This window comes from Hyphomicrobium sp. (genome assembly GCF_036262015.1).
In the GTDB taxonomy this organism is placed as follows: Bacteria; Pseudomonadota; Alphaproteobacteria; order Rhizobiales; family Hyphomicrobiaceae; genus Hyphomicrobium_C.
Map to the genome: position 1 here is coordinate 679,834 of NZ_DATAJR010000009.1, position 41,051 is coordinate 720,884.

General features: G+C 62.3%; 38 protein-coding genes, 1 pseudogene and 1 riboswitch (1 of these 40 running past the window's edge). Of the genes and pseudogenes, 16 read left to right on the plus strand and 23 right to left on the minus strand.

From position 1 onward, the window contains the following. The 3 genes in view from gcvP to gcvT are tightly spaced (at most 22 nt apart) and all read right to left on the minus strand, a layout consistent with a single transcriptional unit that may run on beyond the window. On the minus strand, positions 1-2,030 hold the 5' portion of the coding sequence (gene gcvP, locus VHO05_RS18795) for an aminomethyl-transferring glycine dehydrogenase (protein ID WP_329648144.1). 823 nt of this gene lie to the left of the window's left edge; the window shows 2,030 of its 2,853 coding nt (coding positions 1-2,030); its start codon is at positions 2,028-2,030; its stop codon lies beyond the left edge, outside the window. An 11-nt stretch (positions 2,031-2,041) separates the two neighbouring features. Further along, entirely contained in the window at positions 2,042-2,404 is a 363-nt protein-coding gene (gcvH, locus tag VHO05_RS18800; RefSeq protein ID WP_329648145.1) for a glycine cleavage system protein GcvH, read from the minus strand. Positions 2,405-2,426: 22 nt separating this feature from the next. Then, complete coding sequence (gene gcvT / locus VHO05_RS18805) at positions 2,427-3,584, minus strand: glycine cleavage system aminomethyltransferase GcvT (protein WP_329648146.1); 1,158 nt, start codon at positions 3,582-3,584, stop codon at positions 2,427-2,429. 155 nt (positions 3,585-3,739) lie between these two features. Then, positions 3,740-3,828: riboswitch (glycine riboswitch) on the minus strand. Positions 3,829-4,172: 344 nt separating this feature from the next. On the opposite strand from gcvT, the gene VHO05_RS18810 reads away from it, so the two are divergent. After that, positions 4,173-4,526 (plus strand): hypothetical protein, encoded by a 354-nt coding sequence (locus tag VHO05_RS18810; RefSeq protein ID WP_329648147.1) that lies wholly within the window; start codon positions 4,173-4,175, stop codon positions 4,524-4,526. Between the two features lie 139 nt (positions 4,527-4,665). After that, positions 4,666-5,088: a SufE family protein gene (locus VHO05_RS18815; protein ID WP_329648148.1), complete on the plus strand. Its 423-nt coding sequence runs from the start codon at positions 4,666-4,668 to the stop codon at positions 5,086-5,088. Here VHO05_RS18815 and VHO05_RS18820 read toward each other — a convergent pair. Both VHO05_RS18820 and VHO05_RS18825 read right to left on the minus strand, forming a co-directional pair. Next, positions 5,085-5,561: a DUF6456 domain-containing protein gene (locus VHO05_RS18820; protein WP_329648204.1), complete on the minus strand. Its 477-nt coding sequence runs from the start codon at positions 5,559-5,561 to the stop codon at positions 5,085-5,087. The genes VHO05_RS18815 and VHO05_RS18820 overlap by 4 nt on opposite strands. A 144-nt stretch (positions 5,562-5,705) precedes the next feature. Further along, positions 5,706-6,188, minus strand: coding sequence for a helix-turn-helix domain-containing protein (locus VHO05_RS18825; protein WP_329648149.1), 483 nt, complete (start codon positions 6,186-6,188; stop codon positions 5,706-5,708). 191 nt (positions 6,189-6,379) lie between these two features. Here VHO05_RS18825 and VHO05_RS18830 point away from each other — a divergent pair, with 191 nt between their 5' ends. Next, the gene (locus tag VHO05_RS18830; protein ID WP_329648150.1) at positions 6,380-6,688 is read left to right on the plus strand and encodes a hypothetical protein; all 309 of its coding nucleotides are present in this window, start codon (positions 6,380-6,382) and stop codon (positions 6,686-6,688) included. 34 nt (positions 6,689-6,722) lie between these two features. Here VHO05_RS18830 and VHO05_RS18835 read toward each other — a convergent pair whose 3' ends face one another. Continuing rightward, positions 6,723-7,130 (minus strand): MucR family transcriptional regulator, encoded by a 408-nt coding sequence (locus tag VHO05_RS18835; protein WP_329648151.1) that lies wholly within the window; start codon positions 7,128-7,130, stop codon positions 6,723-6,725. 573 nt (positions 7,131-7,703) lie between these two features. Here VHO05_RS18835 and VHO05_RS18840 point away from each other — a divergent pair. Then, on the plus strand, positions 7,704-9,809 hold the full coding sequence (locus tag VHO05_RS18840) for a S9 family peptidase (protein ID WP_329648152.1): 2,106 nt from the start codon (positions 7,704-7,706) through the stop codon (positions 9,807-9,809). A 3-nt stretch (positions 9,810-9,812) separates the two neighbouring features. Here VHO05_RS18840 and VHO05_RS18845 read toward each other — a convergent pair whose 3' ends face one another. Together VHO05_RS18845 and VHO05_RS18850 are read right to left on the minus strand one after the other, a co-directional pair. Then, positions 9,813-10,514 (minus strand): NAD-dependent deacylase, encoded by a 702-nt coding sequence (locus tag VHO05_RS18845; RefSeq protein ID WP_329648153.1) that lies wholly within the window; start codon positions 10,512-10,514, stop codon positions 9,813-9,815. A gap of 101 nt (positions 10,515-10,615) precedes the next feature. Continuing rightward, the gene (locus tag VHO05_RS18850) at positions 10,616-11,137 is read right to left on the minus strand and encodes a hypothetical protein (protein WP_329648154.1); all 522 of its coding nucleotides are present in this window, start codon (positions 11,135-11,137) and stop codon (positions 10,616-10,618) included. A gap of 345 nt (positions 11,138-11,482) precedes the next feature. On the opposite strand from VHO05_RS18850, the gene VHO05_RS18855 reads away from it, so the two are divergent. Next, positions 11,483-13,219 (plus strand): adenylate/guanylate cyclase domain-containing protein, encoded by a 1,737-nt coding sequence (locus VHO05_RS18855; protein WP_329648155.1) that lies wholly within the window; start codon positions 11,483-11,485, stop codon positions 13,217-13,219. Between the two features lie 141 nt (positions 13,220-13,360). Here VHO05_RS18855 and VHO05_RS18860 read toward each other — a convergent pair whose 3' ends face one another. Both VHO05_RS18860 and VHO05_RS18865 read right to left on the minus strand, forming a co-directional pair. Further along, a complete protein-coding gene (locus VHO05_RS18860; protein ID WP_329648156.1) occupies positions 13,361-14,341 on the minus strand; it encodes a catalase family peroxidase in 981 nt (326 codons plus the stop codon). 185 nt (positions 14,342-14,526) lie between these two features. After that, positions 14,527-15,738, minus strand: a complete 1,212-nt coding sequence (locus VHO05_RS18865) for a primase-like DNA-binding domain-containing protein (RefSeq protein WP_329648157.1) — start codon at positions 15,736-15,738, stop codon at positions 14,527-14,529. Between the two features lie 751 nt (positions 15,739-16,489). On the opposite strand from VHO05_RS18865, the gene VHO05_RS18870 reads away from it, so the two are divergent. After that, positions 16,490-17,596 (plus strand): hypothetical protein, encoded by a 1,107-nt coding sequence (locus tag VHO05_RS18870; protein ID WP_329648158.1) that lies wholly within the window; start codon positions 16,490-16,492, stop codon positions 17,594-17,596. A gap of 13 nt (positions 17,597-17,609) precedes the next feature. Here the strand turns inward: VHO05_RS18870 and cutA are convergent, their stop codons facing one another. Next, positions 17,610-17,951: a divalent-cation tolerance protein CutA gene (cutA, locus tag VHO05_RS18875; protein ID WP_329648159.1), complete on the minus strand. Its 342-nt coding sequence runs from the start codon at positions 17,949-17,951 to the stop codon at positions 17,610-17,612. A 95-nt stretch (positions 17,952-18,046) separates the two neighbouring features. On the opposite strand from cutA, the gene VHO05_RS18880 reads away from it, so the two are divergent. Further along, positions 18,047-18,829, plus strand: coding sequence for an NAD kinase (locus VHO05_RS18880; protein ID WP_329648160.1), 783 nt, complete (start codon positions 18,047-18,049; stop codon positions 18,827-18,829). Between the two features lie 255 nt (positions 18,830-19,084). Further along, the gene (locus tag VHO05_RS18885) at positions 19,085-21,253 is read left to right on the plus strand and encodes a TonB-dependent receptor (RefSeq protein WP_329648161.1); all 2,169 of its coding nucleotides are present in this window, start codon (positions 19,085-19,087) and stop codon (positions 21,251-21,253) included. 52 nt (positions 21,254-21,305) lie between these two features. Here VHO05_RS18885 and VHO05_RS18890 read toward each other — a convergent pair whose 3' ends face one another. From VHO05_RS18890 to VHO05_RS18900, 3 genes are all read right to left on the minus strand, one after another. Continuing rightward, on the minus strand, positions 21,306-21,497 hold the full coding sequence (locus VHO05_RS18890; protein WP_329648162.1) for a hypothetical protein: 192 nt from the start codon (positions 21,495-21,497) through the stop codon (positions 21,306-21,308). 93 nt (positions 21,498-21,590) lie between these two features. Beyond that, complete coding sequence (locus tag VHO05_RS18895; protein WP_329648163.1) at positions 21,591-22,004, minus strand: cupin domain-containing protein; 414 nt, start codon at positions 22,002-22,004, stop codon at positions 21,591-21,593. Between the two features lie 31 nt (positions 22,005-22,035). Next, on the minus strand, positions 22,036-22,779 hold the full coding sequence (locus VHO05_RS18900) for an SDR family oxidoreductase (RefSeq protein ID WP_329648164.1): 744 nt from the start codon (positions 22,777-22,779) through the stop codon (positions 22,036-22,038). Positions 22,780-23,263: 484 nt separating this feature from the next. Here VHO05_RS18900 and VHO05_RS18905 point away from each other — a divergent pair, with 484 nt between their 5' ends. Continuing rightward, positions 23,264-23,548 (plus strand): DUF1971 domain-containing protein, encoded by a 285-nt coding sequence (locus VHO05_RS18905; protein ID WP_329648165.1) that lies wholly within the window; start codon positions 23,264-23,266, stop codon positions 23,546-23,548. A gap of 35 nt (positions 23,549-23,583) precedes the next feature. Then, on the plus strand, positions 23,584-24,795 hold the full coding sequence (gene hmpA / locus VHO05_RS18910) for an NO-inducible flavohemoprotein (RefSeq protein WP_329648166.1): 1,212 nt from the start codon (positions 23,584-23,586) through the stop codon (positions 24,793-24,795). A gap of 130 nt (positions 24,796-24,925) precedes the next feature. On the opposite strand, the gene VHO05_RS20275 is transcribed toward hmpA, so the two are convergent. The 3 genes from VHO05_RS20275 to VHO05_RS18920 form a co-directional block, all read right to left on the minus strand. After that, positions 24,926-25,420 carry an autotransporter domain-containing protein gene (locus tag VHO05_RS20275; RefSeq protein ID WP_414653814.1) on the minus strand — a complete coding sequence of 165 codons (495 nt, stop codon included), beginning with the start codon at positions 25,418-25,420 and terminating at the stop codon, positions 24,926-24,928. 3 nt (positions 25,421-25,423) lie between these two features. Then, positions 25,424-25,957, minus strand: coding sequence for an AAA family ATPase (locus tag VHO05_RS18915; RefSeq protein WP_329648167.1), 534 nt, complete (start codon positions 25,955-25,957; stop codon positions 25,424-25,426). Between the two features lie 122 nt (positions 25,958-26,079). Then, positions 26,080-26,652, minus strand: coding sequence for a nitroreductase (locus VHO05_RS18920; protein ID WP_329648168.1), 573 nt, complete (start codon positions 26,650-26,652; stop codon positions 26,080-26,082). A 114-nt stretch (positions 26,653-26,766) separates the two neighbouring features. On the opposite strand from VHO05_RS18920, the gene VHO05_RS18925 reads away from it, so the two are divergent. Next, positions 26,767-28,728, plus strand: coding sequence for a VWA domain-containing protein (locus tag VHO05_RS18925; protein WP_329648169.1), 1,962 nt, complete (start codon positions 26,767-26,769; stop codon positions 28,726-28,728). 74 nt (positions 28,729-28,802) lie between these two features. After that, complete coding sequence (locus VHO05_RS18930) at positions 28,803-29,792, plus strand: hypothetical protein (protein ID WP_329648170.1); 990 nt, start codon at positions 28,803-28,805, stop codon at positions 29,790-29,792. Positions 29,793-29,843: 51 nt separating this feature from the next. Here VHO05_RS18930 and VHO05_RS18935 read toward each other — a convergent pair whose 3' ends face one another. Together VHO05_RS18935 and VHO05_RS18940 are read right to left on the minus strand one after the other, a co-directional pair. Continuing rightward, a complete protein-coding gene (locus VHO05_RS18935; protein ID WP_329648171.1) occupies positions 29,844-30,452 on the minus strand; it encodes a hypothetical protein in 609 nt (202 codons plus the stop codon). 16 nt (positions 30,453-30,468) lie between these two features. After that, a complete protein-coding gene (locus VHO05_RS18940) occupies positions 30,469-31,533 on the minus strand; it encodes an amino acid ABC transporter substrate-binding protein (protein ID WP_329648172.1) in 1,065 nt (354 codons plus the stop codon). A gap of 252 nt (positions 31,534-31,785) precedes the next feature. On the opposite strand from VHO05_RS18940, the gene metC reads away from it, so the two are divergent. Beyond that, positions 31,786-32,973, plus strand: a complete 1,188-nt coding sequence (gene metC / locus VHO05_RS18945; protein WP_329648173.1) for a cystathionine beta-lyase — start codon at positions 31,786-31,788, stop codon at positions 32,971-32,973. Between the two features lie 5 nt (positions 32,974-32,978). Here metC and VHO05_RS18950 read toward each other — a convergent pair whose 3' ends face one another. Then, positions 32,979-34,508, minus strand: coding sequence for a peptide MFS transporter (locus VHO05_RS18950; RefSeq protein WP_329648174.1), 1,530 nt, complete (start codon positions 34,506-34,508; stop codon positions 32,979-32,981). A gap of 323 nt (positions 34,509-34,831) precedes the next feature. On the opposite strand from VHO05_RS18950, the gene adh reads away from it, so the two are divergent. The 3 genes from adh to VHO05_RS18965 all read left to right on the plus strand — a co-directional run bounded on the left by adh (position 34,832) and on the right by VHO05_RS18965 (position 37,575). Next, entirely contained in the window at positions 34,832-36,352 is a 1,521-nt protein-coding gene (gene adh / locus VHO05_RS18955; RefSeq protein WP_329648175.1) for an aldehyde dehydrogenase, read from the plus strand. Between the two features lie 194 nt (positions 36,353-36,546). Further along, entirely contained in the window at positions 36,547-37,149 is a 603-nt protein-coding gene (locus VHO05_RS18960) for a cysteine hydrolase family protein (RefSeq protein WP_329648176.1), read from the plus strand. Positions 37,150-37,170: 21 nt separating this feature from the next. Then, positions 37,171-37,575, plus strand: coding sequence for a DUF779 domain-containing protein (locus tag VHO05_RS18965; RefSeq protein WP_329648177.1), 405 nt, complete (start codon positions 37,171-37,173; stop codon positions 37,573-37,575). Positions 37,576-37,912: 337 nt separating this feature from the next. On the opposite strand, the pseudogene VHO05_RS18970 reads toward VHO05_RS18965, so the two are convergent. The 3 genes and pseudogenes from VHO05_RS18970 to fdhF all read right to left on the minus strand — a co-directional run. Further along, positions 37,913-38,122: pseudogene (locus tag VHO05_RS18970) on the minus strand (formate dehydrogenase subunit delta); the annotation flags it as partial. After that, a complete protein-coding gene (gene fdhD, locus VHO05_RS18975) occupies positions 38,109-38,963 on the minus strand; it encodes a formate dehydrogenase accessory sulfurtransferase FdhD (RefSeq protein WP_329648178.1) in 855 nt (284 codons plus the stop codon). The pseudogene VHO05_RS18970 and the gene fdhD, both read right to left, overlap by 14 nt. 5 nt (positions 38,964-38,968) lie before the next feature. Then, positions 38,969-41,051, minus strand: a 2,083-nt coding sequence (gene fdhF, locus VHO05_RS18980; RefSeq protein ID WP_329648179.1) for a formate dehydrogenase subunit alpha, incomplete at its 5' end; no start/stop codon positions are given.

Consider the following 41,051-nt stretch of genomic DNA (forward strand, 5'->3'; position numbering starts at 1 on the left):
AGGTTGGCGCCGTCGAGATAGACCTGTCCGCCATGCGCGTGGGTGATGGCGCAGATCTCCTTGACCGTCTCCTCGAACACGCCGTGGGTCGAGGGGTAGGTGATCATGGCCGCCGCGAGTGTCTCGGCGTTGGCCTCGGCCTTGGCGCGGAAATCGGCAAGGTCGATGTTGCCTTTCGGGTCCGTCGCAACGACGATGACTTTCAAGCCGCACATCGAAGCCGACGCAGGATTTGTTCCATGCGCCGAGGCGGGGATCAGACAGATATTGCGATGCTCCTCGCCGCGACTCTTGTGATAGGCGCGGATGGTTAGAAGGCCCGCGTACTCGCCTTGGGCGCCCGAGTTGGGCTGCATCGAAAACGCATCGTAGCCGGTGATCTGGCACAGCTTGTCCGAGAGATCCTCGATCAGCTCGGCGTATCCCAGCGCCTGATCTGCCGGCGCGAAGGGATGTATTTCTGCAAACTCCGGCCACGTGATGGGCAGCATCTCAGCGGTGGCGTTGAGCTTCATGGTGCATGAACCCAGAGGGATCATGGCGCGGTCCAGTGCCAGGTCCCGGTCAGCAAGGCGGCGCATGTAGCGCGTCATCTCGCTTTCGGCACGATTCATGTGGAAGACGGGATGCGTGAGATAGGCGGATTGGCGGAACAGCGCCTTCGGCAAGCGGTACTCCGGATATTCGTCGCGATAGACGAGTTCGTAGCCTCCGAACGCGCGCCAGACGGCCTCGAGCGTTGCAGGGCGCGTGCGCTCGTCGACCGTGATGCCGATGCGATCACGACCGACCTTGCGCAGGTTGATGCCGTAATCGACGGCGTTCTTCATGATGAGGCCCTGGTACGGACCGACCTCAACAGTGATGGTGTCGAAGAACTCCTTGGGTTGCACCTCGAATCCAATGGACGCCAGCCCGTCGGCCAAACGCGCCGCCTTGCGATGGACGCGCTCCGCAATCGCCTTTAGGCCCTTGGGTCCATGGAAGACTGCGTACATGGATGCGATCACGGCGGGCAGAACCTGAGCCGTGCAGATATTGGAGGTCGCGGTCTCGCGGCGAATATGCTGCTCACGTGTCTGCAGCGCCAAGCGATAGGCGCGATTGCCGCGCGCATCGACCGATACACCAACGAGGCGCCCCGGCAATGCGCGCTTGTGAGTATCCTTGACGGCGATGTAGCCAGCATGCGGGCCGCCGTAGCCCATGGGCATGCCAAAGCGTTGCATCGAACCGATGGCAATATCGGCCCCCATCTCGCCCGGCGGTTTCAGAAGCGTGAGCGCCAGCGGGTCAGCGGCGACCACGGCGAGCGCCTTGGCGGCGTGCAGCTTTGCGATGACATCCGAGAAGTCGTGAAACGCGCCGCACACACCAGGATATTGAAACAGCGCGCCGAAGACTTTCTCCGGCTCGATATCCTTGAAGGGATCACCGACGATGACCTGCCAGCCGAGCGGCTCGGCGCGCGTTTTGACGACGGCGATCGTTTGCGGCAGACATTCCTTGTCGACGAAAAACGCCGCTGCCTTCGACTTCGTCACGCGATGAGCAAGCGCCATCGCCTCCGCCGCTGCAGTCGCCTCGTCGAGCAGTGAGGCATTGGCCACATCGAGGCCCGTCAAATCCGAGACAAGGGTTTGGAAATTGAGCAGCGCCTCGAGCCGGCCTTGGCTGATTTCCGGCTGGTAGGGCGTATAGGCCGTGTACCAGGCCGGGCTCTCGAGGATGTTGCGCTGTATTGCGGGCGGCATGGTTGTGCCGTGATAGCCCTGCCCGATGAGCGAGGTCAGAACGCGGTTCTTGTTGGCCGTCTCGCGCATACGGTCGAGGCCACCGCGCTCCGAGAGAGGCCGGCCGAACTCAAGCGCTTTCCCTTGGCGGATATCCTTGGGCACGATCTCATCGATCAACTGATCGAGGCTTGCGACGCCCACGACCTTGAGCATCTCCGCCATCTCCTCGGGCGATGGTCCGATGTGGCGGCGATTAGCGAAATCATAGGGCTCGTAGCCCTTCGGAACAGTCATGAGCCATCCTCTCAGCCGACGAGCTTCTTGTAGTCTGCCTCGTCCATGAGGCCATCGAACGCCTTCACGTCGGAGATTTTCAATTTGAAGAACCAACCGGCATTCTGCGGATCGGAGTTCACGATCGAGGGATCTTTGACGATGACCTCGTTGACCTCGACGATCTCGCCGTCGAGAGGCGCAAAGACGTCGGACGCGGCCTTGACGGATTCGACCACGGCCGCTCCATCACCTTTGGCAAGCTTGGCGCCGACGTTCGGCAACTGGACGAAAACGAGATCGCCGAGCTGCGTTGTTGCGTGCTCAGTGACTCCCACGGTCGCAACGTCGCCTTCGAGCTTCAGCCATTCGTGCTCTTCGGTGAATTTCAGCAAAGCATCCTCCTGGTGTGACTGATCAACTGCGTTTGTAGCGAAGCTCCACGAATGGGAGCGTTGCGACACTCACGGGCAATCGCTTTCCTCTGACTTCGGCGAACACGCTCGTTCCTGGCATCGCGAGCTCGCTCGGGAGGTAACCCATGGCAATGGGCGCATCGATGCTTGGTCCGAAACCGCCCGATGTGACGGCCCCGATCGGAGCGCCGCCTTCATCGGTTGCAAACAGCGAAGCACCCGCGCGGACCGGAGCACGCCCCTCAGGACGCAAGCCGACCCGCCGCCGCTTCGTCCCCTTCTCGATTTGCTCGATGATGATTGCAGAGCCGGGAAATCCGCCTGCCCGTACTCCGCCCGCACGCCGCTGCTTCTGGATCGCCCATGCGAGGCCAGCCTCGACAGGCGTGGTCATCGTATCGATATCGGAACCGTAAAGCGGAAGACCAGCCTCGAGCCGCAACGAATCCCGCGCGCCGAGACCAATGGGCAGGACGTCCGGATTTTCGAGCAGGCCCTCTGCAATCTCGCGGGCAATATCGGCCGGTATCGAGATCTCGAATCCGTCCTCTCCGGTGTAGCCCGAGCGCGCGACGACGCAGGAAGCGCCCATGATCGGCATCTCGCGCACATCCATGAAGCGCATGGCGGCACAATTGGGTGCGAGACGCGCGAGGGCTCTTTCAGCTTTCGGCCCCTGCAGCGCGATGAGCGCGTGATCGATCCGTTCGATCTCGCAAACGTCGGACATTTCCGCACGCAATTGCGCCTCGTCGTCAGCCTTGCGCGCGGCATTGACGACGAGCAGGAGATGGTCGCCGCGGTTCGCAACCATGATGTCGTCGATGATGCCGCCACTCGCGTCGGTGAAAAACGCGTAGCGCTGGCGACCCTCCGGCAGGCTAAGAATGTCGACAGGAACGAGACGTTCGAGTGCGCGCGCAGCGTCGGCAATCATCCCCGATCTCGGACGGAGAACTATTTGCCCCATGTGCGAGATGTCGAAGAGACCTGCAGCGGCTCTCGTGTGAAGGTGCTCCTTCAGCACGCCGAACTGGTACTGCACCGGCATGTCGTAGCCCGCGAAGGGAACCATGCGTGCGCCGAGGTCCACATGGAGAGAATGGAGCGGCGTCGGCCTTAACGGGGCGGGGGATATGTCAGGTGTATCGACACTCATGCAGAGGCTCCACAGGCTCTTCAAGCGCACGCCGTGCGCAATGCGAGCCCCCTCTGTCGCGAGACCTGAAAGATTGGGTGCCTCCCAGTGAAGCTGGCGCGGCGCCTTTTCCTCGTCGGTGGGCCGGTAGGAACCCGGCCACTTTCCAGAGTGTCAGTAGTCTTGCGGTCCTTGATGCCTGAGAGTTTCCGGGGCGGTTGCTCCTTCGGCGCCGGGCGAGCCCGGTCTCTTCCGCAAGACGGCGGAGACGAGTCGGAGGATGGGGATTTCGATGCGTATGGTCAACCCCACCAAAGTCCTTCCGAATACGACGCGGTCTTGACGACCTCCGCAGGCGCGACGCGGGAGTATGTGCGAAAGCCCGATGTATCGGGAGGCCATTTTAAGATGCTGTTAACCGGCCGAAGCCTGCATCAGGAGCGGCGGGCACAATCGATAAAATTTGTCTCAGTTTTTCAGACAACTCGCTTAAATAACGTCTTAAATTGTCATGCCCGCGGCCGGGCTTCCTCAAAATTTCTCCGGTAGCGTCCGATCTATCAGGGGCCTCTCCAGGCCTCCATAGTTCGCGACCGGAGTTGCTACAGCATGTCCTTGTTCAGGATTGCCGTCGTTCTTTCGTTGGGCGTTGCGCTGATGCCGTCCGATCGGGAACAGCAGGAAGCGCTGTATGAGCGCGCCGCCACCGCCGCGCATTGGACCATGACGTATTGCGACCGCAACGGTCAGCAGTGCGAGATGGCGGGCACCCTTTGGGATGCGTTCCTGCGCAAAGCCCAGTTCGCCGGCAAACTCGCCTATGACGTGGCGTTGCGAACGGCCGGAAACGAAGCTCAAGAGGCCCTTATCGCCCCTGTCTCCGCCAAGGCGCGCGGGACGCTCAGTCCGGATGACCTAAGTCTGGATTGGCGGGGCGAGCGGACGCAGCAAGGCGGAATCTAAGGCTTAGGCTGCGGCGACGGGCCACCGGCTCCGGCGGTCAGATCAGGCTATTTCTTTCCTCGAAGTCGGTTTTTGAGGCTCCGGAAGCATTATATTTCCTGTGTGAGCCCGCCATAGCCGTTCCGAGGACATTCTGCTGATGACGATTGCCAACCTCCAGTCCGATTTCGAACTCCTGGACGATTGGGAGGATCGCTACCGCTACATCATCGAGCTGGGGCGGACACTTGCCCCGTTCCCCGATGCCTTGCGGACCGAAGCGACGAAGGTGCGCGGCTGTGCCAGCCAGGTTTGGCTCGTGAGCGAGGTGCGCCCGGCGGACAACGGCAGCGGCCCCATGTTGCATTTCGTGGGTGACAGCGATGCGCACATCGTGCGTGGCCTCATCGCCATTCTCTTTTCGCTCTACAACGACAAGCCGGCACGTGAGATCCTGGCCATCGAGCCGCAAACGGCGTTCGCGGCCCTCGGGCTCAAGGAGCATTTGACTCCGCAGCGCTCGAACGGCTTGGCGTCGATGGTCGAGCGCATTCGCGCCGACGCCACGGCCGCACTCGCCTAGCCCTCCGCGTCGCCATCAAGGGTTGGACGGAAATCGTCTGATCCCCAGTGGCGGACCGGCGCAACGCGCACCCCGCTGTCGCGCTGAGCCAAGCCGTAATGGCGCGCCAGCGTCGCCAGGGCGATGCCGAGTACGATCTTGGCCGAGCGCTTGGGCCAGCCTGCACTGCGCTCAACATGCTCCAGCCCTTTCAAGTGACAGCAAACGTCGATCAAGATGCCGGCGTGCTCCGGGCCGACGGCGGCGAGAGCACGGCGCACCCTTTCGCCAGCCGCTGCGATATTGTCGGCCATCTCAACGCCTGCGCCTGGCGCACCACGGCGTCCGCTCCCCCCCGTGGCCGTGACACTCCAGCTCTGAGTGACCCTGGGTGACATCTGCGCAAACCAGAAATCTGCTCGAAGCCTTTCGCCTGCATTGAACTGCGCTTCGCTGATCAAGGGCTGCCCGTCGCCGTCGCGCCGGCTGAACAGTCACGCGATCGGGCTTTCGGCAGGATTGTAACCCGGGCGCTGCCGGCCTTCAGCCTTCGCTGGCTTCCTTCCGGCACGCGCAGGGCGTGCGACTGCAATCGGCGAAACGGGTCGCGCGCGGTTGGTCATCAATGGCTCCGAGGTTCAGGTGTCGTGGTGGGCGTGCAGAAGTCGCCGCCCCACAAGGGTCGGGACGATCCACTCCATCAGTTCGAGCGCACGGTCGAATACGGGGTCGTCACGGCGATCCTCGATGACGGCGCAAGCGTGCGCCACTGTGGTGCGATCACGCGAGAAGATCAGGCCAACGTCGGTGAGGTTCAATCCACACGAGACGTGCGCCAGGTACATCGCGGCCTGACGCGCAAGGGCGACCGGCGCCTTCCCGCGCGACTGCCGCGAAAGCTCGACGTGGGCGACGCCGAACACTTCGCCAATGGCCGCCTCGATGATGTGGCGCAGCCGAAGCGCTTCACGTTCGGAAAGACGTCCTTGTGTCGATTCTCCGGCCGTCCGCGCCCCGTGAAGCTCGGCGTGTCCGATGGGGCGTTCGACGAACCACGCCGCGAAATTGGCCGGATCTCCACCCGGAACGGAAGCGCAATCCTCACCAGATCGAACGTTCATGGTCATCGCCTTCTGTCTCGGGCGCACTTTTCGAAACGGATCTTATGCTCGGATCGGAGCCGGCCTAGGTCGAAACTACGAGATCAGTGAACGGCGAGGATAAGTCGTTTGGGCCTGCTGCCGGGGTCGCGATGCAACAATCCCCGCTGCGCGTGCCCGTGGGACAGTCAGCTCCTCTTCCGGAGCTTTGCATGTCTCCCACCCCCCATTCCGGGCTCCGGCTCGGATCGTCCGTTTCTGAGCCCCAGCGCCTCGCGGAGCTTCAACGTCTCCTTCCGCTCTGGCCCGCGGAGCTGGCCGATACGTCACGGAACGGACGACTGCGTCTCGTCGCGAAGCTCGAATACGCTCTCAAGGCTGAGCGGCGGCGCGGACGCGCGGGGCATTGGACCTATGATCTCGCGCGGCATGCCGCGCTGCTTCGCGCCTGGCGCCGCGAACGCGCAGCTCCAAGATATGCAACGCGTCCAGAAAATAGAAATGGCGCCGGCCGAGGCTGACCAGCGCCATCTAATTTGTCGACTGCTTGCGCGTTTACTTCTCGCGGCGGGTGCCGAGACCCATCTTCTTCGCAAGATCCGAGCGGGCCCGGGCGTAATTCGGGGCGACCATCGGATAGTCGTGCGCCAGGCCCCACTTCTCGCGGTATTCCTCGGGCGAGAGGTTGTAGTGCGTACGGAGGTGTCGCTTCAGCGATTTGAACTTCTTTCCGTCCTCGAGACAGACGATGTGGTCCGGCATGACCGACTTCTTCACCGGGACTTTCGGCCTCAGCTCCTCGCGCTCGGGCTGAACAACGGTCCCCGTAGCGCGGCTCAATGCGGCATGGGTTTCGTTGATAAGCTGCGGCAGGTTCTCGGCACCGATCGTGTTGTTGCTCACGAAGGCCGACACGATCCTTGCTGTCAGCTCGACCAGCTCCGGCTGTGTCCCGTCTTCCATCGCTTCATCCTTCCAGACGCCGAAATCTTTACTCGTTAAGTCTAGCCCAAGGCTAATACAGTTTTTGCTTAGCAGTCTCAAGCTGAACTCAACATGAGCGCGGGATGCATCGGGCATGAGCGCCGCGCCGTGTACAATCTATGCCGTCGAGGTCTTTGGACATCATTACCCGTTTGATGTCAATTTCGCTGCCCCAAATCTTGCCCAAATCCCTAACCGCCGCAAGTCTCTCGTTGTCGCGCGCAAACTGCATTGTTGCTAAAGCCTGCATTTGTAAATTGACATCCCTGCAAGTTCTACTTGTGTTTTCGAGGCATTCGCCCAAATAGAACGGCGGACAGGCCGGACTTGCTTGCACGTCCAATCCTTCATTAACATTGAGACATGCAGGTCACAGTTTAAGCATTGTCTATCGGCCGTTGGACGCCATTTGGCGATTTGCCGGGCGGATAGCCCGTCGCGGCGTCCAATTTGACAACGCCGTGGCTCTTTGCCGAAACATGCAGTCCGCCTCCTCCCTCCCTACGTAGGGGAAGGACCGCCAAGGATCAGACAACACAGAAGGTTGCCGCCATGCATGGCCCCGCTTCGCGCGTGCTCCCCCCTCCCCCCGTCGCTCCGCGCAAGCCCGTCGTGTCGACGTATCACGGCGTGACGCTGAAGGACGACTACGCGTGGCTCAGGGCTGACAATTGGCAGGACGTGATGCGCGAGCCCACGCTGCTCGACGCCGACATCCGGGCCTATCTCGAAGCCGAGAACGCCTATACGGAGGCTGCGCTCGGCGCGACGAGCGCGCTTCAGGCCGAGCTTTTTGCGGAGATGAAGGCGCGGATCAAACCGGACGACAGCGGTGTGCCCACGCCGGACGGGCCATTCGAATATTATGCGAACTTCGTCGCAGGCGGTCAGTACCCCCGCCTCTGCCGTCAGCCGCGGGGCGGCGGAGCCGAAGACGTCCTGCTCGACGGCAATGCGGAAGCTGCCGGCAAGTCCTACTGGGATCTCGGCGGAAAGGCCCACAGCCCCGATCACCGACTGCTGGCCTACGCCGTCGACGACAAGGGCTCCGAGCTGTTCACGGTGCGCATCCGCGATCTCGCCACGGGGCAGGATCTTGCCGACGAAATCCCCGATACGCGCGGCGAGATGGTGTGGGCGAACGATAGCCAAACGCTGTTTTATATCCGGCTGGATGCCAATCACCGGCCGCTGATGGTTTACCGGCACCGCATCGGGACGCCGGTCTCCGAGGACGTGCTCGTCTATGAGGAGAAGGACGCGGGATTTTACGTCGGGTTGGACAAGACGCTGTCGTCGAAGTTCGTCCTCGTCGATGCGCACGACCACCAATCCAACGAGGTCTATCTCGTTGACGCCGACCAGCCCGAAAGCCCCTTGCAGCTTGTCGAAGCTCGCGTGCACGGCCACGAATACCAGGTCGACCATCGCGTGGACCGGCTGATCATCACGACCAACTCGGGCGGCGCAGAAGATTTCCGCATCTGCGATGCGCCGATCACCTCCCCCGGACTGGCCAACTGGCGCGAGATCATCGCGCATAAGCCCGGCCGGCTGATCATCGACACCGTGGTCTTCAAGACCCATCTCGTGCGCCTCGAGCGCGAGGACAGTCTGCCGCGCATCATCGTGCGCGAGTTCGAGAGCGGAACCGAGCACGCCATCGCGTTCGACGAAGAGGCCTATGCGCTCGGCATGTCGGAGGGCTATGAGTTCGACACCACGACGCTGCGCTTCACCTACTCGTCGATGACGACGCCCGCCGAGACATACGATTACGACGTGGCAGCGCGGACGCGCGTCCTGCGCAAGCGCCAGGAGATTCCCTCCGGTCACAACCCGTCCGACTACGTCACGCGGCGCCTGTTCGCACCCACCGCTGACGGCGAAACCGTCCCGGTCTCGATCCTCTACAAGAAGGGAACACGGCTCGACGGGTCGGCGCCCTTGCTGCTGTACGGCTACGGCTCGTACGGCATTTCCATCCCGGCCTCGTTCTCAAGCACACGCTTTTCGCTCGTCGACCGCGGGTTCATCTATGCCATCGCGCACATCCGCGGCGGCAAGGACAAGGGCTATCACTGGTACACGGACGGCAAGCTCGACAAGAAGCTCAACACCTTCACCGACTTCATCGCAGCTGGTGAGCACCTCGCGGCGCAGGGCCTGACTCAGCGCGGACGTATCGTCGCCAACGGCGGATCGGCCGGGGGCATGTTGATGGGCGTCGTCGCCAACATGGCGCCGGATCTGTTCCTCGGCATCATTGCCGACGTGCCGTTCGTGGATGTGCTCAACACCATGCTCGACAAAGATCTGCCCCTTACGCCGCCTGAGTGGCCGGAGTGGGGAAACCCGATCGAGAGCACGCGCGATTTCGAGATCATCCGGTCGTACAGCCCCTACGAAAACGTGGCCGCGAAGTCCTACCCGCACATCTTTGCCTACGGCGGTCTGACCGATCCGCGTGTGACCTACTGGGAGCCCGCCAAGTGGATCGCGAAGCTGCGCACACTCAACACCAGCGACAATCTCGTGCTTCTTAAGACCAACATGGAAGCCGGTCACGGCGGCGCCTCCGGCCGCTACGAGCAACTGAAGGAAATTGCTGTCGACTACGCCTTCGCGCTCAAGATCGCTGGGCTTGCGGACGCGTGAGTCCTAGCCACCCAACAGGCGGTCGACGAAGGCGGGCACGACCACCGTCGCTCGGCCGTACACCGCCTCGGCGAAGAAGCTTTGTCCTTCGGACGGCTCAAGGTTGAGCTCAACCGTGTGGGCGCCGGCTCCCCGCGCTTCGGCCACGAAACCCGCGGCGGGATAAACGTTTCCGCTCGTGCCGATCGAGATGAAGAGATCCGCCGCCCCGAGCAGCTCGCCGATGCGCTCCATGTGATAGGGCATCTCGCCAAACCACACGACGTCCGGCCGCATGCCGCCGGCGTCGCGGCAGGAGGGGCACGCTGTTTCAAGCGAGAGATCCTCGCTCCAAGAACGCCGCGCACCGCAGCCAGCGCAAAGCGCCTTGAAGATCTCTCCATGCATGTGAATGAGGTTCCGGCTTCCAGCCTGTTCGTGCAGCGCATCGACGTTTTGCGTCACGATCCAGACGTCGCCCGCGTACTCTCGCTCAAGTCTCGCCAATGCGTCGTGGGCCGCGTTGGGACGGATGCCGGCATGAGCGCGGCGGCGCATGTTGTAGAACTCATGCACGTGCGCGGGATTGCGCGCGAAGCCCTCGGGCGTCGCAACCTCGCGATAATCGTATTTGGCCCAGATGCCGTCCCGATCCCGGAATGTCGGCACACCGGACTCGGCGGAGAGCCCCGCTCCCGTGAGAACCACGATAGACTTGTAGATCATGCGTCTGTTCTCGGCCGCGATCTTCGTTCTCCAAAAGATAAAAGCGGCCGCCCTTCAAGGCGACCGCTTTCCTACGATGCGGGTGTGCCGCACCTTATCGCTTACTTTTTCACAGCCACCGTGAACTCGATGGTCGCCTTCTTGGCCTCACCGCCCGAGCGCGTGATGGTGGCGCCGCACTTGTAGGTTTCGGAGAAGCCTTCAATGCGGCAGGACTTCGTGTCGATTGCGAAGTCGAGGTCGCGCTTCTTGTCGACCTTGTTGATGTCGATCGGATCGTCAACGCTGACGTCCTTGTCGATCAGCTCCAGCTTCACCTTGTGAACGCCCGGCGGGACGGACTTGGTGAGCTTCCAACCCGGCTTTTCAGCCCCCTTCGCGCTCAGCGTCGGCGACACGACCGCCTGGCCGTCGATCGTCAAGCGTGCGAAGAAGTCGCCATCCGACAGATCATCGGCCCGATCGAGGGGCGTGAACTTCGAGACGGTAACGGTGATCTCGTGTGGCGGCTGCGCCGCGGCCTCGCTGGAGGTCAGCGAAGCCAAGCCAAATCCAATCGTTGCCAGCCCTGCGCCGACCGCAAGCGCGCGGCGAGCTTCCGCCCTGCAAATCGCTCCAAACATGTGTCACTCCCCTAAAATGTCCGCAAGGGAGCCAGCGGTCCTCGGCGTGAGAGAGACGCGGTGGAACGTCGGGCCCCGTACCTCGGGATGCTAGCAGTAAACGGAGAGCGGTGTCGTGAGGGCCGAGCTGATCTGGACTGCTCCGTTGCCAATCAGTGACATGGCACACTAACTGCTACCGGATTCACGTTTTTTCTCTGATAATTCATTGTCTTATTTGATTACTTCCGACCTCCGCGATGCTGGGCGGCGCCGAAGTTGTTCAAGCCTGTCCACTGCAATGAGAATTCGGTTTGATCCGTAATCCGGCTATTCTTCGTCGTTGGGATTCTTGGGACCGCATGCATGCATGTCCTCAAACGCGGTGATGCACTTCAGCTGCTGCGACTCGCGTCGGGCCTGATCCTGTTTCTTTTCGCCGCCACCCATTTTCTCAACCATGCGTTGGGCCTCATCAGCGTCGACCTCATGCAGGAGGTTCAGCAGTGGCGGTGGGCGGTGACGCGCTCGCTGCCCGGGACGATCGTTCTCGCCTCGGCACTGGTCATCCACGTGAGTCTCGCGCTCTTCAAACTTGCTCAGCGTACGACACTGCGTATGCCTCCGTGGGAGTTCATTCAACTCGCGCTTGGGCTCTCAATCCCGTTTCTGCTGCTTCCGCACATCGTCAATACGCGCATTGCCCACGACTACTTCGGTGTGAACGACATCTATGCGTACGAGTTGATCCGGCTTTGGCCGGACAGCGCCGTGACGCAGAGCGTGCTGTTGCTGCTTGTATGGATCCACGGTTGCATCGGTCTGCACTTCTGGTTGCGGCTGGCCCCGCAGTATCGACGCTTCTCCGTTGGACTCCTGGCCCTCGCGATTTTTGTCCCATTGGCGGCGCTAGGCGGCTTCTACAGCGCCGGCCGCGGCATGGCGCAGGTCATCCAGGATCCCGCGATCTTTTCGAACATCAAAACGATGACGCACTGGCCAAGCGAGAAGGACTTCGAGGCGCTGGCGCGGTACCGCAGCCTCGTTCGCACGGAGTACATCATTCTGCTCGGCGTGGTGGCGGGTTACTTTCTTCTTACGTATTTCAGCCGCCTGACGGGTCCGAAAGTGCGCGTCAGCTATGTCGGCGGTCCCACGGTGACGGCTCCTGAGGGGCCCACCCTTCTCGAGATCAGCAGAAACGCAAAAGTTCCGCACGCCTCGGTCTGCGGCGGACGCGCGCGCTGCTCGACCTGCCGGGTGCGGATCGAGAAGACGTCTACACCGCTTCCTCTGCCCCGATTTCCCGAGGTCGTCACGCTTGCCAGCATCGGCGCACCGGAAAACGTCCGGCTCGCCTGCCAGATCCGCCCCCAGGGGCATCTCACCGTGTCGCGAATTCTTCGCCCTGGTAGCACGGGCCCGGAGGCGGTTGCGCTGAGTGAGGAACACAGCACCGGAGCAGAGAAATCGCTGGCCGTGATGTTTGTCGACCTGCGTGACTTCACGCGTCTGGCGGAGAAGCGCCTCCCGTTCGATATCGTGTTCATCCTGAACGAGTTCTTTGGCGTGGTCGGCACGGCAATCGTCGGCGAAGGCGGGCGCATCGACAAGTTTCTCGGTGACGGCCTGCTGGCCGTATTCGGCGAGCAAGTTGGTCTTGCGGCCGGCTGCAGGCAGGCGCTGCGTGCCGCGCGCGCTATCGATCTCGCCCTCGATCACGTCAATGCCAAGCTCGAAGAGGAAGTCGGGCGATCCCTTCGCGTCGGTATCGGTGTCGATGCCGGCACCCTGGTTGTGGGTCGCATCGGCTTCGGCGAAATGGTCGATTTCACTGTGATCGGTACGCCCGTCAACGTGGCGAGCCGGCTCGAATCCCTCACCAAGGAGACGTCGTGTCAGATCATGCTGTCGCGCGCGGTCGCCGAGCATGCCGGATGGGCTCCCACGACCGAGTTCACCACGACCATCCAAGTGCGCGGCGTTGCCGATCCGGTCGATGTCATTGGGATCGTGCGCGGACGCGATCTCCCGGCCAGCATCCTGTCAGCGACATCGGACACCGACGTTGCCGCGCGGACCGCAGCAACGTCTCAGGTGTGAGCGCGCTAGGGTTATTCCGGTATTAATTGAATCGCGGACCGACCCTCATTCTTTGTTTTGTCGTGCTTCTTATCGGACATGACGTCTTGCATGGCGCCGCCATGACCTGGTTCCCACTTTTCCGGAAGCACTCTAATCGGCCTACTGGGTCCGGCGACCGAAAGAGACGGCGTAGGCGGGCGAGCGGATCTGGAAGATTCCATCGTTCTCGGGACCGGCGATGCCGTCCACGACGTTGGTCGGATCGAACATGTTGGTGTCGCAGGTGGCGTCTGCCTCGAAGGCCGAAATCGTGAGCGTGCCCATGCTGACGGACTTACGGTCGTCGGGCCAGAACGCCGTGGGGTCGTCGATGGCGTCTCCCGTCTGGCCGAGGATGGCCGTGACGTCGAACTCGACGGGTCCCTTGGACAGTCGCTCGGTCATCTCGGGCTTGTAGAAGTCCGGATCCTTGGCTTTCGCTTCGTCGTCGGTCAGGCTCGCTTCGCCCGCCTTTGGCACCAGCTTCCATTTGATGATCTGCTTCTCGCCGGCCGCATTCGTCAGCGTGAAGGTGTGGATGCCGAAATAGGGGGTCGTCGCATAGCTCGCGGGAACGGAGCGCGCTGTGAGCCAGGCCTTCTGACGCGTCGATTCCGGGTTGGCGGCGAAGAAGGCGCCGATCTTGTCTTTGTCCTTGGTCGCGACCGTCGTCAGCAGCTCCAGGAACTTCGCCGGCGTCTTGGCGACGAAGACCGGCGCCGAGATCATCACCATGTCCGTCTGATTGCCGTTGCCGAGATCGAAGTGGAGCGCGAGGCCGCGGGTGTTGTCCTTCTGGGCGTTAGGCGCCAGCGGGTTGCCGCCGCCCATCGAGAAGCGGCCGACCACCGGCCATGGACCCTTGCCCGACAGATGCGGGGCCTTGGACAGCTTACCCGCGTCATCGGTCGGCGAGAACGAGCCCTTGACGCAGAAACCGTGGGTGTGGGCCGCGCGCTTGCCGGGATTGGCGCCAAACACGGCATTCAAGGCGTTGACGAGGGCCTCGGGATCGGTGTCGTCGGCGCGGACACCCGACAAAGGCGCCATGGTGAGCAGGGCGGAAAGCGTGGCGATAGCGATCGTACATCCGGACTTCATGACAATCTCCTCCGAAAGCTGCGTACTCTTAGTACGGCAAGTTCCTGTAGCGAAAAAGACATTCCAGCTCCCAGTCTCCGCTCCCCGTGCACGTGAGCCATACAAAAAAGGGCCGTCCGGTTTCGGACGACCCCCAAAATGAAGAAGGGCTCCCTTGCGGGAGCCCTTCGAATTCGATTTGCCTACTAGGCAGCTTCAGCGCGTAAGGCCGGCAGCTTCTTATCCTCCTCGAGTTCGAGATCGGACTTGAGTGCGATTCCTACGTACCTCACACCATCCTTCTTTTTGACTTTCTGGATTCCGAACTCGGCAATCTCCCGACCAAATGTCGGCAGGGCTAGAGGCTCCTTCTGTCGTTCTTCACACCATACGCAGTAGGCTTCGTAGAGTGATGTTGCCGAAACGGTGTGACCGTCCTGGCTGTCGACGCTCTCCTTGTAGAAGCGTTGCACGTCCGTCTCCGGGACGAGCAGTTTAGCGGCAGGCAACGAACGATTGTCGTTGGCTCCCAAACGCGGCTTTCTGATTGCCACGGCCGCCTGTTGCGGGGCCGCCACCGCTGCCGCAGCGGTGCTCTGAACCGTCGCCATTGCAGGCGCGGCAGGGGCTTCACGATCGTAGAGGCGCCACTGGCTGAAGGCAATGTACATGCCGAAGCCAGAGCCGATCTCAAGCAGAAGCGCGATGAAAATCGTCATCGCCATCTGCACCTGATCGATGCTGAAGCCGGACAGCTTCGCAAGCACCGTGGCCTGCGGGTCCGCTTCGCCCATGACCGTCATTGCATCGGTCTTGCCCAACTTGCCCTGGATCTCTGCGATCCGGGTCTCGAGCGTCTGCGCCTGCTGGCCCGAAGCCATTTCGGCGGTCAGACCATGGTACTTCTGACAGAAGTCACGTCCGGATTTTCCGGTGACGTCCGTGCAGGCCTTCGTGAAGGTCCAGGCGCGCTGGTTCTTGAGGCCTTCGATCTCCCCTTGCACAGTCGCTGCGGGACGATGCTGCGGAATCCAGGACAATTGATCCTGGGCCCGCTTCAGGTCTCCGCGAAGATCCTTGTACGACTGAGCCTCGACTGCGCGATGGCCGGTCGTATCGAACCGGTTCAGCGCGGCATGGCCGAGGGCGGAAGTCAGCGAATAGGCCGTGACGACCAAGCCCACGACAGCCGAAGCTGCCGCCTGGGACCACATCCTGTTCTTGATTGCGGCGAAGAAGAAAAATGGGATCAGCGCTTTGAGGCAGTCTGCTGCGACGCTTGCGGCGCCGTAGATCATGCCGTCCATTTCGGTCCGTCCCAAACTGTACCCGAAACGCCAATTCATAGCTGCAGAGACGGCGAGTAGCACGCCGGCAGCTAGAACCCCGAACACGCCTAGAGCATGTCGTATTTTCATTGCCCTCTCCTTTGAGGGCCCGCGCGCGCTACCCCATATGGCAGCCGAAACGAACGGGCCTCGTGCCTTTTGGGTCTGGAAGGAGATCAGACCGGCCAGCTCCGACGAACGACCAGTGCCGCTTGGAAATGCGCTTCGTTACCCGTTGAGCTAGGCACGCCCCCCAAGGCGAACCATCAGGCAATTTGGCGCCGCCCCCCGGCGGACACACTAAGCTGGACCTGCTCACCCTGAGTTCAGTTTTGTACACAGGCGGCACCGCCGCTCGATCCCGCTGTGCAAAAACTGAGACGCTGGTGAGCAAATTTACGCAGGACACATCCCTCAGCGGTGGAGGCTATGCGATTCTCTTCGAGGGTCGCTAGTTTTTGTTAAAGGGAATCAGTTTGGTAGACTGTCTTCGATCGGCAGTGCTGCCAAAGTGCAGCACCTGTGTCCCCTCTGCACGCGATTCCTCATCCACATTTTGCACCCGAGTTATGCACCGCTTGTCCGCACATTTGCCTTGAGAATCCACAGGCTTCGTCCGGCAATCGAGACGCCTGCGAGAGCGGAAACGGGGACGATCAAACCCATCCTCGCGCCTTGACCTCCCAACGAACGCGCGGGCCCGGAACATTGTGAGTGGTGCAACGTTCGCAATGGTCGTTGGCGCTTCGATTTGCTATTGTTTTTCTGTCAGGATGTGGCTTGGGCGTGCGGCCGCTTTTATTTTTGGCGCCGCGGATCCGGACCGGGATCGACCCAGGCAATGCGCACGCGCACACGTGTCTGGGAGTATCGTTTCATGCGGTGGTTCGTCAGCTATCCCATCCTTGCCGCTGGTCTCGCATTTGGCTTCGACACGTTGTTTCCTGGCGAGCCCGACCAATCCCCTCGCTCGCCGGAAATCGCGACACTGACGCTGCCAAAGGTAGAAGAATCTCCGGGGGTCGCCGCTTCGGGCCTTGACGCCGCACCTCCGTCCCGGATCGCCGCGTTTTCTCCTGGCCCTGATCGTCTGAACGCGCAGGAGCGTCCTTCGACTTCCGTGCTCGGTTATCTCGCGCAAACCTTCTCGGTCTCCGACGCACCGGTGCCCGCCCCCACAGTGCTGCAACCCGTCACCGTATCGGCGTGGAAGAGCACGGTGACCCGCGACACGCCCAAGGCGCAACCGGCACAACCTCAACGGCAGGCGTATACCTCGCGCGCTGCACTCGCGCGCGATATCCAACGCGAGCTTCAGCGCGTTGGCTGCTATCACGGCGAAATCGATGGCGTTTGGGGCGGTGGTTCGAAACGCGCGATTCTCGTCTTCATGGATCGGGTAAATGCGGCCCTTCCGACCCGCGAGCCGGATGTCTTTTTGCTCTCCCTTCTGCGTGGACAGACACGGGCCGTCTGCGGCGAAACCTGTCCTCAGGGACAGAGCCTCGCCCACAACGGCCGGTGCGTGCCGTCAACGCTCTTGGTTCAGGCCGGCAAGCCGTCTTCTGGCTCCCTTGAGCCCCGCGAGCCCACGACCGTTGTCGCCGAGGGTCCTCGGGAACCCGTATTGTCCGGCCGCATGAGCATCGGCGGTCCCAAGCCCGAAGATGTTGCATCGCTGACGACTGGCTTGTCGCCAGCGACCACGACCGACCCCGCCACGGTCGAACGAACGGCAGCGCTTGAGCCAACGGCAACGGCGAACGATATGGACGTCGTGCCGGACGCGACGCAAGACAGCCTGACCCAGATACCGCCCGAGACCGACGCCGCACCCCCTGTCCGCCGGTTCAAGAGCGCCCGATCAAAAGCCGTACGGGCTCCTGCCCGGACGAATAGCTATCGGCAAGTTCAGCATCTCTTCCAGCACCCGCTCGGGCGGATGTAGTCCGGCCCAGTGACTATTCGAGTGGTTGGCGCCCGGTTTGAGCTCGTATCCAGTCGAGGTACGGGGCAGATCCTCCGTCGACGGGTAAAATCACAATCGCCGGGTTCTCGTAGGAATGGCGGGATTTGATCTCCTCGATGACGCGTTCGGCCAGCTCCCGTCGCGTCTTAACGATCATGACCGTCTCCGCGTCGCGATTGCGCTCTCCCTTCCAGACGTAAATGGAAATCATTCCCGGCAGGATGTTCACGCACGCCGCAAGGCCGGCGTCCACCAGCCTGCCCCCTTCGGCCTCGGCGGCCTCGAGCGAGGGAAATGTCGTATAGACGAGAACGGCCTTGTCGTTTTCCTGCAAGTGAGCGAGCCTCCGATTTCCGGGCGATCACGAATCTAGCGCCGGCCCGGTTATTCCCCAACCGTTTTGCATGGCGCCGGACCCGTTGCATCATCATGGCCAAACCAAAAAGCAAGTTCGAAAACATCGCCTTTGTCGCCAGCGAGGTGCCTGACGCCCAGGATGCACTCGCGCGCCTTGTGGCCCGATATGGGTCGGCCGAGCCGCGCGGTGCCGATGCGATCGTCGCTCTTGGCGGTGACGGCCTGATGTTGCAGACGCTGCATCGGTACATGAACGATCGCATCCCGATCTACGGCATGAACCGCGGGTCGGTGGGCTTCCTGATGAACGAGTACCGCGAGGATGGTCTACTGGAACGGCTCGCGGAAGCCGAAATCAGCCGTGTGCATCCGCTATCGATGGTGGCCTACGATACGCAGGGCAAAGCCAGCAAGGCGCTTGCGATCAACGAGGTGTCGCTCTTTCGCGAGACGTTCCAAGCCGCCAAGCTTAAGATCTCCATCGACAATACCGTGCGCATGGAAGAACTCATCTGTGACGGCGTTCTCGTAGCCACGCCCGCCGGATCCACCGCCTACAATCTTTCGGCACACGGCACTATTCTGCCGATCAATGCGCCTCTCCTCACCCTCACGCCCATCAGCCCGTTCCGTCCGCGCCGCTGGCGCGGGGCGCTGCTCCCCAACAAGGCGCACATCAGTGTCACCGCCCTCGAGCACGACAAGAGGCCGGTGAGCGCAGTGGCCGACGCGAAGGAAATGCGCAATGTCGTGCGGGTTGAGATCGAGCAGGCACGCACAATCGATCTCTATATGATGTTCGATCCGGGCCACAGCCTCGACGAGCGCATCCTCGCCGAACAGTTCCGGTATTGATACGGACCGAACTCCGGCACCGCAAATTTCCCTTCAAAGTCATACTGGTTTCGGCCAGCAAACGTTGCGCGTTTGCTTGGCGGAACCTCGCATTCCGACGCATACCCCGCACCAATGCTTTCGCCATCAATCCGTTGCGAAGCATTAACGGTATCAATGCTCTCCATGAAATGATTGGGACTTTTTATCCCTGCTGCTCGCCCTAACCTCTCAGCCAAGCGCCAGGAAAGGCGTCTCGAGCGTTAGGGGGGAGATATGCGTAGAACTCTTGGTCTCGTCTTTTGGACGACTGCCTGGGTAGGCACCGCTGCGGCACAAACCCAAACAGAGTTGCCGGCCGTCGTCGTTACGACACCGACTGCCGCGAAACAGGCAAAAGCCTCGCAACCCGCGCCGGTCAAGGCCGGCGCCGTGCAGCAGTCATCTGATGAGGATAGCTCGAGCTTCGCCGCCGTCGAATCCATCGATCCGCGCGCTGGCAGCATCGGTATCGCGCAGTCCGCTAGCCAAGGCTACGTCAGCGCCGAAGAGATCGCCGCCGTACCGGCTTATCGCACGGGTGATATTTTGGAGGCCGTGCCCGGCCTCGTCGTTACGCAGCACAGCGGCGAAGGAAAAGCGAACCAGTATTTCGTTCGAGGCTTCAACATCGATCATGGCACCGACCTGGCCATCACCGTCGACGGCATGCCCGTCAACATGCGCACGCACGGGCATGGCCAAGGCTACGCCGACACGAACTTCATGATCCCCGAGATCATGCGCGGCCTCACCTTCCGCAAGGGGCCATACTTCGCATCTGAAGGCGATTTCTCGTCTGCCGGTGCCGTCCATCTCGATATCGTGGACAAGCTCGACAAGAACTTCGGGCGCATCGAAGCCGGGAGCTTCGGCCACCGCCGTGCCGTGGCGGGCATGTCATCGCCAGTTGGCGTCGACGGAACCGTGCTTGTGGCAGGCGAGGCTCACTTCTTCGACGGACCCTGGGAGAGACCGGACGACCTCAGGAAGTTCAATGGCGTCATGCGCTATTCGAACGGAAGCTTCAATAACGGGTTTGCCGTCACCGCAATGGCCTATTCCGGGCATTGGAACGCGACGGACCAGATACCGCTCCGAGGCGTGGAGTCCGGGGCGATCGACCGCTTCGGCACGCTCGATCCGACGGACGGTGGTTCATCGCACCGCTACAGCCTTTCAGGACGCTGGAACCAAACGGATGCGAACTCGGCGACCAGGGTCAACGCCTACGTCCTGAAAAGCGATATGTCGCTGTTCAGCAATTTCACCTATTTCCTCAACGATCCCGTCAATGGCGATCAATTCCAGCAAGCCGATGATCGCTGGGTCGCAGGCGCCAGCGCGAGCAAGACGTTCTTTGGCATGCTTCTGCCGGGCGTCAAATCTGAGACGACGATCGGGATCCAGGGGCGCTACGACAATATTGAAGTCGGCCTTTTCAATACCAAGCAGCGCGAACACCTGTCGACCGTTCGCGAGGATCGCGTTGAGGAAGCGAGCGTCGGCGTTTTCGCCGAAAGCACGCTGCATTGGACGAATTGGCTGCGCACCACGACGGGCCTGCGCGCCGACCTCTACACCGCCGACGTCATGAGCAATATGCCCGTCAACTCGGGCAGCGATACCGATGGCATCGTCAGTCCGAAGTTCGGGCTTGTGCTCGGTCCTTGGGCCGCAACGGAGCTATATCTCAACGCCGGAACCGGCTTTCACAGCAACGACGCGCGTGGAACCGTTACGACGGTCGATCCAGCCAGCGGCGATCCAGTTTCGCCTGCCCCCTTCCTGGTGCGCTCCAAGGGTGCCGAGGTCGGATTGCGCACACAGCCGAACTCCGGTCTCACCAGCACGGCGTCGGTGTTCATCCTTGATTTCGATTCTGAAATCGTTTTCGTCGGCGACGCAGGAACGACGGAAGCGAGCCGCCCCAGCCGCCGCATCGGCGCGGAATACACGCTGCATGCTCAGTTGCTGCCTTGGCTGACGCTGGATCTCGATGCGGCCTACACCCACGCCCGTTTTCAGGAGGATGATCCGGCCGCGCCGGGGCGCCACATTCCTGGTGCCATTGAAGGAGTCGTTGCCGCCGGGCTGTCGTTCGACAATCTGGATGGGTGGTTCGGAAACGTGAACATTCGCTACTTTGGCGCGCGCCCGCTCATCGAGGACGACAGCGTCCGGTCAGAGTCGAGCACGCCGGTTTCAGCGAGCCTCGGCTACAGGTTCGATGATGGGTTCATCGTTCGGCTCGACGGCTTTAACCTTTTCGATCAGACATCGAGCCAGATCGACTACTACTACGCCTCTCGTCTTCCCGGCGAGCCAGCGGGCGGTGTCGAGGACATCCACTTTCATCCGCTCGAACCACGGTCGTTCCGCCTGTCTCTGACGAAGGAGTGGTGATTGCGGGAACGCCGGCAGAGGGGCCAAGCTTGACGCGCGCCGTGGGTACGCTTCACTTTGTAAGCTGGGCCTTCTCCTGCTCCAGGCCGGCGAGAAGGTTCTCCTGCTCGGCTATGCGATCCGCTATACGCGCGTCATCCGCCGCACCTGAATAAGCGGCGGCCTGCTCAACGAGGGTGCGCAAATTTTCGCGCACCAACGCAATGCGGCGGTCGAGCTCGGCTACGGCTTCGTTATCAGGCATCTGAGAGCACCTCCTGCTATTGGGCCAAGCGCGATAGCCTTGCCCCTAACGCGATCTTACGAACGACCACAAACGACACGAAGCGGATCCTATCTACTTGTCCGGGACGACGATCTTACGGTCGCTTGTGTCGACCACGAAAATGGCCAGCAGCTTGGCCGGTTCCGTGTCGCTGGCGTTGTGGCTCACCTGGTGATGATCACCCGGCCTCTCCGTCCAGCTCTCGCCAGCCTTATACGTATGCTCAGGACCGTCGTTCACTTTGCTGCGGATCGCTCCTTCCAACACCCGCGCATAGATGAAAGCCGAGGACGGGTGGCGGTGGGAGGGCGATCCCCCACCGGGTTCGTATTCGACAAGCACGGCGCGCATGCTCTTGCCGGGGACATTCGGCAGCTCTTGATCAAAAACGACGGTTACATTGGCTCCTGGCGCGATCGTCTCAGCGATAGCGCTCGTCGCGAGCATAGCGGCAGCGGCCGTAAGGAGCAGTGCTGCGGTCTTCATGGTGCTTCTCCTTCTCCGAGATTGCGATGCTTCACGAGGCTCGTACCCAATCGGAAACTCGTGTCGGGCCGGGAATGAACTGCCCGGCCGGAGCCAACCCGTTCTGATCGAGAACGGCACCGAAATACGTGGCACCGGGATCTGGGATCACTTTGCGCAGGTCACCTTTGGACGAGAGGTACGACTGGATGAACTCCGCGAGACCTGATGCCTCGGGACCGGCTAGCTCAACCGCGCCATTCTTCGGTGCTGCCATTGCAATACCAGCGAGGGTAGCGGCAACGTCGTCTGCCGCAACGGGCTGGAACTTGGCGGGCGAGAGATAGATGGCTTCTCCCTTTGTGCCATCTCCTGCGATCGCATCGAGAAACTCGAAGAACTGAGTTGCGCGCAAGATCGAGTAGGGGACGCCTCCGGCCTCGATGAGTTCCTCCTGCACCCGCTTGGCGCGGAGATAAGCGCTGTCGCGGATACGGTCAGCGCCGACGACCGAAAGCGCGATGTAATGCGCCGTCCCGGCCGCTTTGACCGCGCTCAGCAAATTCCCCGTCGAGCGACGAAAGAACTCAAGGGCAGCCTGCTCCTCGAAAGAGGGCGAGTTGGTAACGTCGATCACGACATCGGCGCCGCTTATCGCCTCCGCAACGCCTCTCCCCGAAACGCTATCGACGCCTGTCGATGGCGCTGCGCTGACAATTGCATGGCCTTTGGATTTTAGGATCGCGCCTAGCTTGCGGCCGATGAGACCAGTCCCTCCTACAATGACGACTTTCATTGGCATTCTCCGAGCAAGATGTGGACACTTGAGGCCATGGAAGGCCGTGCCCGTTGCTTGAAAGGACAATGACCGGCCGAGCGAAGCGATGAGGCCGGCCTTTGACAAATGCGAATAGCGTGTTCGTAAGCTGGGGACCTGAGCGGTACGATCTCGTCGTCGACCGCCATTCATCCGGAGCGCAGGCACGCCGACGACCTTGAGGTCCTCACGCAGTCTATATGGCTTATCATACCCGGTACCAGCAGAAGACAAATCCGACACGCACTGCAACCGTTAACGCGTGGCCGTCCAGAGCAGCGAACGAGCGGTGACTGTCCGTTATTGATGGCCGAGCGAGCAGACCGGTTACGCCTACTGTTTTGTCGCATTGCTAAAGATATATGTAGAATGCATGTTTCTACGAACGCGCGTTTCGCTCACGTTATTGAGCCGCAAACGCTGCGCAATCTGTGTTGGTCGATAGCTCTGCAGAGGAATTTCTATGGCAGACGCGATCCGCCCTTATCGGAGTACAGCTGTCTTCGACGAGGTGACGCTGCCGAACGCCCTCTGCAAACGCCACTCCACCAAGGCTGGGGTCTGGGGCGTCATCCGCGTCCTTGAGGGTCGGCTCCGCCTGACATACTTGGAGCCGGCAAGTGAGAAGATCATCGATCCCGACAATGCGGGCCTGCTTCTGCCGGAGCAGCCGCATTTCGTGACACCGATTGGTCCGATGACAATGCAAATCGATTTCTATGACCGGCCGCCGGAAATGGCGCGCTGATCATCCAAGCCCTTCCCAAAAAAAGGACCACATTGATGTCTGAGGCGCTCAGCAGCCGCACGATTGCGCTCGTCAAGTCTACTGTCCCTGCGCTGGAGGCGCATGGTCTCGCGATCGTCCACGAAATGTATGCCCGCATGTTTCAGAATGCGGACATTCGCGATCTCTTCAACCAGTCGCATCACGGTGCATCCGATTCCCAACCGCGTGCCCTGACCGGCGCTATCCTGGCCTACGCCAGCAACATTGATAATCTTGCCGCGCTTGCTCCCGCCGTCGAACGAATTGCTCAAAAGCATGTGGGGCTACAGATTCTGCCGGAGCACTATCCCTATGTCGCCGATGCTCTGCTTGGCGCGATCGCGGCGGTTCTTGGCGACGCGGCGACCGATGAGATTCTCGCGGCGTGGGGTGAAGCCTATTGGTTCCTCGCAAACATTCTCATCTCGCGCGAAGGCCGCATTTACGGAGAGCAGAAAGGCGCCGTAGGCGGCTGGAACGGCTGGCGCGATTTCCGCGTCGAAGAGGTTGTCCAAGAAAGCAAAGTTATTCGTTCATTCGTGCTGCGGCCCGTCGACGATCGCGGTGTGATCCGTCACAAAGCTGGCCAGCACCTGACGTTCTGGTTGGAAATCCCTGGTCACCCGCCGGTCAAGCGCAACTATTCGATCTCGGATGCCGCAAACGGCAGCACCTACCGCATCTCCGTAAAGCGCGAACCCAATGGCCTTGCATCGGGTTGGCTGCATGATCATGCAAAGCCCGGAACCGTTCTCAAAGTCGCTCCCCCGGCGGGAGAGTTCTTTCTTCCCGAGCACGTGGAGCGTCCGATCGTTCTCCTGTCTGGCGGTGTAGGGCTGACACCGATGGTCTCCATGTTGGAGACTTTGGTGGAGAAAAACGTCGGCGTTCCCGTTCACTATATTCATGGCACGCATGACAAACATACGCATGCGATGCGCGATCATGTTCGCGCGCTTGCAAAGAAAGGCAAGGCCGTCACCATCAGCGACTTCCATCAGACGCCGCTTGCCGACGAAACCGCGGAACGGGACTATGACCACGCCGGGCTCATCACGGACGACTGGCTGATCGCCAACACGCCTGTAGAGACAGCGGACTATTACATCTGCGGCCCGCGCCCGTTTCTGCGCGCGGCAGTTTCCGCGCTGTCCCTTGCGGGCGTGCCCGCCTACCGCGTTCACTACGAATTCTTCGGTCCCGCCGACGACTTGATTGCCGGCTGAGCGCTCCGGGGCTGCGCCTTCCCGCATACCCCACAGCAAGTTTGCGACGTCGATCAAATCGCGACTGGGTCTTCCCTGCCGCCTAGGGATCGCGCTTTCCAACGATTGCACGGGATGAGACGATATCTGTTTATCCGTTCACGATACTAACGGTTCGATTCGGTCTGCCGGTTCGCGACGGCAGACCGGGCCGAGATAGGTGGTGTCGCCTTGGTCCTCGGGAACCGAGGCGGTGACGGACGCGGTCACGGCGCCCTTGTCCCAAGCCGGCAGACGCACGACCGCCGACCTCGAGCCAAGCGTCCGTGGCGGCGACGCCGGGCACGGTCATCGGGAACCAATTCCCCAGCGTGGCCGTGACGTCGGCGCCCTGGCCGCCGTCGAGACGATGGCCCCACGCGAGGGTGCCCCAGGCCCACGTATCGGGCCTGAACGTATAACGAGCGTCGGCACCGAAGCGCGTCGTCTCAGCCGTGCTCGTCATTCTCTCGAACGAAGCCGTGAAAACGCCGTCCTGCTCAGTGTAGGCGTCGTCTCGCGCCGGCCTCTCGCAGGATTTCTGAGCATCTCGCGTCGAACGCGTCAGGCAATATCCGCTTCTGGCCCGAAGCGGACGTTGGCGAATGAGTTATGTCAGCAGGTAAGCGCCATCCTGGACGGCGCGAGCGACGGCCTCGCGGGTGTCGTCGCGGCTCTGTCCGTCTGTCAGCAGAACGTGGTCTGCCAGTTCCCCCAGGTCCCCAAACTGTTCATGCAGTGCTGTGATGGGGTCAGGATCGGAGAGGGTGTTCCCACCACGCTCCCGGCAGCGCTGAAGCGCATCAGCGAGGTCTGGGCGAAGAACGATGTAGTGCAGGGGTGAGAGAAGAGTCCTAAACGGGGCCAAGAACCAGGGGCCGATGATGCCATCGACAATGACGAAGTATCCGCCCGTCGCGTAGCTCTCGGCTGCCCTGGCTAGGACGCCCATAACCACGGCGTTCTGACCATGCGCTTCAGGAAGATAGGGCGGGATCGCGCCCGTTTTGATGAAATGCCAGAAGTCGTCGGAGTGCAGGTGAACCTTGGGTGTACCTGGCAGCGCGGCGATAGCCTGTGCGGTGGTCGTCTTCCCGGACCCGGGTGTGCCCGTCAGAATGAGGATTTCGCCTGCCTTGAACATTCCTTCATCCCTAGAGCGTCGAAGAGGTACGGTCGAGATAGGCGCTGTCTTCCGATCACCTTACATGACCGCTTATGGCCCATAGCGGACATTCCGGGCTGCTTCGACGCTTGCGCGCTGGCTTAGGGCTGCCAGCGCGTGACGATGTCGGCGAGGTTCGGGCGCTCACGCTCCTCGGGCTTCTCCTTCGGCGTGCCTATGTAGATGAAGCCGACCATGCGCTCGTTCTCAGCAAGTCCGAGCTTGGCGCGCACCGTGGCGCTGTACGCCACCCACTCTGTAAGCCAAGACGTGCCGTAGCCCATGGCGTTCGCAGCGAGGCAGAGATTGAACGCGGCGGCGCCGGCGGACAGGATCTGCTCCCATTCGGGGGCGCCCGGACGCTTCGACACGCGCGAGACGACCGCAACCACGAGAGGGGCGCGCATGAAGCGCGTGCGCTCCGTCTCAAGACGGACGTGAGAGGGTTCATTCTCCTCCGCCTTGCAGGCCTCGACAAAAATCTCGCCGGCCGCGGCGCGGGCGTCGCCCTCGAAGACCATGAAGCGCCAGGGGACGAGCTTCTTGTGGTCGGGAACACGGGCCGCAATCGTCAGGATCCGGTCCAGTTCCTCGCCTGAGGGCGCGGGTGCCTCCAGGCGGTCCGGCTTCACGGACCGGCGGGTTGCGAGTGTCTTGAGCAGTGCGTCGTTCATGCGTCAGGTTCCCGAAATTCTATTCGCGTAGTCTGGTTTTGCGGCCTCGCTATCGCAAGTGAGGCTCTGATACAATGTCTGCGTCGTAATCGAGGACAACGGATCCGAAGCCCGATGCTGCTCCTACGCCGCCTAGCCCCGATTTTCCTATTGGTGCTCGCGTTAACGGTCCTGACGCGTCCCAGCGCCGCGGCCGACGAAATCTCCGATGGCCCTGCCGTTATCGTGCTCGACGGCTCGGGCTCCATGTGGGGCAATATCGGCACCGAGCGTCCCGCCAAATTCGATCTTGCGAGGGGGGCCCTGCGCCAATCGCTCTCCAGCCTGTCGCCGCAGGTTCGCCTCGGCCTGATGTCCTTCGGGCAGCGCCGACGGGCGGATTGCAGCGACGTGGAAGTGCTGGCATCGCCAGAAGCCGGCCCACCCGAACGTATCCTCTCCATCGCCGACAAGCTCAGTCCCAAAGGCAAGGGACCACTCGCGCTTGCCATCAAGGAAGCCGCCAAGCAGATCCCCGCGGGCGAAGCCGGCAGCGTGATCGTCATTCACGACGGGCCGGACAACTGCTGGCAGGACCCGTGCGCGTCGGCCGCGGAGATCGCCAAGACCAATCCGAACACGCGCGTGTTCCTGATCGGTTTCGGCCTCGAAAAGGCGGACAGCCAGCACCTGATGTGTGTCGCGCGGGCGACAAAGGGCCGGGTGTTCGACGCCCAGGACTCGACGAGCCTCCAGTCCGCGCTCAACGAAGCGCTGACACTCGCAAATCTCGAGCGGGTCGATCCCGCAACCGGCATGGCCGTTCCTACGCCAAAAGCGGCGACCCCACTGGCCCCCGCGGGCGCTCCGGGCCTCCGCCTCACCTCATCGCTGTCCTCCGAGCGCCCGCCGCTCAACACGGCAATTCAATGGAGCATTGCGAACGCAAACCAACGGGACGTGCCTCTCACGACGGCGCGGACGCGTGAGTTCGCCGTAGACCTTTCTCCTGGCTCCTACGTCGTGACGGCCCGCTATGGGCAGGCTACGGCCCAGCAGACTCTCGAGGTCAAGGCCGAAGGACCGACGGTGGCGAAAATCTCCCTCGGGGCAGGGATTCTCAAGCTCGACGCGCTTGCCGACAAGGGCGGAACGGCACTCGCCGATCCCGTAGTGACTGTCTACGCCAAGGATGCCGGCGGCACCGGGGGACGGCCCGTGTGGGTTGGCCGCGAAGCCTCTGCGCAATTGGTCGTTCCGGCTGGGCCCTATGTCGTGCGCGTGCAGGACGGCCTCGCCGACCAAACTACGGAAACGACTGTCGCTGAGGGCGCGACTGCACACGTCACCCCTGTGCTCGGCACCGGCCGCATTGAACTCAGCGCCGTCGAAGCGGCGAACGGCCAACCGATCAAGGATGTCTCGTACACGATTGATGAGGACGACCCGGACTCGCCGCAAGGGCGGCGGGAGGTGGCCCGTTCGGCGGATCCCCACGCGGTCTTCACATTGCCTGCCGGCACCTATTACGTCACGGCCCAGTCGGGCGTGGCGGAGCAGCGCGATCGCATCGCCGTCGGTAGCGGCGCGACGATCAAGCATGTCGCAAACTTCAACCTGGTCTCGATTACCGTCAACACCTCGACGCCCACCCAGGACGGCGCGCAACCCGCACAGCTTCCAATCGTCATTCGCGTTCTGAGCGAAGACGCCGAGCAGAGAGAAATTGCGCGCGCAAACGGGTCACGCGGGACCTTTTTGCTCCCGCCCGCGCGGTATCGCGTCGAAGCCTCCGCGAGTGGCCTGAACATCAAGGCCCTTGGCGTTGTCGACCTCTCGAACGGCCGTGGCGGCAGCGTGCAGCTCAAGCTCGAGTCGGGAGAGATATCGGTCAGCGCCGCCGGTGCATCCAACCGCTGGCGGGTCCAGGACAGCACCGGGCGAACGGTCATGCATTCGGGGCCTGGGGGGACGGCCAGCATGCGGTTGGCGCCCGGAAAATATGTGCTGCTATCGGACAGCGACACCCAACGAATCGAGCAGGCCTTCGACCTCAAAGCCGGAGAGCGGCGCCAACTCAATCCCGGCACACCGTGAGCCCTTGAATTTTCTCGTATTTCAGCGCATTTCCGGCGCCATACTTCAACCATGGTCTCGCGGCGTCATCCGGCATGCTTTGGACACCAATGAACCCGCACGTGATGGACAAGCCTGACGATCGACAGCAGTCCCGCCGTCCGCAGGCTGCGGCGACGCTGTTCGCGCTGTTCCTCGGCTGTGCTTGTCTATCCGACGGAGCGCAGGCGCAATCTCCAGCCGATTGGCTGACCGGCCTGCAAGGCCAATCAACTCCGCAACCCGATGCGGCGCATCCTGCACAGAACGCGGAGCAGAGTGGCGAGGTGGTCCCGGTCCGAATGGTTGCGCGCCTGACTGCGGACGGGGAAGAAATCGAAGAAGGGCTGGTCTGGCGCGTTTTCCAACATGCGCCAGGAGCCGACGGCCGGAGTATTCAGCTCGCGACCAAGCAGGATGCGCATCCGACATTCAAGCTCAAGACCGGCGATTACATCGTCAACGCATCGTTGGGGCGGGCCCACATCACGCGGCGGATCACGGTGAAGCCCGGCGCGGAACAACCGGCCGAAGAATTCGTGCTCAATGCCGGCGGATTGCGCCTGAAGGCCCTCGTGGCGGGCGCCGAGGCCGCGAGCAATACCGTAAACTACGCGATCTATTCCGACCGAGACCAGACCGACAATCGCAAACTCGTGCTTTCGGCCGCGCGGCCGAACCTCATCATCCGTCTCAACGCGGGCATCTACCACATCGTCTCGACCTACGGCGATTGCAACGCCATCGTCAGCAGCGACGTGACTGTCGAGGCCGGAAAACTCACGGAGGCGTCCGTCACGCATTCCGCCGCGAAGGCAACATTCAAGCTCGTTCCCCGCGCGGGTGGCGAAGCGCTTCCCGATACCCAATGGACGATCCAAACTCCGCAGGGTGAAGAGGTCAAAGAAAGCGTCGGCGCGCTGCCCACTCACATTCTGGCGCCAGGCACCTACACAGTGGTCGCTAAATCGGCGGGCCGCACCTTCCAACGCGAGATCACGCTTGCCAACGGCGAGACAACGCAGGTCGAGTTGGTGATGAACTGATCCGGCGCCAGCGGGCAACAGGCACGCAAACGATCGCTGCCCCCGCTGCTCTCAAAAGTCGTTCAAGACCCAATCGGTCGGGCATCCATGGCGCTGCATAAGGCGCTCGGTCTCATCCAGGTCCGATTTCTTGGCGAGTTCGCGAAACAAGCTGCGCGCAATCTGCCAGTGTTCGCAGGCCGTCGTGAGATCGCCTGCCGCACGGGCGAGCTCCGCAAGCTCAAGACGCGCTTCGGCGATGATCGCCGGGTTCCGCGGCTTTGCGGCGTGGCGCACGCTGGTGCGCAAGTGGTCTGCAGCCGTGCTGGTGCGGCCGTGGGCGATCTCGTCCTTCGCAAGCGACAGGTAAAGACCGGCCAGAGCCCCTTTGTCACCTGCCGCTTCCGCTGCCTGAATGCGCGCGTTCCAATCGATCGCCGCGGGATGTTCGGGCCGCGGTTCCGATGATGCGGCGACAGCTTGTTCAGAAATCGCGACTTCCGACTGCACCGATCCGTCGCCGATCGCGCGCAGCGCGGCAGACTCTGTCCGGGATTTGTTCTGCGGCGTTTGCGGCCGACGCTGACGAAGGATCACTGCCAGAAGCACCAGCAACGGCAGAAGCAGCAGGAGCTTGCCCGCAAGCCCTGAGATTTCAATCGCGGTGACGAATGTGACCACACGGCCCTCCCCCCGACTACCGCAATGGCCCGGCGGACAAGAGCCCGCCTCGGGTCCAAAGATTATTGACGCCGCGCTCGAGTCCCAGCGGCGAACGCAAGCCTATGTTGCGTTCGAAAAGCTCCCCGTAATTCCCTACCTGATGCACCACCTGGTAGCTCCAGTCGCGCGACAGTCCCATGGCCTGGCCCAGATCGGCTTCGAGACCGACGAAGCGGCGAATGTCCACATTCGGTGATGTTCGCAGGCTGTCGATGTTCTGGCTCGCGATGCCGAGCTCCTCCGCGGATATCAGTGCCGCCAGCGTCCAGCGCACGATGGAGAACCACTGCTCGTCTCCTTGACGCACGATCGGACCGAGCATCTCCTTGCTGATCAGCTCCGGCATGATGACGTGCTCAGCCGGATTGATGAAGCGGCTGCGCTCCGCGGCCAGAACGGTGATGTCGCCGGTCAGGACGGTGCAGGCCCCATCGGCATAGGCCTTCACCGCATCGACCCATTTCTCGGCGGTGATGACCTGATAGCGCATCTTGCGCGACTGGAAGAACGTCTCGAGGCCCTGCTCCGCACTCGTCCCGGTCAAGACGCAAACCGTTGTGCCGGACAACTCGAGGACGCTTGCAACTGCGTAGCCCCGCTTGACCAGAAAACCCTGTCCGTCGTGGAAGAGCGTGTCGACGAAACGCACGCCGTTCTCCGTGTCCCGGGATAGCGTGCGTGAGTTTGCCCGCGGCAACAGATCGACTTCACCCGCGGTCAGGGCTTGGTAGCGGTTCGCGGCGGAGACCACTCGAAACTTCACGGCATCGCGTCGCCCAAGCGCCGCGGTGGCGACGGCGCTGCAGAACCCCACATCGAGCCCCGCCCAAGTGCCTTCGCCCGTGACCGACGCGAAGCCGGGCGTACCTTCCGAGATGCCACAGATGACGTGGCCCCTTGCACGGACTTCGTCGAGCGTGGCGGCTTCGGCTTGGCCGCCAGAGGCAAATGCGGCCACGACTGCCAGCGCGAAAGCGAACGCGAACGCCGTGCCGCGGCACAGTCCCACGCCTCCAGGCTTCTGGCGGTCAGCCGTCACGAATACGAGCCTCCGGGTCAACAGAAACATCAGCGGGCGGGGAAAACCTGTCGGAAGCCAGCTCTGGCGGGCCGGCGATCATTTCGTGTACCGTCGCGGCGTCGCGACCGGGGCCGAACAGCCCTCCTCCCCCCGTCACACATCCCGCGTTGCGGTCCGATGGTCAAGCCCTTGACCTACGAGGGAAGTTGCGTCAAAGGGCGCTCGGCGCCGCCCTCCCCCCATCCGTTGCGAAAGGCAAGGATTACCGCGATGACCAAACCGCAAAAGGGTTCCGGAAAATCCCGCCATCCGGCGACGACACTCCTGCACAGCGGCCGAAATGCTCCTGCACAGCACGGCTTCGTTAATCCCCCGGTTTATCGCGGTTCCACTGTTCTTTTTCCGACCCTCGATGCTCTCGAAGCCTACGACCAGCCATTCAAATATGGCCGCCATGGCACGCCCACGACGGCGGCGCTCGAGGAGGCCATCTGCCAACTCGAAGGGGGCGCACGCACGCTCCTCACGGCGTCCGGCTATCAGGCCGTTACAACGGCGATCCTGGCCTTCGTGAAGGCGGGCGATCACATCCTGATGGTTGACAGCGTTTACCAGCCGACGCGCCGCTTCTGCGATACGATCCTCGCGCGGCTCGGCGTGGCAACAACTTATTACGACCCGCTCGTTGGCGCCGACATCGCCGATCTCATTCAGCCCAACACGCGCGTCGTTTTCACGGAAAGCCCCGGATCTCTGACCTTCGAAATGCAGGACATCGGCGCCATTGCGAAGGCTGCGCGTGCGCGTGACGTCGCTGTGATCATGGACAACACCTGGGCGACGCCCCTCTACTTCCGGCCGCTCGCGCACGGTGTCGACGTCTCGATCAATGCCTGCACCAAGTACATCGTCGGTCATGCGGACGCGATGCTCGGCGCGATCACCGCCAACGAGCGGACGGCAAAGCTGCTTGAGGATGCGCGCGCAACGCTCGGCGGATGTCCCGGCTCGGAGGAAACCTATCTGGGCCTTCGCGGACTGCGCACGCTCGCGGTTCGCCTCGAGCGTCATCAACGCTCGGGCCTAGAGGTTGCGCGGTGGCTCGCAGCGCGTCCGGAGGTCGAGCGCGTGCTCCATCCGGCACTCCCCGCCGATCCCGGTCATGCGCTTTGGAAGGCGCAGTATACGGGTGCGTCCGGCCTCTTCTCCGTGATCCTGAAGCCGACACCACGCAAAGCCCTCGCAGCCATGCTCGACGGGCTCGAGCTGTTCGGCATGGGCTACTCGTGGGGCGGCTTCGAGAGCCTCATCATTCCGTTCAATCCAAAGCACTACCGGACCGCAACGGCGTGGACCGCCGAAGGCCCCGCATTGAGGTTGCATATCGGGCTCGATGATGTCGGCGATCTCATTGCGGATCTCGAAGCAGGCTTCGCGCGCCTCAACGCGTCGCGTTGAGCAGGCTATCTGACCGACCCCATCAGACGTCTCACCCAGGGCGTCAGCACGAAGAATGCGATGGCCGCCACACCGGCAAGGGCCGCCTGCCAGAAGAAGTTCCACGCCAACGCGCCGGAGTTGTTGCTGGTGAAGCCGGCCCCCAGCACGCCGGCCAACTTGCTCCCCAGCGCAAAGCCCAGGAACCAGATCCCGAGCACGAGGCCAACAGCCCGCTTGGGCGCCAGCTGTGTCATTGTGCTCAGTCCCACGGGGCTCAGCAATAGCTCACCGACCGTCTGCAGGAAGAAGAGCCCAACCAGCCAGAACGGACTGATGCGTCCCTCTGCCGTCAGCATCGCCGCTGGGACCATCAACAGAAACGAGAGCGACAGGAAGACGAGCGCCAAACCAAACTTCACCGGGCTCGATGGCTGGCGATCTCCAAGCCTCAGCCAAAGCGCGGCGAACAAAGGCGCAAGCAGAATGACGAACAACGAATTCAGCGACTGAAACCACGCCGATGGAAATTGCCAACCCGCAACCTCGGATCGCGTGAGCTGATCCGCAAACAGCGCGATGGTCACGCCGGCCTGCTCGAAGATCGCCCAGAACAGAATGGCCCCAATCAGCAGGACGAACATCGCCCCGTAGCGACGGCGCTCTTCGTCGCGTGAGAAACCGCACCAAACTGCGAGACCCGCGGGCACGAGGACATAGGCCCAACGCAAAGGCTCGAACCCAGGCCGATCGGACACCATGATCAACCCCATGAGGACGAGCGTTCCCCCGACGACCGCCAGGAGGTACGGGATGCCAGAGCCGTCGCTTTCGCGTACGGCTGTCGCCTCCTGACGTTCCCGGACACTTCGGAGGTGCCGCCCGAACAGGACGAAGACGGCCAGTGCGATCAGCATGCCAACGCCTGCAGCTGCAAAACCCCAGTGCCAGCTTGCAAGCGGATCAAACCCCTGCGCCGCGAGCCAACTTTTCATGGTCGCGCTCTGAGCCAAAAAGCCGGTGACGAGCGGGGCAAAGAACCCACCGACGTTGATGCCCATGTAGAAGAGGGAGAAGCCGGCATCGCGCCGGCTGTCCCGCTCGCCGTACAGCGTGCCGACAAGTGCACTGATCATCGGCTTGAACAGACCTGTGCCGATCGCGACGAGGCCGAGTCCGGCGAAGAACGCAGATGGGCCCGCCGCCGCGAGGGTGAAATGCCCCGCGGCAATGATGGTGCCACCGACGAGGACGGCGTTCCACGCGCCGAGGAATCTATCCGCCGCGACACCGCCTGGGATCGAGAGAAGGTAAACGGCCATGGTATAGTTGCCGTAGATCAGGGCCGCTTCCGCAGCCGTCAGTCCAAGGCCGCCCTCGACCGCAGGCGTAACCATGAAGAGGACCAGCAGGGCGCGCATTCCATAGTAGGAAAAGCGCTCCCACATCTCGGCGAAAAACAGGACACCAAGTCCCCGCGGATGTCCTGCCAGTCCGAACTTGGCCAGCACTTCCCCGGAGACAAGCTGTACGTAAGTACTTCGGCGAGATCCCATTGAGAAAGTGTCTGCGAGACACGCGCAGGCCGCAAGGACAACTTCCCGGATGGAGCGCCACTATCGGCGATCGTCCCGCCTCTGATGTTCAAGACGATCGAAGAATGGGTCGGCCTCCTATGCCGACTTATTCTCCCCACAATCGAACGTCTGGATCGTGCCCTCGGAGCTACCCGCGCGTGCGCCCCGAGACATTTCCCTAGACCTTTGGAGTATAGACGGGCGGGACCCGCCTCACTAATTAAGTTGCAGTCCATCAGACCAACAAAAAACAGGCGCGTTTATTGGCGCGACCTGGAGATCCGAGCCCTCAGGAGGAGCGCATGATCCAACAAGCCCTGAACGAAGTTTCGCAACAGATCCGTATTCGTCCGCGCTACGACAATTTTATCGGCGGCCAGTGGGTTGCTCCGGTCAAAGGCCAGTATTTCACCAATCTCACGCCCGTCACCGGCAAGCCGCTCTGCGACATCGCCCGCTCCTCGGCTGAAGACATCGAGCTGGCGCTTGATGCAGCGCACAAGGCCAAGGATGCCTGGGCCAAGACCTCGCCGGCCGAGCGCGCCCGCCTCCTCAACAAGATCGCCGACAAGATGGAAGGCAGCCTCAAGCTGCTTGCCATGGTCGAGACGCTCGACAACGGCAAGCCGATCCGCGAGACCATGGCGGCCGACGTGCCGCTCGCCATCGACCACTTCCGCTACTTCGCCGGTTGCCTTCGCTCTCAGGAAGGCACAATCGCCGAGATCGACCACGACACCGTCGCCTATCACTTCCACGAGCCGCTGGGCGTCGTCGGTCAGATCATCCCCTGGAACTTCCCGCTGCTGATGGCTTGCTGGAAGCTCGCTCCGGCTCTCGCCGCCGGTAACTGCGTTGTCCTGAAGCCGGCCGAGCAGACGCCCATGAGCATCATGGTGCTGATGGATCTCGTCGGTGATATCCTGCCGCCGGGCGTGCTCAACGTCGTCAACGGCTTCGGCGTCGAGGCCGGCAAGCCGCTCGCTCAAAACAAGCGCATCGCCAAGATCGCGTTTACGGGTGAGACGACAACTGGCCGTCTCATTATGCAGTACGCCTCCGAGAACATCATTCCCTGCACCCTCGAACTCGGCGGCAAGAGCCCGAACATCTTCTTCGCCGACGTCGCAGATGCGGATGACGAGTTCTTCGACAAGGCGCTCGAAGGCTTCGCGATGTTTGCACTGAACCAGGGCGAGGTTTGCACCTGCCCGTCGCGTGCGCTCGTGCATGAGAAGATCTACGACCGCTTCATGGAACGCGCGATCGCTCGCGTGCAGAAGATCAAGCAGGGCCACCCGCTCGACGTCACCACCATGATCGGTGCGCAGGCTTCGAATGACCAGATGGAGAAGATCCTCTCCTACATCAAGATCGGCCGTGACGAAGGCGCCAAGGTTGCGACCGGAGGCGAGCGCGCGATCATCTCCGGTGAGACTGCGGACGGCTACTACGTGCAGCCGACCATTCTCGAAGGACACAACAAGATGCGTGTGTTCCAGGAAGAGATCTTCGGACCGGTGGTGTCGGTGACCCGCTTCAAGGATGACGAAGAAGCGCTCGCCATCGCCAACGACACGCTCTATGGCCTCGGCTCCGGCGTCTGGACCCGCAACGGAACGCGCGCGTATCGTTTCGGCCGCGCGATCCAGGCTGGCCGCGTGTGGACCAACTGCTACCACCTCTATCCGGCGCACGCCGCGTTCGGTGGCTACAAGCAGTCGGGCATCGGCCGCGAGACGCACAAGATGATGCTCGACCACTATCAGCAGACCAAGAACATGCTGGTCAGCTACAGCCCGAAGGCTCTGGGCTTCTTCTAGAACCGAGAAGGCCCGGCCAGGCTTTCCCGGTTCGGTTCCCTCCGAGAAACAGCGCGGCCGTAAGGTCGCGCTGTTTTCGTCAAGGCAACCGCTTATTCTAGCGTCATGGCCGTGCCCCACGCGGACGTGGCGACGCCGCGCACCGCGCGGACGGGCGGCCATGGCATTACGGAAAGCACAATCAGGATACCCAGATGACTGAAGCCCGCCCCACACTGCGCTCGCTGTTGGCCCTTCCCGATACGCCAGCATCGCTCTCGAAATCCGCGCTCGTGCTGATCGACTGCCAGAACACCTACCGCGAAGGCATCATGCAGCTCGAAGGCGTCGAGCCTGCTCTTAAGGAGTGCGCGACGCTGCTCAAGCGTGCTCGCGACGCTGGGGCGCCCGTGATCCACATTCAGCACGACGCTGGTCCGGGAAGTCCCTACGACGTGCGCGCGCGTATCGGGGCCATCGCAGACGTCGTGGCACCTGCCGCTGGTGAGAAAGTCATCACCAAGGCCTATCCGAGCTCGTTCGAGCAGACGGATCTCGACGCGGAGCTCAAACGGCTCGGCGTTACCGACCTCGTGCTGGCCGGTTTCATGACACACGTCTGCGTGAACTCGACGGCGCGCGCCGCGTTCAATCATGGATACCGGACGACGGTGGTCGGCAACGCGACGGCGACGCGTGCGTTGCCCAACCCTCTCGGTGGAGAGCTACCGGCGGCCGCTGTGCACAACGGTGCGCTCACGGCATTGGCGGACATCTTCGCAATCGTGGTACCGTCCGGCGAGAAGATCCCGGCTTAAGGGGGTCGAAAGGAGATCTTTATGGTCGAACGTGTAACCGCGACAGCGGACGCTCTGGCGATGATCGAGAAGCTGATGGGCATTCACGGCCCGCTGCTGTTCCATCAGTCGGGCGGCTGCTGCGACGGCAGCGCTCCGATGTGCTACCCGCGCGGCGACTTCCGCGTCGGCGCGCAGGACGTTTATCTCGGCGAAATCGGCGGGCAGCCGTTCTACATGGGCGCTGCTCAGTTCGACTACTGGCAGCACACGCACCTGATCATCGACATGGTGCCGGGACGCGGCTCTGGCTTTTCGCTCGAAGCCCCTGAGGGTGTCCGCTTTCTCACGCGCTCACGCGTCTATTCGGACGCCGAGTACAAGGAACTCGAAAAGATCGGCCCTCCGCCGACCGGCGCCGAACGTCCGGCTACGGCTGCAGCTTAGGCGAGCAGGCCCTGCGGCCTTCTGGGCAGCGATCTGTCAGCCGAACAGATGATGGCTGTGGCGGCCGGGTTTGTCGGGTCAGTCCGAGCAGCGGTCCGACGCCGCGCCCAGCACGATCCACGGGTCTATATAGATCATGGAAGCCCCTCCGCGCTTCCGGACGTCTCATCCGGCGCGGCGGGGCGAACAGTTCGGTACGACTACGAGGCGCGAGCTAGCGCTTGCTGCTCTTGGCAGAAGCCTTTGCTTTCGGCTTCTCAGCAAAGTCTGCGGCTCCGGCAGCGGCCGCGGCAGCAGCCAAAGCTTCGGCAGCGGTGGATTTGCCGTGCATGTCGGTCTTCAGTTTCTGCAGCGCCTTGAGAGCCAGCGGATCCAGTCCCGCGCCACCTTCGTCCAGGTGCGCGAAGATCTGCTTCTTCATGCGCGGCTCCCAGAACTTCTTGATGTGGTCGGCGATGCCAACGACACCCCTCTCCTCACCCTGAGAGCGGAAGAACTTGCCGATATCGTTGGCCATCCGGACCAGGGTGTCGTTAGGGGAGTGCATGCGATTGGACCTCTTTGCGGGCATCGTCCCCAGGCTGAGCAGCGAGGGCTATGCGATGGGGATGGGTAAATATTTCGAACGCATCCGGCCGTGCAATGGCGACCAGGGTGATGCCTGCGGCATGGGCCGTTTCAAGCGCGAGTGCCGTCGGAGCCGAGACGGCAATGATGATCTCGGCGCCGAGCATCGCCGTCTTCTGCACCATCTCAACGGACACTCGGCTCGTCAGAATGACGAAGCCCTTGGTGGGATCGAGCTGACCTCGCGTCACGGCGCCGACGAGCTTGTCGAGGGCATTGTGACGGCCAACGTCCTCGCGCACGAGCGCGATGGCACCGGCGTTGGCGTCCCAGAAGGCGGCGGCATGAACCGCCCGGGTCGCGAGATTTAGCGTCTGCTCCAGCGGAAGCATGGCGAGCGCCTTGTCGATCTCGCGCGCGGTCGTCTTCGCCGTGTCTCCGACCCGTCGCGGCGCAGGCACGGCGGCTTCGAGGCTTTCGACACCACAAAGACCGCAGGCCGTTGGCCCCGCGATACGGCGGCGGCGCTCGGCGTGGGTGCGTCCGCTGTCGGGCACGAGCCACATGCGAGCCTCAAGCCCCTTCTCGTGCTCGACGAGCTCGAACTCCCGGATCTCGGCGATGTCGCGGATAACGCCTTCTGTGATCGAAAAGCCGACCGCGAAATCCTCGAGGTCAGCCGGCGTCGCCATCATGACGGCATGAGTCGAGCCGTCATAGACGAGCGCGATCGGCACTTCTTCCGGGATCAATCGATTCGTGTCGTCGATCCGAGTTTGCGACACCCGGATCGACGGCACGCGGAGAGAGGCCTCCGCCATACAGATTACTCCGCGGCTTCCGCCGGCGCGATGCGGCGGGTGACGTCGGAGAATTCTTCGTACTTCTCCTGGTACTGCGTCGGACCATTCGAACGCGACACCTCGACCGCCGTCACCTTGTACTCGGGACAGTTGGTCGCCCAATCCGAGAAGTCGGTCGTGATGACGTTCGCCTGTGTCATCGGGTGGTGGAACGTCGTGTAGACGACGCCCGTCGCCACGCGGTCGGTGATGAGCGCGCGAAGGGCTGTCTCGCCCGCGCGGCTCCTCACTGTCACCCAATCGCCGTCCTTGACGCCGCGATGCTCAGCATCGAACGGATTGATCTCAAGAATATCCTCGGGATGCCAGGCGACGTTCGCGGTACGGCGGGTCTGGGCGCCGACATTGTACTGCGAAAGGATGCGGCCCGTGGTCAGGATGAGCGGGTAGCGCGCGCCGGTCCGCTCGTCGGTCGGCACATACTCCGTCAGCATGAACTTGCCCTTGCCGCGGTCGAACGTACCGACGTGCATGATGGGCGTGCCCTCGGGGTGCTGTTCGTTGCACGGCCACTGGACCGAGCCCATCTTGCGGATCTTCTCGTACGAGACGCCGGTGAAGGTCGGCGTCAGGCGCGCGATCTCGTCCATGATCTCGGACGGATCCTTATAGTTCCAGTTGAGGCCCAGCTTCTGGGCGATCATCTGCGTGATCTCCCAGTCAGCATAGCCGTTCTTGGGCGACATCACCTTGGCGACCATCTGGATGCGTCGCTCGGCGTTCGTGAATGTGCCGTCCTTCTCGAGGAAGGTGCAGCCCGGCAGGAACACGTGCGCATAGCGTGCCGTCTCGTTCAGGAAGAGATCCTGCACGACGACGCATTCCATGTGCTCGAGGCCAGCAGCCACGTGGTGCGTGTTGGGGTCGGACTGAAGAATGTCCTCGCCCTCGATGTAGATCGCCTTGAAGGTGCCTTCGACGGCGGCGTCGAGCATGTTCGGGATGCGCAGGCCCGGCTCCGGATCGAGCGTGCAGTTCCACTCCTTCTCGAACATCGCACGCGTCGCGGCATCCGAGATGTGGCGATAGCCGGTCAGTTCGTGCGGGAACGAGGCCATGTCGCAGGAGCCCTGCACGTTGTTCTGGCCGCGCAGCGGGTTCACGCCGACGCCCGTGCGTCCCATGTTGCCGGTCGCCATGGCGAGGTTGGCGATGGCCATGACCGTCGTGGAGCCCTGCGAGTGCTCCGTAACGCCGAGGCCGTAGTAGATGGCTGCGTTGCCGCCGGTGGCGTAAAGGCGGGCTGCGCCGCGGATCAGCTCGGGCTTCACGCCCGTGTACTTCTCCATTGCCTCGGGGGAGTTGACCTCCTGCGAGACGAACTCAGCCCACTCCTTGAATTCGTTCCAATCACAGCGCTCGCGTACGAACTTCTCGTTGACGAGGCCCTCGGTGACGATGACGTGACCCATGGCCGTGACGACGGCGACGTTGGTGCCGGGCTGCAGCGGAAGATGGAAATCCGCCTTGATGTGCGGCGACTTCACGAGATCCGTGCGGCGCGGATCGACCACGATCAGTTTGGCGCCTTCGCGGATCCGCTTCTTCATCCGGCTTGCGAACACGGGGTGCCCGTCCGGCGGGTTCGCGCCAATGACGAGGATGACGTCCGTGTTCTCGATCGAGTCGAAGTCCTGCGTGCCCGAGCTTTCGCCGAACGCCGTCTTGAGACCATAGCCGGTCGGCGAGTGGCAGACGCGGGCGCAGGTGTCGACGTTGTTTACGCCGAAACCGGCGCGGATGATCTTCTGGACGAGGTAGGCTTCCTCGTTGGTGCAGCGCGACGAGGTGATGCCGCCGACAGCGGTGCGGCCGTACTGATCCTGGATGCGGCGGAACTCGGACGCGACGCGGCCGATGGCTTCTTCCCAGCTTACCTCGCGCCACGGATCGGTGATCTTGTCACGCACCATCGGATTCAGGATGCGGTCCTGGTGGGTGGCGTAGCCATAGGCGAAGCGGCCCTTGACGCAGGAGTGGCCACGGTTGGCCTTGCCATCCTTCCACGGCACCATGCGCACGACTTCCTCGCCGCGCATCTCGGCC

What these genes read in the sequence shown, in the direction of transcription:
- gcvT (WP_329648146.1), bottom strand. Translation starts at nt 3,584, where the DNA reads ATGAGTGTCGATACACCTGACATATCCCCCGCCCCGTTAAGGCCGACG.
- VHO05_RS18810 (WP_329648147.1), top strand. Translation starts at nt 4,173, where the DNA reads ATGTCCTTGTTCAGGATTGCCGTCGTTCTTTCGTTGGGCGTTGCGCTG.
- VHO05_RS18815 (WP_329648148.1), top strand. Translation starts at nt 4,666, where the DNA reads ATGACGATTGCCAACCTCCAGTCCGATTTCGAACTCCTGGACGATTGG.
- VHO05_RS18825 (WP_329648149.1), bottom strand. Translation starts at nt 6,188, where the DNA reads ATGAACGTTCGATCTGGTGAGGATTGCGCTTCCGTTCCGGGTGGAGAT.
- VHO05_RS18830 (WP_329648150.1), top strand. Translation starts at nt 6,380, where the DNA reads ATGTCTCCCACCCCCCATTCCGGGCTCCGGCTCGGATCGTCCGTTTCT.
- VHO05_RS18835 (WP_329648151.1), bottom strand. Translation starts at nt 7,130, where the DNA reads ATGGAAGACGGGACACAGCCGGAGCTGGTCGAGCTGACAGCAAGGATC.
- VHO05_RS18840 (WP_329648152.1), top strand. Translation starts at nt 7,704, where the DNA reads ATGCATGGCCCCGCTTCGCGCGTGCTCCCCCCTCCCCCCGTCGCTCCG.
- VHO05_RS18845 (WP_329648153.1), bottom strand. Translation starts at nt 10,514, where the DNA reads ATGATCTACAAGTCTATCGTGGTTCTCACGGGAGCGGGGCTCTCCGCC.
- VHO05_RS18850 (WP_329648154.1), bottom strand. Translation starts at nt 11,137, where the DNA reads ATGTTTGGAGCGATTTGCAGGGCGGAAGCTCGCCGCGCGCTTGCGGTC.
- VHO05_RS18855 (WP_329648155.1), top strand. Translation starts at nt 11,483, where the DNA reads ATGCATGTCCTCAAACGCGGTGATGCACTTCAGCTGCTGCGACTCGCG.
- VHO05_RS18860 (WP_329648156.1), bottom strand. Translation starts at nt 14,341, where the DNA reads ATGAAGTCCGGATGTACGATCGCTATCGCCACGCTTTCCGCCCTGCTC.
- VHO05_RS18865 (WP_329648157.1), bottom strand. Translation starts at nt 15,738, where the DNA reads ATGAAAATACGACATGCTCTAGGCGTGTTCGGGGTTCTAGCTGCCGGC.
- VHO05_RS18870 (WP_329648158.1), top strand. Translation starts at nt 16,490, where the DNA reads ATGCGCACGCGCACACGTGTCTGGGAGTATCGTTTCATGCGGTGGTTC.
- VHO05_RS18880 (WP_329648160.1), top strand. Translation starts at nt 18,047, where the DNA reads ATGGCCAAACCAAAAAGCAAGTTCGAAAACATCGCCTTTGTCGCCAGC.
- VHO05_RS18885 (WP_329648161.1), top strand. Translation starts at nt 19,085, where the DNA reads ATGCGTAGAACTCTTGGTCTCGTCTTTTGGACGACTGCCTGGGTAGGC.
- VHO05_RS18890 (WP_329648162.1), bottom strand. Translation starts at nt 21,497, where the DNA reads ATGCCTGATAACGAAGCCGTAGCCGAGCTCGACCGCCGCATTGCGTTG.
- VHO05_RS18895 (WP_329648163.1), bottom strand. Translation starts at nt 22,004, where the DNA reads ATGAAGACCGCAGCACTGCTCCTTACGGCCGCTGCCGCTATGCTCGCG.
- VHO05_RS18900 (WP_329648164.1), bottom strand. Translation starts at nt 22,779, where the DNA reads ATGAAAGTCGTCATTGTAGGAGGGACTGGTCTCATCGGCCGCAAGCTA.
- VHO05_RS18905 (WP_329648165.1), top strand. Translation starts at nt 23,264, where the DNA reads ATGGCAGACGCGATCCGCCCTTATCGGAGTACAGCTGTCTTCGACGAG.
- hmpA (WP_329648166.1), top strand. Translation starts at nt 23,584, where the DNA reads ATGTCTGAGGCGCTCAGCAGCCGCACGATTGCGCTCGTCAAGTCTACT.
- VHO05_RS18915 (WP_329648167.1), bottom strand. Translation starts at nt 25,957, where the DNA reads ATGTTCAAGGCAGGCGAAATCCTCATTCTGACGGGCACACCCGGGTCC.
- VHO05_RS18920 (WP_329648168.1), bottom strand. Translation starts at nt 26,652, where the DNA reads ATGAACGACGCACTGCTCAAGACACTCGCAACCCGCCGGTCCGTGAAG.
- VHO05_RS18925 (WP_329648169.1), top strand. Translation starts at nt 26,767, where the DNA reads ATGCTGCTCCTACGCCGCCTAGCCCCGATTTTCCTATTGGTGCTCGCG.
- VHO05_RS18930 (WP_329648170.1), top strand. Translation starts at nt 28,803, where the DNA reads ATGCTTTGGACACCAATGAACCCGCACGTGATGGACAAGCCTGACGAT.
- metC (WP_329648173.1), top strand. Translation starts at nt 31,786, where the DNA reads ATGACCAAACCGCAAAAGGGTTCCGGAAAATCCCGCCATCCGGCGACG.
- VHO05_RS18950 (WP_329648174.1), bottom strand. Translation starts at nt 34,508, where the DNA reads ATGGGATCTCGCCGAAGTACTTACGTACAGCTTGTCTCCGGGGAAGTG.
- adh (WP_329648175.1), top strand. Translation starts at nt 34,832, where the DNA reads ATGATCCAACAAGCCCTGAACGAAGTTTCGCAACAGATCCGTATTCGT.
- VHO05_RS18960 (WP_329648176.1), top strand. Translation starts at nt 36,547, where the DNA reads ATGACTGAAGCCCGCCCCACACTGCGCTCGCTGTTGGCCCTTCCCGAT.
- VHO05_RS18965 (WP_329648177.1), top strand. Translation starts at nt 37,171, where the DNA reads ATGGTCGAACGTGTAACCGCGACAGCGGACGCTCTGGCGATGATCGAG.
- fdhD (WP_329648178.1), bottom strand. Translation starts at nt 38,963, where the DNA reads ATGGCGGAGGCCTCTCTCCGCGTGCCGTCGATCCGGGTGTCGCAAACT.